Origin of the sequence: Nesterenkonia halobia (genome assembly GCF_039536005.1) — a bacterium.
GTDB classification, from domain to species: domain Bacteria; phylum Actinomycetota; class Actinomycetes; order Actinomycetales; family Micrococcaceae; genus Nesterenkonia; species Nesterenkonia halobia.
In genome coordinates this window covers 1-55,029 of the sequence record NZ_BAAAYG010000016.1, presented here as the reverse complement: position 1 = coordinate 55,029, position 55,029 = coordinate 1, and the positions used below count along the sequence as shown (strand labels likewise).

The following is a 55,029-nucleotide window of genomic DNA, read 5'->3' as shown; positions in this document are numbered from 1 at the left end:
CCGGACCGCGGACAGCGCGCCGCCGTGGCGGCCGACGGGCGTGCGGGTCCCGGAGACGAGGAAAGCGGGAGTGGTCACGGGGGTCCTTCCTGGGATGGTCTCTCGGCCGCGGCGCGAAGAAGCCATCCCTGATTGCTGATCGGTTGTTCACATTGGATGGCTCGCCATCACGCGCTGCAGTGGCATTGGATCCGGCCTCGCCGGGAGCCATGCGCGACGACCTTTCACGGGAACGCCATGCTCCTGCGGGACGCGTCACCTGTGACTAGGCGGTATTGACGCGTGTCAGCTAAGTTCGATGCGAGTACTCATCGTCTGAGTCGCGTGAATGCGGAGATCCCAGTGATTTCGCGGCCGACGATGAGCGCCTGCATCGAGTCGGTGCCCTCATAGGTGGAGACGACTTCCATGTCTGTCAGGTGACGACCGATCTCGTTCTCCAGCAGCAGCCCATTTCCGGCGAGAATGTCGCGCGCGGTGCGACACATGCTCAATGCCCGGCGCGACGTCGTCATCTTCACCAGGGAGGCCATGGCTCCGGTCAACCGTTCCTGTTCAGCGAGATCAGCCATGCGCAGACACATCAGCTGCATCGAAGTCAGGTCAGAGAGCATGGTGGCCAGCTGTTCCTGGATCAGCTGATAGCCCCCGATCGGTCCTCCGAATTGCTCCCGCTCTGCCGCATAGCGGGTTGCGATCTCGAATGCTGCCATCCCGTGCCCGACGGCCTCCCACGAGGCGCCTCCTCGGGTCGCGGCCAGAACACGATTGACCCCGGCGAAGCTCTCGCAGTGTTCCAGGCGGTTCTCCGTCGGGACCCGCAGACCGTCGAGGACGATGTCCGCCTGGTTGATGGCACGCTTGCCGATCTTGCCGGTGATCACCTCCGGCCGGTATCCGCTCGGCCACGTGCCGTCGTCCTGCCGCTCCACGACGAACGCTTTGACCTGCCCGTCGGCTTCATCGCGGGCGTAGACCACGACGACGTCGGCGGCGTGCCCGTTGCCGATCCACCGCTTGTGCCCGTCGAGGACCCAGGTGTCCCCCTCCCGTCGTGCGGAGGTCTCCAGTGAGACGGAGTCGGAGCCGTGGGCCGGTTCGGTCAGCGCGAAGGCGCCGGTGCGCTCAAGTCGAGCCATCGAGGGCAGCCAGCGCTCATGCTGCTCTCGATTTCCGAGCATGTAGATGCTGCCCATGCACAGGTTGGAGTGCACGCCGAGGAACGTGTTGACCGAGCCGTCGGCCCGTCCCATCTCGCGGGCGACGATTCCTGCGGTCCTCCGAGAGAGCCCGGGGCAGCCGTGTCCGGGGATGAATCCACCGACCACTCCGAGGTCCGCCAGGCTAGGAAGAATCGTCTCCGGAAACTCGGCGCGCTCCCAGTGCTCGTCGATGACCGGTGCGATCTCCCGCCGACCGAAGTCACGCACCCGGTCGCGCAACGTGAGCTCCTCGTCGGTGAGCTCTTCGTCCAGCAGCAGAAAGTCGGCGGCAGAGCCGATCTCGGTGGCGGTGGCTTCGGTCATGGGTGCTCCTTCGGCGTGTTCTCTCGACGGGTCAGGGAGGGTCACAGCTGTCAGCCGCGTGCGTCGGCTGCGGGCTCGGGTATCAGTGCGGCGGTGAGGGCCGCTCGCGTGCTCTGGTCGATCTCCAGCGGACGGCCGGTGCGCTCGTCGACATGGACCATCACAGTGCGTCCGACCGAGCAGGATCTGCCGTGCTGGTGGAGCTCGTGGTGCATGACGAAGGAGGTGCGCCCCAATCGTGCGACCCAGACCAGCGCAGTGGTGTCCTCCCTGTAGTGCAGCGGTCGCAGGTAGTCGACTGTCAGGGAGCGCACCAGCCGCGGGCCGGGATGGGCGGCGCCGAGCCATGCTGCTGATGCCTGCAGTCGGGCCTCCTCGAAAAGGGTCACGACTCTGGCGTTGTTGACGTGGGCGTTGAGGTCCTGGTCTGACCAGCGCAGCGGCATCGGACAGGTGAAGATCCGCTCGTCGGCTGCCAGCTCCGTCGTCCTCTCCGGCTCGTCGTTATGATCCGGACTCATGCTCCGCTCCCCTGCGTTTCTCCTCGATGGTCGTCACGACGCCGGGCGAGCCAATGCTTCACAGCCTCGCCGTCAGCCCCCAGCTTCGGCGGCTGCTTCGTGTACTGGGCCGGTGTGCGGCTGTACTGCACGGGATGACGGATCGTGGGGACCGCCTGCGCTCCTTCCCCAGCCTGGGCCACGGGATTGAGCCCCAGGGAGTCGGCGAACTCCACTCCTTCGTCGATCGCGAGGATCGGTGAGCACGGAACGCCCTCGGCCTGCAGAGCCTCGAACCACTCATCGGCGGTGGCTCGGGAGAGTGCCTCGACGATCAACGGTCGCAGCTGATCACGGTGGTGATTGCGGGCCTCCATGGTGGTGAATCGAGGGTCTTCGGCCAGTTCGTGCAGGCCGAGCCGCTGGACGAGTCGAGTGAACTGCCGGTCATTGCCGACGCAGATGATCAGGTCCCGGTCCGCGGCAGGGAACGGGCCGTAGGGGTAGAGGCTGGGGTGGTCGTTGCCGAGTCGCTGTGGCACATTGCCGCAGGCGACGTACCCGGTGGTCTGGTTGACCAGGCCTGACAGCGCCGACGAGAGCAGGTCCAGCTCCAGATGCTGGCCGCGGCCCGAGATGTCACGCTCACGCAGCGCGCCGAGGATGCCCACGGCGGTGTGGAGGCCGGTGACGACGTCGAACATCGCTACCCCGGCGCGCTGCGGATGGCCGTCGGGCTCACCGGTGACAGACATGAATCCGGAGAGGCCCTGGACCAGCAGGTCGTAGCCGGGCATGGAACGTCCGCCCGCAGTGCCGAATCCGGTGATGCTGGCATGGACCAGCCTCGGCCAGCGCCGTGCCACAGAGTCAGCGTCCAGACCGAACTGCTCCAACCCTCCCGGCTTGAAGTTCTCCACGAACACGTCGGCGGCGTCGAGGAGCTCGACGGCGGTCTGCAGGTCGTCCGGGTTCTTCAGATCCAGCATGACTGACTGCTTATTGCGGTTGACCGCCATGTAGTAGGTGCTCACCCCGTCCCGGTGGGGAGGGACCCACTGGCGGGTGTCGTCCCCGCCGGGCCCTTCGACTTTGATGACGGTGGCCCCCATGTCGGCCAGAAGCATGGTGCAGTACGGCCCCGCGAGGACCCGGGTGAAGTCGGCGACGACGACCCCGGCCAGCGGTCCCTCGGCAGCAGCATCGGCATCAACGTCGACTCGGGTGTTCTTCGTCGCGAGGTCGGCCTCATCTCCGCGAGCTGCGGCTGTCGTGTCAGTCGTGGCTGTCATGCCTTCCCCCAAGCGTGCGTCGGTGTGTTTTGAGCCACATAATCACGAGGATTATGCTTTGTCTAAGACACATTCATCTATTTACTGATACTTGCACCGCAATAATCTCGGAATGAACGAGGCGGCATCGCAGGTCAGTCGACCGGGACGGAGTCATCTTCCATGGAGGTCCACCAGGCCCAGGCGTTCCTGGCTGTAGCGGAGGAACTGCACTTCGGTCGAGCGGCCGCACGGCTCTCGATGGCCCAGCCCCCGCTGAGTCGGCTGATCAAGCAACTGGAACGCTCGCTTGGCGCGGAGCTGTTCGACCGCAGTACGCGGCACGTCGCGCTGACCACCGCCGGCCGGGCGCTGATCGCTCCTGCGCAGCACCTCGTGGAGGCCTCCGAGGAGGCCTCCCAGACCGTGCGCAACACACTCACCGGGGAGACTGGTCGCGTACGCGTGGGCTTCGCGGGGGCCTCCATCAACCGCAAGGTCGGCGAGCTGGCCCGACAGGTGCGCACCGCACGGCCCGGGCTGATGCTGGAGCTCTACAGCTCCCAGTTCTCCCACATCGGCCTCGAGCGCGTCCGGGACGGATCGCTCGACCTGGTCATCGGTCGTTGGGACTTCCTGCCCTCCGAGGTCGACTCTGCGGTGATCGCTCTCGAGGAGGTCATGGTCGTGCTCCCGGCCACGCATCGGCTGGCCTCTGCCGCCCGTGTGGACCTCGCCGAGCTCGGCGAGGAGCCGTGGGTCACCCTTCCCGGCGGCACGGGGTCCGCCCTGCACAATCGCCTCAACTCCCTTTCGATGGCCGCCGGGGTCGTCCCGCGGGTCGTGCAGGTTGCCCCTGACTCGTGGACGCTGGTAGTCCTGGTCGGCGCGGGGATGGGATGCGCCCTGAGCTTGGACTCGGTGCGAGACAACGTCTCCTCCGACGGAGTGGTGTTCCGTTCTCTGGCCTCCTCCGAGCGACCCCTGGAGGTCCGCATGATCTGGCGTCGCGCCGACGACAACCCCGCCCTGCACGCCGTCATCGGAATCGCGAAGGCGATGTTCCCCGACCCCCGCGAGGCGGCCGGAGACGCTGCGTCTCAGGCGTAGGAGTACCACCCGCGGCCGGTCTTGCGGCCGAGCCTCCCGGCCTCGTAGAGCTCGGCGATCGCCGGGTCCGGCAGATCCTCCGGGTCCCCGGTTTGCGCATGCTCGGCCTGCCGGATCAGGTAGACGACGTCGATGCCGACGAGGTCCATCAGCTCGAACGGCCCCATGGGGTGCCGCAGGGCGGTGCGGGCGGCGGCGTCGATGTCGGGGAAATCGGCCACCCCCTGGTCATACAGACTCAGCGCCTCCCGACGGATCGCGTTGAGCAGCCTGTTGGCCACGAATCCGGGGATCTCCTGTTTCAAGGTCACCAGTGTCTTGCCCAGCTCCTCGGCGAAGGCGCCGGCGCGCCGCCGGGTCTCCTCCGACGTGCCGTGGTGCGGCACGAGCTCGACGCATTCCATGACCAGTGCCGGGTTGAAGAAGTGCAGGTTGCACATACGGCCCCCATGCTCGACGACCTCGGCGAGTCGGGACGGGACGATATTGGACGAATTCGTCGCCAGAATGGTGTCCGGCGAGCAGACAGAGTCGAGCTCGGCGAAGATCCGTCGTTTGACGTCCAGATCCTCCACGGCCGCCTCCACGACGATGTCGCTCGCCGCGGCGGCGGCATCCCTGTCGGTCGTCGTGATCAGCCGTTCCCAGGCGGCCTCGACGTCCTCGCGGGTGCGTCGCCCTTTCTCGACGTCGCGGTCGAACCGGCTGCGGAGCTGGTCCACCGCCTGGGCCAACGGCTCCTCGGCGATGTCGACGAGATAGGTGTGGAATCCGGCGAGCGCGGCGACGGCGGCGATCTGGGAGCCCATGGTGCCTGCCCCGATCACAGTCGCCGTCTCCACGCCGGACCCGCCGTCCGCCTGCGCCTGTCCCTGGAGGCTCTGCTGAGTGTGTGCCTTCATGCGAGGTCTCCCGTCTCCGTCGCGTTCTCGGTCGTGTCGACCTGACTGTTCTGTTCTGTGTGGCTCTCCGTGGCGCGGCCCCCTCCGGTATGCGGCTGGACGACTGCGTGGGCGGAGTAGTCCGGCCGGCGCTTCTCGTGGAAGGCGCGCATGCCCTCGGCCCGTTCGTCGGAGCCGTAGAGCACCGACTGGGCGAGTCGTTCGAGCAGGAGTCCGGTGGACCGGTCGACGTCGAAGCCCTGGCGCACCACAGTGGTGGCCAGCTGAACGGCAAGCGGGCCCTTGGACATGATCCGAGCGGCAGTCTCACGGGCCTGTCCCATCAGCTGCTCCGGTGTGGTCACGGATGTGACCAGCCCGGCGTCCAGGGCCTCCTGCGCGGAGAGGCGCCGCCCGGTGAGGATCATCTCCGTGGCGCGCCCGACGCCGACGAGGCGCGCCAGTCGGTGAGTCCCGCCGGCGGCGGGGATGATCCCCAGGCCGGTCTCCGGCAGAGCGAATTGAGCGTTGTCGGATGCGACGCGGATGTCGCACGCCAGGGCGAGCTCCAGGCCGCCGCCGAACGCGTATCCGTTGACCGCGGCGATGGTGGGCTTCTCCACCGCCTCGACGGCGTCGTAGGCCCGCTGCATGCTCGCCCGCAGTCCGTCGGCAGGACCTCTACGGGCGAGCTCACCAATGTCGGCGCCGGCCACGAAGGCCGTCTCTCCGGCGCCGGTGACGATGATGACGCGGACCGCGTCGTCGTGCCTCAGGTCTTCCAGCGCGTGTGACAGCCGGGCGAGTACGCTGGTGTTCAGCGCATTGCGCCGCTCGGGCCGGTCGATGGTGATGATGCCGGCGCCGTCGTCGACCTCCACCCGGACGCTCTCCTGGGCTTCGGCCTGAGCTTCCGTCTCCTGTTTCGTGCCGTGATGTGGTTGCGTCATGCTTTCTCCTCTTCTGCAATGGTTTCGGTGTGGGCGGTCTTGGGAGTCTCTGCGTCCTCGTCGGAGCTGCCCGGCTCACTGTTGTCGGCGCTGGCCTCGCTGCCGTACCTGGTGTGCACGAGGACAGCAGCGATGATCAGCAGGCCGAGCAGGCTGACGAGGCTGGTGGTCAGGAACATCAGGAAGCCCCCGATGGCGAGAGCGATCCGTGCGACTGCTCCCGGCCTGCGCTCGACTCCGACGAGCCATCCGCTGATGGCGCAGGAGAGTGCGTAGACTGCGGCGATTCCCGCCATCAGGGCCAGCGCCACCTGGACCGGACCTGCCTGGGCGACCAGTGCCGGGTTGAGCACAAAGCCGAAGGGCACCACGTACTTCACCGCGCCGAGTTTCATCGCCTCCACGCACGTGGCCATGGGACGGGATTTCGCAATGCCGGAGGCGGCGAAGGCGGCCAGGCCCACCGGCGGAGTGATGTAGGAGACCGAAGCCCAGTAGATGACGAACAGGTGCGCGGCGAGGGGGTCGACCCCCAGGGATGTGACGGCGGGGACCATCACGATGGCCAGGAAGACGTAGGCTGCGGAGATCGTCAGGCCCATGCCCAGGATGAAGCAGACGGCCGCGCTGGCGATGAGGATGGGCATGAGGTGATCGCCCATGAGAGCAACCAGGTCACGGGAAAGCGAAAGTGCAACGCCGGTGGCGGACAGTCCGCCAAGGAACAGCCCGACGCCGGCGATGATCGCGACAATCTGGCCCAAGGTTCGGCCGATGTCGAGCACCATGCCCAACCACTGCCGCGGCCCGAACCGTAGCCCCGGAGTCACCAGCCCGATCACCAGCAGCAGCCCGACGACCCAGTAGGGCACCTGTGACTCGGAGTCAGTAGTGAACAGCAGCACCGTCAGCAGTCCGAGTGTGCCCAAGTACGGCCATCCGGCGAGCAGCGAGGCGCCGAGCCTGGGCAGCTCGTCCCGAGGAGTCCCCCGGAGGCCGCGACGGGCCGCGTAACCATCGATCTGCAGGAAGACCCCCAGGAAGTAGAGTAGCGCGGGGATGGTGGCCGCGATGAGGATCTCTGTATAGGCGACGCCGACGAAGGAGACCATCAGGAAGGCGGCGGTCCCCATGATCGGCGGAGTGATGGAGCCTCCGGAGGAGGCGGTGGCTTCGACGCCGCCGGCCATGCGGGCACTGAATCCGGTCCGCTTCATCGCCGGGATGGTCATGGGGCCGGTGGTCAGCACGTTGGAAACGGCGGAACCGCTCATCATGCCCATCGAAGCGGAGCTGGCCACCGTCACCTTCGCCGAACCTCCGCGATAGCGGCCGAAGAGGGCCATGGACAGGCCGTGGAAGAAGTCAGCGCCGCCGGTGTGTTGCAGCACCACTCCGAACAGCAAGAATCCGATCAGGATGTGGCCGGCGGTCTCCAGTGGCAGGCCCAGGATGCTCTCGGCGCCCATCACGTGGATCTGGGCCAGCGTCGGGAGGTCGTAGGAGATGCCCTGCAGGATCCTGATCGGGAATCCCTCCGCCGCCATCGGGTACAGCGAGAAGGCCAGGGCCAGTACCGCCACGATCCACCCTGCGGTCCGCCTCAGCGCCTCCAGCACGAGGGCCCAGAGCACGAAGCTCAGCACGGTGGCCGTGGCGGGGGCGACGAACTCCCATCCGTACTCCTGGATCTCGACCCCATTGACTGCGAGGTAGAGGCAACACGCGGCGAACGTCGCCGCGATGGCGACGTCGTACCAGGGCGGTCCCGGAGACTGCCGCTCCATGGCCTGACGTGCTGGCCAGATGATGAAGACGACGGGGATGAAGCAGGCGATCAGCAGATACAGGAATGAGTTGGTCAGCATCGCCAGCCCGCCCAGATTCCAGAAGAACACCTGATTCATGGCCAGCAGCACGCCCGCCACTGTCAACGCGGCGACGACGACGGTCCACAGTGGGGTCAGTCGCGGGTTCCGGCGCACCGTCTCCAGGATGTCTCGCGCCTGCGGGCTGGCGTCTTCGCCGGCGGTCGGCGGCTCCACAGCAGATGTTTCGGCGCGGGGTGTTCCGGGGGTGGTGGTCGTCATGCCGTGTCTCCCTCATCGTCGGAGGATCCGTCCGGCAGCTGAGGGAGCTCCGGCAGGTTCTCCCGTTTGAATTCCCTCCATCGACGGGCGATGTCATCGTCGCCGGAGTGTGCGTCCCAGAATCCGGGCCAAGCTTCGACGAGCAGCTGCTCCCGCTCGAGGAGGGCGTCCTGGCGCGCCTGGTGCAGGTCCGTCCAGCGTCCGATCTCCCGGAAGTAGTCCACGGAGGCACGGTGGAAGGGAACCACCATCGGTTCCAGCAGTACGGTATCCGGTGCGAATTTGTCGGCATCGGGCGTGGCATCCCGGAAATCTTCAAAGTGATTGGCGATGCCGCGCACCAGTGCGGCCACTTCGTCCTCATCCCGGTCGGCCAATGTGGTCAACGGGATCGAGTACTGCATGTTGACGGCAGTCTCCCCCTCGTCCAAGCCGGCGCCGGTGAACTCGCCAGGTTTGACCATGGGGGCGAGCTGCTCCCAGGTCTCATAGCGGGACGGGTCATCACCTCCGAGGTCGAGCCAGCGCACGTCTTCCTGGGAGGCGAGCTCCTCGATGTTGGAGCCGACCACGTTCTGGTAGAGCGCGTCCACCTGGCCGGTGCGCAATGCATCGATCTGCTCACTGTAGGTGAGGTCCACTTTCTCGACGTCGTCGCCGGTGAGCCCGCCGTAGTTCAGGATCGCCTCAAGCTTGCGATTGATCGAGGTGCTGGCTACCAGGCGCGGATAGCGCTTCCCCTTCAGGTCGGCGACGGTCTCGATGCCACTGTCCGCCAATACCAGCACGCCGTAGTTCCCGGGCGGTGTCCACACCTGACGGATCGGTTGCGGGCCCCAACGCTTCGAAGCGTACTCATCGTCGCCCTCGAAGGCGTAGTAGTACTCGTCGCCGGCACGGGCGTAGTCGGCGGTCCCGTTGATCATAGGAGCCAGACGGCCGATCCCAGTGGTCGAGGTCATCAGGCGGACCTGGACGCCCATGCCCGAGGTCAGCGCATTGGCAACTGCGGCGAGATCGTTGTAAGTGCCCGTGCCGACGCCGTACGTGGACCACACCAGTTGCCGCGGCAACCCAGATGTACCCACCGCCGATGTGGCGCAGCCGCTGACGGCGGTGAGCGCGGCGAGGCTCGAAGCCACGGATAGGAAGCTCCGGCGGGTGATCTGTGCGGTCATCTGTCCTCCCAGAGGAGTTTGACGGGTTCGGCCGAGGACCCCTATGCGTTCCGGTATCCGTCAGTCCGGACTGATCAGCGTGCGGAGATCTGATGCAACTGTGGCGATGGGCTCCTCGCGAGCTTTGCGACGCACCCTGATGAGCGAAGCCCCCACGCCTCGAGAAGAGGCGGAGGTAAGAACGCCCCAGCGATCCGACGCTCCATTCATACCCTGCAAGTGTGAGACACGACACTTGTGTCGAGCATTATGCCTGCATGAGCATCAATATTCCCCAGTCGGTGCAACGCGGGCCCAAACCCGCGCCAGGTCAGGCAGGGCGAAGCGTTGCGCACGCACCCGACGGGCGCGACGGAAGCCCCACTCGCCACTGCTCCGGGAATCGATATTGCCAGGCTGACTGCGCAGTGGTTACGTGTTCAGGGTCACACCCATGACGGAAGGAGAGGCGTTGTTCAACCTCGCTCTGGCGATCACTGAAGCTGGTCGCTCCCGACCGGATCATCCGGCCGTCATCACAGACGAGATACGGCTGAGTTTCAGCCAGCTCGACGAGGCTGTTACAGATCTTGCCCGGGGCCTTCGAGCATCCGGACTCCAACCCGGAGACACCGTCGCCTTGCACCTACCCACCGGAGTGGACTTCGTAGTCAGCTTCTACGCCATACTGCGGGCTGGCCTGGTCGCCGCCCCTTTCAGCCCTCAGGCCTCGCGGCGAGAGATTCGGCATGTGCTCGAACTCTCCGGAGCCCGGGCCGTGGTCGCCGGAGAGAGCGCCCGGGAGAACGTGATAGCGGCCTGCAACCCGAGTCGCACGGCGCTCGTAGTGGCCGATTCACCGCTCTCGGGAGGCCCGCGCGCTTCATGCGACCACACCCTTGAGGGGGACCAACAGCTGAGCACACTGATGCGCATGGGGCGGCGCGTAAGTCATGAGGCCACGGTCAGCCGCTCAGCCGACGATGTCGCAGCAATCATCTTCACCTCCGGAACCACAGGCGCGCCCAAGGGAGCGGAGCTGACCCACGCGAACCTGTGGGTGAGCTGCACCGCCCTGTTGTCCCGTTCAGAACCAAGGGCCGACGACGTGGTGCTCGCCTGTCTGCCGCTGCACCATGTCTTCGGAATGTCCGGACTGATGAACGCCGCCATGGCCTGGGGAATGACCCTTGTGCTCACATCCCGATTCGATGCCGCCGAAACCCTGGATCTGATCGAGCAGCACGGAGTGACCCGATTCTCCGGAGTTCCCGCCATGTTCTGCGACATGCTCGCCGCCGGCACGGGAGGACGTGACCTGAGCTCGTTGCGCCACGTCACCTCCGGTGGGTCGGCGCTGCCGGTCGGCACCGTAGACGCGTTCGAAGAGATGATCCCCAGCGCTACCCTGTTAGAGGGCTATGGCGCGACGGAGACGACCTCGTCGATCTGCGTGAACTCCGACCGCCGCCGACGCCGCAGCGGCACCGTCGGTACTCCGTCGTGGGGCACCGAGCTGCGCGTGGTTGACGAGGAAGGCTGCGTCCTTCCCGACGGCTCCGGTCAGACCGGAGAGCTGCAGGTACACGGGCCTACCGTCTTCCGCGGCTACATCGGCGACCCAGAAGCCACCCGACAAGCTTTTGACGGGGAATGGCTGCGTACCGGCGACTTGGCTCACATTGACGCTGACGGTTATGTGCACTTGGTGGACCGGAAGAAGAACATGATCATCCGGGGCGGACTCAACGTCTATCCTGCCGAGATCGAACAGGTCCTCGCGACGATGCACGGGGTCAACGATGTGGTCGTCCTCGGCCACCCGGACGATCGCCTCGGTGAAGAGATTGCCGCCCTCATCATTGCCGAGCCGGAGAGCTCTTCCCACGGTGACACCTCCGATGACGGGGAGCTCATCGCCCGCCTCGATGAGCGACTGCGCACTGAACTCGCCCCATACAAGCGGCCCCGCCACATCGAGCTCGTTGACCAGCTGCCTCGTTCTGCCGCGGGCAAGATCATCCGCCCCGACGCTCAGCGGCTCCTGGCCGAACGGTTGGCGAGCACCGCACGGCGCCCGAGCACGACCCGAGGCTCCTGAGCTCGGCGGCTTCGATCGCCCGAAGCACCATTCCAAGCATGCCCACCGACCACCCCCACGAGGACACCACATGACGACAGCACACACGCCCGCCACATCGACACCCACCACCGATCTGATGGAGATCGAGAGTCAGCTCTCCGCCGAGGAGGTCTCGGGACGAGATCGAGTCGCCGACTTCGTGGATCGTCGTATCCGCCCCCACATAGCCCGCTGGTACGAGGACGCGGTACTGCCGACGGAACTCTTCTCAGAGATGGCCCAGCTGGGACTGTTCGGAATGCACCTGACGGGCTACGGATGCGGGGGACGCAGCGCGACCGAGTACGGGCTGGCGATGCAGGAGCTGGAAGCCGGGGACTCCGGGATCCGCACTGTGGTTTCAGTGCAGGGGTCACTGGCGATGTCGGCGATCCACAAGCACGGCTCGGAGCCCCAGAAACAGCGCTGGCTCCCGCCTATGGCCGCCGGTGAGATCATCGGATGCTTCGGGCTCACCGAGCCGACTGCGGGGTCGGACCCGGGCGGCATGGCCACCGTCGCCTGGCGGGAGGGCGACGAATGGGTCTTGCGCGGGCAGAAGCGCTGGATCGGGCTCGCCAGCATCGCCGACGTCGCCATCATCTGGGCGAAGGTACCCTTCGCCGACTCAGAGGCCGCCGTCGAGGGCGAGCACCGAGCACGGGCCGACAGCGCGGGCGACGTGGTGCGCGGCTTCATCGTCTCCACCGACACCCCGGGCTTCGGTGCGGCCCCGATCGAGGGCAAACTTTCGATGCGTGCTTCGCTCCAGTGCGACATCGATCTGGATAACGTCAGAGTTCCGGCCGATTCCATCCTTCCCCAGAGCCCGGGGCTGCGCGGACCATTCGACTGCCTGTCCGAGGCGCGCTATGGCATCGCCTGGGGCGCGATGGGAGCGGCGCGCGATTCCATCGAAGCCGCCCTGGCCTATGCCACCGAGCGACGTCAGTTTGACCGCCCGCTTACTGGGTATCAGTTGACCCAGAAGAAGCTCACCGACATGACCCTGGAGCTCACCAAGGGCCAGCTCCTGTCTCTCCAAATGGGACGGATGAAGGATGCGGGGACGCTGCAGAGCCACATGATCTCAGTGGGCAAGCTGAACAACTGCCGGACGGCCATCGATATCTGTCGCGAGGCACGGACCATTCTGGGCGGAAACGGGATCACCGGCCAACATGCTCCGCTTCGACATGCGAACAACCTGGAGTCAGTGCGCACTTACGAAGGCACTGACGAGGTTCACACGCTGATCATCGGAAAACGCCTGACCGGTGAATCCGCTTTCCGATGAGAAGGGGCCGGAGAGGCAGACGTCAGCAGCCGATGAACCGGGAGTGCAGATGCGTGTACCGGCGCTCCTCAGCTGCGACCCGGTCGAGGGTGCGCTCGAGTGGCGCCCGATGGAACATGGCCTTCGCCCCTTGGCGGAGGTTCGATAGCTCCGCGCCGGCGGGTAATCGGTGCGAATCAACCGCGATAGGTGACTGATCAGCGCGCGGCGATTGGTGATCCTCCCGATCTCGGCCTGGAGCTATCGATGATAATGCGGACTTCGAGTGTGAATCGTTCGGCTAGGTCGACTTTGCCAGAAGTCAGGGCTTAGGGGCGCTCGATGTGATTGGCCGGATCCAGCGGTTGGAGAGGCCAGGAGTCACTGTGCATGTAACCGGAGGGCTGGCGCCGCCGGTGGGGCAGTTGTGTGGCAGTAGTTGGGAGGTGGCTAGCGCGCGGGAAGGGGTAGCTGCTGGAGGGCAACTGCCAAGGATCCACGCGCCGACGTGACCTCGGTGGTGATTTCGATCGAGGTTTGGCTATACAACCGTGAGATTGGCGCCATGAGTTGTGAGCTCTCGTCACCGGTTGACGTCACTGATCCGGGGCTTGACGACATCGTGGCCGAAACCTTCAGCGTGATCAACTGAAGTTGTCCCTCGCAGCTGGGCGAGAATCTGGCGGGGTGGCACGAGAGTGGGGGGCTGACAGTCGGCTCAACTCCCGCGGCGCATCACGTTGAGCGAATCTGTGTCGGGGTCGACTGATGATGCCTGCGACTACCGTCCGCGCGACCGAGCGTGGGCGGCCCTGTGAGGCGGTCCGTGCCGGGAGGGGCAGGGGATCAGCGCCCGCTGATCTTCGGAGAGCAGGTAGAAACGAGTAGCTTGTACAACAACTGAGATGTAAATTCTCCGCCAACTACTTGGCTGAGGACACTCAGCCGCCGGTGACCGAGACCAGCAGGTCCTCGCCGCTGGCGCCGACCTCCACGTCCAGGCCGAAGGTCACGTCGTGGGTCTCCTCGAGCGTCTCGCCGGAGTAGTAGTCCTGCGCGGTGAAGCTCACCGTCGCGGTGAGCCGATCCGCGCCCGCCACCGACCAGCCGTCGGGGCCGAAGCTCAGCGTGAGCTCCTGCGCCTTCGGCATGCTCCACTCGATGGTGGAGGCCTCCACGCGGTTGGGCGTCTCGACGCCCATCGGGCAGCCCGAGGGCATCAGGACCTGCTGCTCGGCGCAGGAGGAGAGATACGTCTTCACCTTCTGATGCATCTGCTCGGCCGCGGCCGAGGAGGCCTCCAGCTCGATCTCGATCTCCTCGGACAGCGCCTCCGCGTCGGAGCCGCCGACGTCCTCCGGATCGAGGGCGAGCACCCGATGGGCCGAGCCGGTCAGCCACTCGCTGTCCACGGCGACGTCGAGCACCGAGGGGGCGTAGGCGGCGAGCTCGGCGGCGTCCTCCTGCAAGTTCACCGGCTCGCCGTTGACGTCGACTTGGCCGATGCCGCCGGCGGAGGCGCCGGGGACGGAGAGCGAGACCTCGGCCAGCGCCGCCGGGTCCAGCGCCCATTGGTCGAAGATGCCCCAGGACTCGTCGGCCTTGTCCATCGGCAGCCGGGAGCGGTGCTCCTCGCCGTCGACGGTGAAGACCAGGTCGGCGGCCCCGGAGCGCTCGACGACGCGCAGATCCTCGATCTGCTCGGCCGAGTGCTCCAACGTGCCGCCGTCGAGCAGCAGCGTGTCCACCGAACCGGCGGACAGTCGCGGGTCCTCACCCTCGCCGGCCTCGCCGGCGGCCTCCGGGACGTCGGCGAACTGTCCGAGGAGGACCTCGCCGTCGCCGGCCTGGACCGCCTCCCACCACTGCTCGCCGAGCGCCTCGGTGGTGTAGACCTTCGTGTCCACGAGCCAGACGGCGAAGCCGCCCAGCACCAGGGCGACGATCAGCGCCGCCGACCAGGCCGCCCAGGCGATCACGGATCCGCCGGATCTCCCGGATCCGCCCGTGCCTCCCGCGGCGTCGTCCGCGCCGTGGGGATCATGCTGTCCGGGAAGGGTCATGTGCTGGTGTGCCGCTCTCGTCGTGCGTGGGCGTCGGCGGCGTCGGCCGCGACGTCGGACCTGCGGTTCAGCCTAGCAACTGCGGGCCGCGGAGCCGGGCGGCGACGCCGTCGGCGGAGCGCCCCTGGCCCGGTCTTCTCCGGCCCTCTCCGGCCCCGTCGCAGCCTCACATCAGCAGCGCGGAGACGCCGATCATCGCCGGGATCGCCAGCACAGTGGTCACCAGCACCGTGTCGCGGGCGATGACCTCGCCGGTCTCGTAGCGGATCGCGGAGACCAGCACGTTCTGCGCGCTCGGCAGCGAGGCCATCACGACGGCGGCCAGCAGGTCGTGGCCGTCGAGACCGAAGACCAGGTGGGCGAAGACCCAGGCCAGCGTCGGGTGCAGCACCAGCTTCAGCAGCGAGGACAGCGCGACGTCGCGGCGTCGCCCGGCCTTCTTGTCCAGAGGACGGCTGCCGACCAGGGACAGCCCGAAGGAGAGCAGCATCAGCGGGATGGAGGCCCCGGCGACGGTCTCGATGGACTCGCGCACCGGTCCGGGGAAGGACCAGTCCTGCCAGGAGAAGACCACACCGAGGATCGCGCCGATGATCATCGGGTTCATCAGCGACTGGCCGATGCTGCGCAGCACGGCGGTGCGCGGAGCGGGACGGACCCGGGCGCGGCTGCTCTGGCCGCCGGTCAGCCAGTCCATGGCGATGACGTAGATCGGGGTGTAGAGCGCCAGCTGGAACATCACGATCGGCGCGGCGAAGGCGACGTCGCCGAGGACGTAGGCGGCGATCGGGAAGCCGAGGTTCGCCGAGTTCACCAGCGAGGAGCTCATCCCGCCGATCATCCGCTCGCCGCCGGTGCGGCGCGCGGCGATGAGCCGGTTCAGCAGCAGACCGACGATCAGCGTGGCGAAGGCGCCCAGCGCGGCGATGAGGAACTGCGGCCCCAGCACTTCGTGCAGCGAGGCGTCGGCGACTGTGGTGAACAGCAGGCAGGGCGAGGCCACGAAGAAGGCGACGCGGGAGAGCACCACGCGGGACTCGGCGCCGAGCAGGCCGAAGCGGCCGATCAGGAAGCCCGCGCCGATGATCAGCCAGATGACGATGAAGCCGGAGAAGACGGCCGCCATGCTGCCTGCCTCCTCTCCGCTGTGGGGTGCTCATCGTGCCGGTGCGGCGGGGTGATGACCTCCCGACCCGGGTGATTCTACGCCCGTCGGCGGGCGGGCGGCGTCGATGACGTGGGGCGGAGCGGGGCGCGGGCGGATGCGGGGTGCGGTGCGGGACCGATGGCGCGGGGCGCGACGCGGGGTGCGGTGCGGGGTCGATGGCGCGGGGCGCCGTCCGGTGCCCCATGCACATCGAGTGGGCGATCCATCGCGGTTCGCCGGTCGTGACCGGATCAGAACCTGGACAGATCGCCCACTCGACGGAGAAGGGGGAGGCGGAGCCTCAGCTCACTGCTGCTGCTCGCCCTCGCCCTCGGCCTCGGCGGCCGGGGAGAGGAAGTCCTCGCGGATGCGGTCGACGCCCTCGGCCGAGATCTGGAAGCCGTGCTCCTGGCCGGCGTCGATGATGATGCCGGCGCCGGAGAGCGACTGCACCACGGCGACGCCGGGCGCGTCGACGGCGTGCGGGGCGTGCTCGGAGTACTCCTCCGGGATGATGTCGGTGGCGCTGAACAGCGCGATCAGCGGGTTGCCCTCGTTGTCCTGCAGGGTCAGCGGGTTCACCGAGCTGGTCTCGTCGGAGATCTCGTGGGGGCTCAGGAAGTAGACCGAGCTGGTCAGGAAGGCGCGGATGATGTCGCCGGGCTGGGCCTCGCCGTCCTTGCCGGCGATCAGCACCTCCTGCAGCGACTGCTGGGGGGCGGCGCCCTCGGGGTTCTCGTCGGGAGTCTGGGCGTCGGAGTTCTGGGGAGTCTCGCTCATCCCTCCACGCGATCACGTCGAGCGCCGTGTTGCCAAGTCGGGACGTCCGTGCGACGCCGCCGCGCGGGGCGGCGCTGGTACCCTCGGCGTCGTGCTGCTTTCCGACCGAGACATCCGCGCCGAGCTGGCCGCCGACCGCATCCGCCTGGACCCGCTCGACGAGTCGCTGATCCAGCCCTCCAGCGTCGACGTGCGTCTGGAGCGGATGTTCCGGCTCTTCGACAACCACAAGTACGCCCACATCGACCCCTCGGTGCAGCAGCCCGACCTCACCCGGCTGGTGGAGGTCGACCCCGATGAGCCGTTCATGCTCCACCCTGGCGAGTTCGTCCTGGGCGCGACCTATGAGCAGGTCACGCTGCCCGAGGACGTCGCCGCGCGGCTGGAGGGCAAGTCCTCGCTGGGCCGTCTGGGCCTGCTGACCCATTCGACGGCCGGGTTCATCGATCCCGGGTTCTCCGGCCAGGTCACCCTGGAGCTGTCGAACATGGCCACGCTGCCCATCAAGCTGTGGCCGGGCTCGAAGATCGGCCAGCTCTGCTTCTTCCGGCTGACCTCGCCGGCCGAGCACGGCTACGGCACCCAGGCCCACCAGTCCCGCTACCAGGGCCAGCGCGGCCCGACGGCCTCGCGCAGCCACGAGAACTTCCACCGCGCGATCATCCAGTGAGCCCCGCCGGACGGCGATGACGCCGCGGCACGGGTGGGAATGCGCGCGCTTTCCCGCGCGTGCCGCGGAGTCATCCTGAGGTGGGGGCGGCGGACGGGGCGGCGTGGTCGCGGAGCTTCGCCGGGCCTGTGGGGTTGCGCACCAGCAGCAGCGAGGCGAGCCCGCCCAGCAGCACGAGGAAGACCCCGACGATGATGAACTTCTCGTCGTGGAAGATCCCGACGAAGATGCTGATCATCGCCGGAGTGAGGAACGACGCCGAGCGGCCGGCGGTCGCGTAGAGCCCGAACAGCTCGCCGGCCCGGTCGCCCGGAGCCAGCCGTCCCAGGAAGGCGCGGGAGGCCGCCTGGGCGGGGCCGACGAAGAAGGACAGCCCCAGGCCGAAGATCCAGAAGGCGAGGGTCGGCTGCAGGACGAACCACGGGTCCTCGGCCGGACCCAGCGCCGTCGGCTCGTCCAGGAAGAACATCACCAGCGCGATCGCCGTGAGCATCGTCAGGCACCCCGCCACCACGGCCCGCGGGCCGAGGGCGTCGTCGAGCCAGCCGCCGATGAACGCCCCGACGGCGGCGACCACGTTGGCCGCGATGCCGAAGATGATCACGTCGTCGGCGGCGATCCCGTAGACCGAGACGCCGAGGATCGCCCCGTAGGTGAACACTGCGGAGAGCCCGTCGCGGTAGATCGCCGAGGAGATCAGGAACCACAGGGTGTTCCGATCCCCGCGCCAGAGATCGGCCAGCGTGCCGAACAGCCGTCGATAGGACTCGCGGATCGAGACCTTCTCGATCCGGTCCCGGTCTGCGGTGCGCCGCTTCGAGACCAGCAGCGGGATCGCCCAGACCAGGAACCAGGCCGCGGCGGCGAGCGCGACGGTGCGGATGTTGATCGCCTCGTCCTCGCCGAGGCCGAACCAATGCGGCGGGTCGCCGGCGATGAGGCCCAGATAGACGATCATCAGGATCACGATCCCGCCCAGGTAGCCCGACCCCCACCCGATGCCGGAGATGCGTCCGATCCGCCGGTCGTCGGCGATGTCGACCAGCATGGCGTTGTAGTTCAGCTCGGCGAACTCGTTGACCATCCCCATGCCGGCGATCAGCGTCACGCCGAGCAGCAGGTACCCCTCCTCGGGCTTCACGAAGAAGCAAGCGGCCACCAGCCCGGCGACGATGACGGTGTTGATCACCAGCCACAGGTGCCGGCGTCCGGAGGAGTCGGCGCGCTGGCCGATGACCGGGGCGGTGAGGGCGATGAGCGCCCCGGCGATCGCATTGGCCGCCGTCAGATGCTGGGTGCCCCGGCCGTCGGCTCCGAAGGCCTCGGAGGCGATGTACGTGCCGAAGACGAAGGTCGTCATCACCGCACTGACCGAGGCGTTGCCCCAGCTCCACAGGCACCAGGCGGTGATGGTGCCGGGCGTGAGTCGGCGGGGCCTCTCATCCGTGGAGGGGGAGCTCATGCCCAGCATCGTATCGGCGCGCCCGCGTCCCGCACAGAGCTGTCCCGGAACCGGCGACGACGACGTCGTCCCCCGTCACACCGGGGCTCCGGCACGGAGCCGGCCGCACCGCGCATGTTAAGCTGGGCGAGCTCCTCGCAGTGCGGCTGACGGGGCCCCTGTGGTCGCACGCGTCCCGCCCCCGCGCCGTCGGCGCACGAGCCGAGGAAGGACTGCCGCCCATGCTGACCCTGCTCGCCGCGCTGTTCGCCGCGAGCCTCGTGGTCCCCTGGGTCATGCGCCGCCTCGGCCGCGCCACCTTCCATCTGCTGGCCCTGCTGCTCGCCGTCGCGCTGACGGTGCTGCTGGTCCGGACCCTGCCGCAGGCGCTCGACGCCGACCAGGCCGGCGTCGCCGGTCCGCGCGCCCCGCCGGTCGAGGTCACCGAGTGGATCCCCGACCTCGGCGTGGACATCGCGCTGCGCGCCGACGTGCTGAGCCTGGTCATGACGATGCTGATCCTCGGCGTCGGCGCGCTGGTGATGCTCTACTGCGCCCGCTACTTCAGCGCCGCCGATCGCAGCGCCGGCCCCTTCGCCGCGGAGCTGCTGGCCTTCGCCGCGGCGATGCTCGGGCTGGTGCTCAGCGACGACCTGATCATGCTCTTCATCTTCTGGGAGCTGACCACGGTGCTGTCCTTCCTGCTGATCGGCCACGCCTCGCACCGGATCGTCGCGCGCCGCTCGGCCATCCAGGCGCTTGTGGTCACCACCTTCGGCGGGCTGGCGATGCTGGTCGGCCTGGTGCTGCTGGGCGAGCTGGCCGGCACCTACCGACTCTCCGAGATCCTCGCCGCCGCCGGGGCCGGACAGGCCGGCGACGCCGCCCAGCTCTCCGGCGCCGGCGTCGACGTCGCGGTGCTGCTGCTGCTGGTCGGCGCGGTCACCAAGTCCGCGCTGGTCCCCTTCCACTTCTGGCTGCCGGCGGCGATGGCCGCCCCCACGCCGGTCTCGGCGTATCTGCACGCCGCGGCGATGGTCAAGGCCGGAGTCTTCCTCGTCGCCCGGCTGGCCCCGGGCTTCCACGACACCGCCTTCTGGGACGCCGCAGTGATCGGCCTGGGCCTGGCCACGCTGATCATCGGTGCCTGGCGCTCGCTGCGGCAGACGGACCTGAAGCTGGTCCTGGCCTACGGGACCGTCTCCCAGCTGGGCCTGCTGGTGCTGGTCAACGGCCTGGGCACCGCCGAGGCGGCGCTGGCGGGGGTCGCGATGCTGCTGGCCCACGGACTGTTCAAGGCCGCGCTGTTCATGGTCGTCGGGATCATCGACCACGAGACCGGCACCCGCGACCTGCGCCAGCTCTCCGGCCTCGGCCGCGGCCAGCCGGCGCTGCTGGTGACCGCAGTCCTCGCCGCGGCCTCGATGGCCGGCATCCCGCCGCTGTTCGGCTTCGTCGCCAAGGAGTCGGCGCTGGAGTCGATGGTCGCCGTCGGCGGCGGGCTCGGCTGGACGGCCGCCGTCGGCGTCGCGCTGGGGTCGGGGCTGACCGTGGCCTACAGCGCCCGCTTCCTCTGGGGAGCCTTCGCGGCCAAACCCGGGGTGGAGACGACGCCGACCGGTCGGCTCGGCGTCGTCTTCCTGGCCGCGCCGGCGGCGCTGGCGCTGCTCGGGCTGCTGCTGGGGCCGGCGCCGCAGCCGGTCGGGATGCTGGGCGGACCGATCAGCGCGCTCTCCGGCGGCGGAGAGGAGGCCACCGCCGAGCTGGCGCTGTGGCACGGACTCGCCCCCGGCCTCGGGCTCTCGGCGGCGGCCTGGCTGCTCGGCGCAGTCCTCTTCCTGCTCAGCCGGCGCGACCTCGACTGGCCGGGCCGGGTGCCGCAGCGGCTGGAGGCCGAGCGCCTCTACCGCGGGCTGATCCGCGGGCTGGACGCGCTGGCGGTGCGGCTGACCTCGCAGACCCAGCGCGGCTCGCTGGGCTTCTACCTGTTCATCATCCTGACGGTGGCCACCCTGGTGCCGCTGAGCGTGCTGCTGCTGGCCGGCCACCGGATGCCCGCCGACTGGATCCTGGCGGAGACTCCGCTGCAGGTGGTGCTGGCGGTGGTGGTCCTCGCCGGCGCCGTCGGCGCCGTGCGGGCCCATAAGCGCTTCATGGCGGTGCTGCTCGTCTCGCTCTGCGGCTTCGGCTCCGCCGGGATCTTCGCCCTGCAGGGCTCGCCGGACCTGGCGCTGACCATCCTGCTGGTGGAGTCGGCGGTGCTGGTGGTCTTCGTGCTGGCGCTGCGCATGCTGCCGGCCGGCATCTGGACGCAGAACCCCACCGGCTTCCGCACCGCCCGCGCGCTGCTGGGCGCCGCCTTCGGTCTGGTGATGATGGCCGCCGTCGCCGTCGGCCTCGCCGCGCGCTCGTCCGACCCGGTCTCGGTGGAGTTCCCCTGGCTGGCCCACGACGTCGGCCACGGCGCGAACATCGTCAACGTCACCCTGGTCGACATCCGCGCCTGGGACACCTTCGGCGAGATCACCGTGCTGGCCTCGGCGGCCACCGGCGTGGCCTCGCTGATCTTCGTCCAGCGCCGCGACGTGCGACGGCGCAGCCTCCACGAGGTCCCCACCGGCTCGGTGGGCCGCGTGGTCGACGACGCCGAGCTCTCCCCGCAGCACGTCCAGGAGCTGCGGGTGGCCCGCTCCTTCGCGACCGTCGCCCGCGAGGCCTGGCTGGTGGCCGGTCGCACCGTCGCGCCGGAGCACCGCTCGATCGTCTTCGAAGTGGTCACCCGGCTGCTGTTCCACGCGGTCATCCTGCTCTCGGTCTATCTGCTGCTGGCCGGGCACAACGATCCCGGCGGCGGCTTCGCCGGCGGGCTGCTCGTCGGGCTGGCGCTGATGCTGCGCTACCTGGCCGGCGGCCGCTACGAGCTGGAGGCCGCCGTCCCGTTCAGCGCCAGCGCGCTGATGGGCTGGGGGATGACCGTCGCCTGCGCCTCGGGGATGATGCCGCTGCTGGTGGACGGCCAGCTCTTCCAGTCGGCCTACGTGGAGCTGACGCTGCCGCTGCTCGGCGAGCATGCCCTGGTCTCCTCGGTGATCTTCGACATCGGCGTCTACCTGGTGGTCGCCGGGCTGATCCTGGACATCCTGCGCAGCCTGGGCGCGGAGATCGACGTGCGGTCCGAGCAGCAGAGCCTGGCCGAGGCCTCGCGGCTGCGTCGCCGCGGGCGCATGGCCTCGGCCTGGGCCGGGACGGGGGACTGAGCCATGACGATCAATCTGACGCTGCTGGTGCTGATGGGCGCGCTCTTCGCCGTCGGCGTCCACCTGCTGCTGGAGCGCTCGCTGACCCGCGTGCTGCTGGGCATCATCCTGATCTCCAACGGGGTGAACCTGCTGATGCTGCAGACCGCCGGCCGGGCCAGGCTGGCGCCGATCGTCCGCGACGGCGCCGGCTTCGCGGACATGCTGGATCCGCTGCCGCAGGCGCTGGTGCTCACCGCCATCGTGATCTCCTTCGCGCTGACCAGCCTGATGCTGGCGCTGATCTACCGCTCCTGGGCGCTGGCCCGGCAGGACGAGGTCGCCGACGACGAGGAGGACCGCCGCGTGGCCGCCCAGCCCGTCCATGACCCGGAGGAGGACTCCGAAGTGCCCGCCGAGACCAGCGAGTTCTCCGAGGTCGACCCGGCGGATCCGCATCAGGCCCGTCAGCGCGGCCGGCTGCTGAATCCGCAGGCCGGCCGGGACGCGACCGCCGGCGGCGCCGTGGAGGACCAGCTGCGCCGCGGGCTGCACGAGCCCGACGGGGACGCGCGGGTCCGCGGGGGAGCGGCGGAGCCCGACGACGGTTCGGCCGCCGGCTCGGCCGACAGCCCGGCCGCCGGACCCTCCGAGGGCCCGTCCCGCCGCGGAAGGAGGCGCTGACATGGACGGCGATCTGGCCTCCCTCATCCCGCTGGCGACGCTGCTGCCGGTGCTCGGCGCGGGCTTCGGCTTCGCCTTCTACCGCCAGCAGGCCACCCAGCGCGCCGTCACGCTGGGCACGCTGACGCTGACCGTGGTGCTGGAGATCGTGCTGCTGGCCGACGTCTGGCACGGCGGGGCGCAGGCGGTCCACCTGGGCGGCTGGCCGGCGCCCTTCGGCATCGCGATGGTCATCGACCGGTTCTCCGCGCTGATGCTGGTGGTCTCGTCGATCATCACGCTGGCGGTGCTGCTCTACGCGGTCGGGCAGGGCGCCGCGGCCGAGGAGCGGCGCGACGACGGCCCGGTGTCGATCTTCTACCCGACGTATCTGATCCTGGTCGCCGGCGTCTCCAACGCCTTCCTGGCCGGGGACCTGTTCAACCTCTACGTCGGCTTCGAGATCTTCCTGACCGCCTCCTACGTGCTGCTCACCCTCGGCGGCGGCGAGGCGCGGATCCGCGCCGGAGTGACCTACGTGGTCGTCTCCATCGTCTCCTCGCTGCTCTTCCTGATCACCATCGGGGTCATCTACGCGGCCACCGGCACGGTGAACCTGGCGGATCTGGCGCTGGCGCTGGGCGAGCTGGACCGCGGCATGCAGCTGCTGCTGCACGTGATGCTGCTGGTCGGTTTCGGGATCAAGGCCGCCGTCTTCCCGCTGGCCTTCTGGCTGCCGGACTCCTACCCGACGGCGCCGGCGCCGGTGACCGCAGTCTTCGCCGGCCTGCTGACCAAAGTCGGCATCTACTCGATCATCCGGACCGAGACCCTGCTCTTCCCCGGCGAGCGGCTGAACACCGCGCTGATGATCGTCGCGCTGCTGACGATGCTCGTCGGGATCCTGGGCGCGCTGGCGCAGAGCGACGTCAAACGCATGCTCTCCTTCACGCTGACCAGCCACATCGGTTATCTGGTCTTCGGGCTCTCGCTGCTGTCGATCACCGGGATGTCGGCGACGATCTACTACGTCGCCCACCACATCACCATCCAGACCACGCTGTTCCTGGTCACCGGGCTGATCGAGCGCCGGTCCGGGACCTCGGCGGTGGACCGGCTGGGCGGGCTGGCGCGGATCTCCCCGGTGCTGGCGGTGCTGTTCTTCCTGCCGGCGATGAACCTGGCCGGCATCCCGCCGTTCAGCGGCTTCATCGGCAAGCTCGGGATGATCCAGGGCGGCGTCGCGGAGGACACCGTGATCGCCTGGACGCTGGTGGTCGGCTCGGTGGTCACCTCGCTGCTGACGCTGCTGGCGCTGGCCCGCATCTGGTCCCGGGCGTTCTGGCGCCGCGCAGAGGACGCCGACGACCCCGATCCGCTGCTGATGTCGAAGACGCTGGCCCACGCCCGGGCGGCCAACAAGCGGCTGCTGCCGACGTCGATGACGGTGCCGACGGCGCTGCTGGTCGGACTCTCGCTGGCCTTCACCGTCTTCGCCGGCCCGTTGATGAGCTTCTCCCGGGCGGCGGCGCAGGACATGTACGAACGCACCCCCTACCTCGAGGCGGTGCTGGGCGAGGAGCGCGTCGACGGCGTCCGGGCCGAGCTGCGGGAGCTGGCCGCGCAGGTCGACGGGATCGAGACCGGCGACGGCGGCGCGGAGGAGTTCGCCCCGGTGCACACTTCGGTGGAGCCCCGCGACGCCGCGCAGCTGGAGTCCGACGACGTCGCCGACGCCCCGGGCGATTCCGGCGAAGAGCCAGGAGGTGAGTCCCGATGAGACGACCGAGGACCCCGCTGCGGCTGGAGATGCCGCTGATCGCCTTCCTGACGTTCCTGTGGATGGCGGTCTGGCGCGACTTCACGCTCGGCACGCTGCTCGTCGGCCTGGTGCTCGGCACCGCGATCGTGCGGGTGTTCTACCTTCCGCCGCTGCGCGGCACCGGGCGCTTCAACCTGTTCTGGTGGGTCGTCTTCGCCGGACGGTTCCTGGGGCGGATGGTGTTCGCCTCCTTCCAGGTGGCCTGGCTGGCCGTCGTCCGCGGCCCCCGGGTGCGCAGCGCGATCGTCGCGGTGCAGCTGCGCAGCCACGACGATTTCCTCGTCACGATGGTCGGCCACGCCGTCGTGCTGGTGCCGGGCTCGCTGGTGCTCGACGTCGACCGCACGACCACCACGCTGTACCTGCACTGCCTGGACTTCCGCGGGCCGGAGGACGCCGACCGGGTGCGCCGCTCAGTGCTGCGCGACGAGGCGCTGCTCATCCGCGCCGGCGGGACCCCGTCGGACCTGGCCGGGATCCGCGCGGAGAAGCGTCTGGGCCGCACGCCCGGGCTCAGCCCCGCCGAGCTGCGGGCGCATCCGCCGATCGACGGGTCCGCGACCCGCGAGGCGGCACCGGGCGGCCTCGACGCGTCCGGGGAAGGGAGGTCCTGATGCTGGAGACTGCGCTGCTGATCACCGAGGCGCTGCTCGGCGCGGCCGCGCTCTGCGCAGTGGTCCGCGTCTTCCGCGGCCCCTCGGTGCTCGACCGGGTCATCGCCGTCGACGTGACCCTGCTGGTGGTCTCCTCGATGCTGCTGGTGGACATGATCGCCCGCGACCATCGGGACTTCGTGCTCTTCGTCATCGCCGGGGCGATGATCGGCTTCCTCGGCGCCGTCGCGATCGCCCGCTTCGTCCCGGTGCGCCGCACCGAGCAGGTCGCCCGGCCGCATCCGAGCGGGGCCGCCGCGGACCAGCCCAGCACGGCCCGGACGGCCCGGACGGCCCGGACGGCGGGGGCCGAGCCCTCGCGACCGACGTCGGAGGCCGCCGACGAGGAGGATCCGTCGACGTCGTGGTTCACCGCCCTGGCCCGCTCGCGGCGCGAGGAGCAGCGGCGGGCCGACGCCCGGCGGGAGCACGAGGCGGACTCCGGCGCGCACCGGGGGGAGGAGGAATGATGAGCGGGCTGGATCCGATCCTCGACGGCGTCGCGGCGGTGTGCCTGGTGATCGGCGGGCTGATGTCGCTGGCCGCCGGCGTCGGGCTGCTGCGCTTCCCGGACCTGCACTCGCGGATGCATGCGGCCACCAAGCCCCAGGTGCTCGGGCTGCTGATGTTCGTGCTGGCCGCCGCGCTGACCTGGCGCAGCTGGGAGCTGGTCGCCATCGCGCTGCTGACCTGGGGCGTGCAGATCCTCACCGCGCCGGTCAGCGCGCATATGGTCGGCCGAGCCGGGTACCGGAGCCGGCATGTCCGGCGCGACGTGCTCGTCGTCGACGAGCTGGCCCGCGCCGTCGACCGCATCGCGCACGAGGACACCGCCCGTCCGGAGCTCGACGAGGACCGGCCGAGCTCCTGAGGGCCCCTGACGAACCCGACGTCGTCGAGTGGCCGCCGGTGACGAGAGTTCTGTGCCTGACGAGGGGATCGGCGGCCGATTCCTCGTCACCGGCGGCCACTCGACGGATCAGCGCCGGATGAGGGCGCCGTCCCAGCCCTGACGACGCAGGGCGTCCACGATCCGGGCGATCGCCGGGGCCCAGCCGTCGACCGTATGACGTCGGGTGATCCGCACCTCGATCCACCCGTGGTCCGCGGCGAGCTCGGCGCGATGCACATCGCGCTCGACCTGGCGCGGGGCGGAGTGGTGGATGCCCTCGTACTGCACGGCGACCCGCTGCTCGCGGAAGAGCAGGTCCGGCTGGAAGAGTCTGCGTCCCTGCGCGTCGACGACCCACTCGTTGACCTCGGGCTCGGGCAGGCCGGCCAGCATGATGGCCACGCGCAGCCGCGTCTCCTGCGGAGAATCCGCTCCGGGGCGTGCGAGCCCGGCGGCGCGGCGCACCCGTCGGATCCCGCGGCTTCCGGCCTTCGACTGCACCGCGGCGAGGAGGTCCTCGGACGCGGCGACCGCGACACCGGGTCCCTCGAAGGCGATCCTCGGGCTCCTGAGCAGCGCGTCGGCGGAGACGACGGCCTCGACCAGCGACTGCGACGCCGCACGATCCGCCCACGTCCAGGCGGGCGTGGTGACCGGGATGCCGGCGACCTCGGTGATGAACTCGCCGGAGATGTCGGCCCGGTGCGGCACGATCAGTCCTGGTCGTCGGATTCGTCCGCCGTCGCGCGGCACGGTGAGGTGGTGGGGCGCCCGGAGCCGCTCCTCCCAGAGCCCGAGGAGTGCGGCGGCGGTGCCATGGGTCGCCACTCGGGCGGTCCCGCGGGTCAGGCCCTGGAGCAGCGCGATCTCGCGGGCGTCGGGATGGGCGGAGTCGTCAGCTCCGCGGTACACGTCGGTGGTCAGCCGCTCGACGGTGCGGTGGTACCGGCCGCGGCGCAGGTCACGCGGAGCGAGTCCTTCGTCGTCGAGGAGCTGGGCCCGTGTGCGGCCGGCCGTGCCGGCGCGGATCGGTGCTCCGCGCCGGCGGTCGCCGAGGACGAGGTCGTCTGTGGCCGAGGGGTCGGACGGGGAGGGAGACATGGCCCCATCCCAGAGGGCGGCTCGCGCTCCCGCCAGCGCTGCGGGGGTCGCTGTGGATGACGCGGCGCGTCGTGCCGCGGGGCTTGGACGCTGTGCAGGAACCTGCCGCGTCCCGCCTCGGCTCCTACGTCATCGAGTGGCCGCCGGTGACGAGAGTTCTGCGCCTGACGAGGGGATCGGCGGCCGATTCCTCGTCACCGGCGGCCACTCGACGCCGGGCAGGAGCCGCGGGACGAGTCTCAGACCTCCGAAGGGTCCTGATAGGCGCCCTTGATCTTGCGCATCGAGGCCTTCGCCCCGCGCTGGGAGAGGACCTGCACCCCGGCGGAGAGCGCCGCGGAGCTCACCGCGAAGATCAGCGCCTTCTGCAGCGAGATGTCCTCGTCCTCGGAGCTCTTCGGCGTCTCCTCGCCGGTGGCCTGCTTCCACGCGAACTCGAAGGCCTTCGTGGCCGCGAAGCCGCCGGCCAGCGAGATCCCGGTGGTCAGCAGCTTGTCCATGATCTTGTCCATCGGCACTCCTCGCCGTTCGGTCTCTGTGCGCACCCGGCCGACGCCGCGCGGACCGCGGGCGGTCGACCTCGCCCCCAGCCTAGCCCAGCCGTGGCAGGCGTGGTCATCGTCCCGGCGACCTCTCCCCGCCGCGCCGGGCGTGGGGTACGGTGGTCCACGTCATTCGAGACACGACAGGGGAGCGCCCCTCGGCACGCACGTGCCGGAAGGCGCTGAGAGTGGGCTGAAGGCCCAGACCCTCGAACCTGATCAGGCCAGCACCTGCGAAGGAAGTCGAGACTCGTCCTCGGATGCCGGATCGCCGACGACGGCGGCACCCGTCCGCACCTCTGCGGATCCGCCGCGCCGTCGCCTCCGGCTCTCTCCTGCGTGCTCGTGGTCCATCACTGTCACGACCAGGGAGCATCATGAGCAGCACCGCCGCATCGACGTCAGCCTCCGGGGCGATCCAGGGCGCGAGGACCGCGCGCTGGTCGGTCTCGGACATCGTCGTCGCCTCCACCCTCGCCGTCGCCGCCGGCGTCATCTTCTGGGGATGGAACCTCAGCTATCAGCTCGTCGGCGGCCTCTTCGCCGCGTATCCGCCGGCGGCCACCATCGTCCACGGCATGTGGCTCTTCCCCGGCGTGCTCGGCGCGCTGGTCATCCGCAAGCCCGGCGCGGCGATCTACTGCGAGCTCGTCGCCGCCGTCGTCTCCGCCCTGCTGGGCTCCCAGTGGGGGCTGACCGTGCTGTCCTCGGGCTTCGTGCAGGGCCTGGGCGCCGAGCTGGTCGTGATGGCCTTCCTCTACCGCCGCTTCACCCTCGACGTCGCCGTGCTCGCCGGCGCGCTCTCGGGCTTCTTCGGCGGAGCGACCTACCACTGGATCATCCCGATGTACGCCTATGCGCCGCTGGAGACGTTCGTCCACATCGGCTGCTTCGCCCTCTCCGGGGCGATCATCGCCGGGGCGCTGATGTGGACTGCGACCCGCGGGCTGGCGGCGACCTCGGTGCTCGGGCCGCTGGCCTCCCGGCGGGCCCACCGGGAGCCCGTCGTCGGCGCCGGAGCGGGCCGATGAGCGCGACGTCGACGCCCCGGGAGACCCTCGACGGCGCCCGACGCGGGACGGCGCCGGGCGTCTCCGGGCCGTCCGGGTCGCCCACGTCCCGCGCGTCCGACGCCTCCGTGCGCCCGGCCGGCGTCGAGGTCCGGGCGGAGAGCTGGACGTTCCAGCACGCCGACCGTCCCGCTCCAGCGCTGGCGGACCTGGATCTGCACCTCGCCCCAGGGGAGAAGGTCCTGCTGGCCGGCCCGTCGGGCGCGGGGAAGTCCACGCTGCTGCACGGGCTGGCCGGGGTGCTCCACGACGAGGACGCCGTATCGGCCGGCACGCTGCGCCTCGACGGCGCGGCCCCCGACGCCGCCCGCGGCCGGGCCGGGCTGATGCAGCAGGACCCCGAGTCGCAGGTGGTGCTCTCGCGGATCGGCGACGACGTCGCCTTCGCCGCGGAGAACCTCGCCGTGGAGCGGGAGCAGATCTGGGTGCGGGTGCGCGAGGCGCTCGACGCCGTCGGGCTGGGCCCCGGCATCGAGGGGGCGAGGGCCGACGACGTCGCCGAACAGCTGCTCGACCACCCCACCGCCGAGCTCTCCGGCGGGCAGAAGCAGCGCCTCGCGCTGGCCGGGATCCTGGCGATGCGCCCGGGGCTGCTGCTGCTCGACGAGCCGACGGCGAATCTCGACCCGGCCGGCGTCGCCCAGGTCCGCGACGCGGTCCTCGCCGCCGCCGCGGCCACCGGGCCGACGCTGGTCGTCGTCGAGCATCGGCTGGGCGTCTGGGCCGAGCACTGCGACACGCTGGTCGTCCTCGAAGCCGGCGGCGGGGTGCGCCGCCGCGTCGACGCCGCCCGGGTCGCCGACGACGAGCCGCTGCGCGAGGAGCTGGCGGCCATGGGGCTCTGGGTCCCCGATCGGCCGCCGCAGCTGCCGACGTGGTCGCCGCGCCGCGGCGTCGCCGAGGACGGACCGGCGGGGGTCGCCGACGAGGCGCTGCTGTCCGCCGCAGGACTCGCCGTCGGGCGCACCGCCCCGCACCGGGCCCCAGGCGCGGGGCGACGACGCCGTCGAGGACCCGGCCGGCGGCGCAGACCGCGCGCCGGTTCGGCGCCCCGGCCGGTGCTCGAGGGCGTGGACCTGACGCTGCGCCGCGGCCGAGCCCTGGGGCTGACCGGGCGCAACGGCGCGGGGAAGTCCACGCTGCTGCTCAGTCTGGCCGGACTGCTGCCGCGCCACGGCGGTCGGCTCGCCGCCGGGACAGGGCTGATCGGCGGCTCCGGCGGCTTCGGCGGCTCCGGCGACGCTGGCGACACCGGTGCGACGGCGGGCCGGGAGCGGCTGGGCGAGGACCCGGGCGGCTGGCGCGCCGCCGATCTGGTCGCCCGCCTCGGGATGGTCTTCCAGGAGCCGGAGCACCAGTTCGTCCGCTCCACCGTCCGCGAGGAGCTCGCCCTCGGCGCGCACCAGGCCCGACGGCCGGGCACCTCCGAGCCGCTGTTCACCGCCGAGCAGGTCGAGGCGCGCGTGGCCGAGCTGCTCGAGCGGCTGCGGCTGACCGAGCTGGCCGAGGCCAACCCCTTCACCCTCTCCGGCGGGGAGAAGCGCCGGCTGTCGGTGGGCACTGTGCTCTCCGCCGGTCCGGCGGTGCTGCTGCTCGACGAGCCGACCTTCGGCCAGGACGCCCACACCTTCGCCGAGCTGGTCCGGCTGCTGCGCGAGCACCTCGACGCCGGCGGGGCGCTGATCGCGGTCACCCATGACGCCGCCTTCCTGCAGGCCCTGGACGCCGAGGAGCTGCGGCTCGGCGAGGAGCCGTCGAGCCCGGAGCGACGGAAGGAGGACGCCGACGCCTCCGCCCGCGAGCCCGCCGCCGGCTCTACCGTCCCGATGCTCTCCGGCGTGCGCATCGAGTCGGCCCTGGGCCGCCGCGGCGCGCCGGCCAAGCTGGCCGCCGTGCTGCTGGTGACCGTGGCCCTGGTGGCGACGATGGACTGGGTCAGCTCGGCGGTGGTGATCGCGACAGGCCTGCTGCTCGTCCCGGCCGCCGGGCTGCGGCTCGGCCAGTTCCTGAAGCGCCTGTGGCCCTTCGCTATCGGCGCCGTCGTCGCGGTCTGGGGCACCGCCGTCGCCGCCGAGGCCTCCGGCGAGACGCTGCTGGACCTCGGCTTCACCACCGTCTCGGCGGGTTCGCTGGAGCTCGGCGCGGCCATGGGCGCCCGCGCGCTGGCCATCGTCATCCCCTCGGTGCTGGTCTTCTCCACCACGGACCCCACGGATCTCGCCGACGGGCTGGCCCAGCAGCTGCGGCTGCCGGCGCGCTTCGTCCTCGGCGCGCTGGCGGCGATGCGGCTGCTCGGACTGCTGGCCCAGCACTGGACGACGATCGGCCATGCCCGCCGCGCCCGCGGCATCGGAGCCCACGGCGGATTCGTCGCCCGCGTCGGCGCGACGGCCTCGCAGGCCTTCGGGCTGCTGGTGCAGGCGATCCGCATCGCCACCCGGCTGGCGGTGACCATGGAATCCCGCGGCTTCGGCGCCGGGCCGCGCACCTGGGCCCGGCCCGCGCGGACCGACGCGGCCGACGTCGGACTGATCCTCGGCGGCCTGGTGCTGGCGGCGCTCGCCACGGCGGTCTCGATCCTGGTCGGGGCCTGGAACCCGGTGTGGTGAGGCGGGCCGACCCGCGCCCTCGCCCGGGCGCCCAGCCTTGACCGGCGTCGTGCCGCAGTCGGACGCTCGACGGTGAGGGCGGTCGCTGTCGGCCGCCGGAGGCGCCGCATCAGGAGGGGAGCCCCGATGTCCGAGGCCACGCTGACCTGCACCACCTATATCCGCGCCGCCGACCACCAGGTCTGGGACGCGCTGACCGACCCGGCGGCGACGTCCCGCTGGTGGGGCGTGCGCTTCGAGACCGACTGGCGCCCGGAGTCCTCGATGACCTGGTCCGAGGAGACTCCGCGGGGCACGGTGCGCACCGCCGGGCCCGGCCAGAAGGTCCTGGAGGCCGAACGGCCGCGACGGCTGGCCTACACCTGGCATGTCTTCACCGCCGAATGGGCCGCGGCCCAGGGAGTGGACGAGGCGCTGCACGACCGGCTCGTCCACGAGGGCGCCTCCCGCGTCACCTTCACCGTCGATCCGGCCGGAGGGCCGGTGCGGCTGCAGCTGGTCCATGAGTTCGACGTCGACGGCGCGCTGCGCTCGATGGTGGGCCGGGGATGGCCGGCGCTGCTGGCCAGCCTGAAGTCGCAGCTGGAGACCGGCGAGCCGCTGGCGGACCTGGATCCGTCGGCGGCCGATCGCTGACGCCCCGCAGACTGCGGCCGGGGGCAGGTCGTAGGCTGGGGGCATGCGCATCGCAGCAGCTCAGCTCGTCACCGGCGAGGACCCGCAGCAGAACCTCGAGCTCGTCCGCGAATGGACGCAGCAGGCCGCCGAGGCCGGCGCCGACGTCGTCGTCTTCCCCGAGGCGACGCAGCGCGCCTTCGGACACAGCCTGACGGCGATCGCCGAGCCGACCGACGGGCCCTGGGCGACGGCCGTCCGGGAGATCGCCGCGGCCCAGGACATCGTCGTGGTGGTCGGCATGTTCACCCCCGCGCCGCCGGGCGAGCAGGGCCGCGAACGGGTGGCCAACACGCTGCTGGCCGTCGGCCCCGGCGTCGAGGCCTCCTACGACAAGATCCACCTCTACGACGCCTTCGGCTTCCAGGAGTCCGCCACAGTGGCGCCGGGGGAGGCCCCGGCGCGCGTCGACGTCGACGCGGCGACCTTCGGGCTGGCGACCTGCTACGACATCCGTTTCCCGGACCTGTTCACCGCCCATGCCCGCGCCGGCGCGATCGCGACGATCCTGCCGGCCTCCTGGGGCGCCGGGCCGGGCAAGGTCGACCAGTGGCGGCTGCTGGCCCGCGCCCGGGCCCTGGATTCGACGCAGTACGTCATCGCCTGCGGCCAGGGACTGCCCGCGGCGGCGGGCGTGGAGCCCGTCGACGGCGCGCCGACCGGCGTCGGCCACTCGATGATCATCGGCCCGACCGGCGAGGTGCTCGCCGAGGCGGGCGAGGCCCCGCAGCTGCTGGTGGCCGACCTCGACGTCGACGCCGTCTCCTCCGCGCGCGAGCGGCTGCCGGTGCTGGCCAACGCCCGGGAGATCCCGCGGCGCTGAGACCTGCGCAACATCCCGCCCCGCCGCGCGCGGGTGTGGTTCCATAGTGCCGTGACACGGGGTGCCGCGATCTGCGGCTGAGATGACACCCGTCGAACCTGATCCAGTTCGCACTGGCGAAGGGAATGTCCGTCTCGGTGCGGCCCGCCGTCGCACCCGGAGCGCAGCGGCCGACGGAGACCGTCGACGCGCGCATCCGCCCGGCGCATGCTCCTTCGCCTCGAGACGAGAGGCACATATGAGCACCGACCCCCAGCATCACCGGACCGCCGACGTCGACCCCTCCGCCGTTCCGGCCCCGCCGCTGGCCGATCAGCTCGTGCTGGTCACCGGCGGCGCCCGCGGCCTCGGGGCGGCGATCACCCGGGCCTTCCTCCGCGAGGGGGCGGCCGTGGTGATCAACTACCACCGGTCCCGCGAGGCCGCCGAGACGCTGGCCGCCGCGCACCCGCAGCAGGCGCTCGCCGTCGCCGCCGACGTCCGCGACGCCGCCCAGGTCGAGGCGCTGGTCGAGACGGCGCGCGAGCACTTCGGCCGCCCGATCACCACTGTGGTCAACAACGCCCTGGTGGACTTCGCCTTCACCGGAGACGCCCGCTCGAGGGCCGGCGAGATCACCGCCGCCGAGCTCTCGACGCAGTTCTCCGGCTCGGTGCAGGCTCCGCTGCAGGTCATCCAGGCCGCGCTGCCCGGGATGCGCGAGGCCGGCGTCGGCCGGATCATCTCCGTGGGCACCAACCTCTTCCAGCACCCGGTGGTGCCGTACCACGACTACACCGCCGCCAAAGCGGCGCTGCTGTCGCTGACCAGGACCTTCGCCGAGGACCTGGGGCCGGAGGGGATCACCGTCAACATGATCTCCGGCGGGCTGCTGCGCAGCACCGACGCCTCCGCGGCCACGCCGAGCGAGGTCTTCGACGCCATCGCCGCGTCCACGCCGCTGCGGCGGGTCACCACCCCGGAGGAGCTGGCCGACGCCGCGGTCTTCTTCGCCTCGCCCTGGGCGCGCGGGGTGACGGCGCAGAACCTGATCGTCGACGGCGGGCTGGTGAAGGGATGAGCCCGAAGCCGGCGCACTTCAACCTCTTCCTCCACGGCGCCGGCCACCACAAGGCCGCCTGGCGGGCGCCGGACTCGTCCGCCGACCAGCTCGCCGACCTGGGCTGGTACGAGGAGATCGCCCGCATCGCCGAGCGCGGGCTGCTGGACGCGGTCTTCCTGGCCGACGGGCAGTCGATCAGCATCACCGGCGTCGAGGACGGGCCGATGTGGCACTTCGAGCCGCTGACCCTGCTGACCGCGCTGAGCCGGGCCACGGAGCGCATCGGGCTGGTCTCCACAGTGTCGGCGACGTTCTACGCTCCCTTCCACGCCGCCCGGCTGCTGGCCAGCCTGGACCGCATCTCCGGCGGGCGGCTCGGCTGGAACGTGGTGACCTCCATGTTCGACGCCGAGGCGCAGAACCACGGGATGGAGGCCATGCCGCCCCATGCCGTCCGGTACGGCCGGGCCGAGGAGTTCGTCGACGTCGTCACCCGGCTGCTCGACTCCTGGCCGGAGGACTCGCTGGTGGTCGAGCGCGACGGCCGCTACGTCGACGGCTCCCGGCTGGCCCCGCTGGAGCACGTCGGCGAGCACTTCGCCGTCCGCGGGCCGCTGAACGTCCCGCGCCCGCCGCAGGGCCGCCCGGTGCTCTTCCAGGCCGGCTCCTCCGAGCAGGGCCGGGATCTGGCCGCGCGGCGGGCGGAGGCGATCTACGCGGTCGCCTACGACCTCGCCGCCGGGCAGGAGTATCGCAGCGATGTGCGCGCCCGGATCGCCGCGGCCGGTCGGGACCCGGACTCTGTGGCGGTCATGCCCGGACTGGTGACCTATGTCGGCTCGACCATGGCCGAGGCCCGGGAGAAGCAGGCCGCCCTCGACGAGCTGCTGCCGGTGGAGGACTCGCTGCGCCAGCTGGCGGTCTTCACCCAGCAGGACACCTCCGACTGGGAGCTCGACGCCCCGGTGCCGGAGCTGCCGCCGCTGGAGGCGTTCACCGGGCCGCAGGGCCGCTATGCGACGATCCTGCGGATCATCGAGTCCGAGCGTCCGACGGTGCGGCAGCTGCTGGGCCGGCTCGCCGCCGGGGGAGGCCACTGCACGATGGTCGGCACCCCGGAGTCCGTCGCCGACGAGATCGAGCGCTGGCTCGACCGCGGCGGCGCCGACGGATTCAACCTCATGCCGCCGGCGCTGCCGGCGAGTCTTGAGGGCTTCGTGGACCAGGTGGTCCCGGAGCTGCAGCGCCGCGGCCGGTTCCGCACCGCGTACGAGGCGACGACGCTGCGCGGGTATCTGGGGCTGGAGGTGCCGGAGCCGGTGCGGGCGCCGTCGTCGCCGTCGTCGGCCCGGTGACCGATCCGGTGACCACTCTCGGGATGACTCCGTGGGACGCGTGGGAACTGCGCCGTATTCCCGCACTTTCCGCCGAGTCATCCCGAGGGGGCGGAGGTGGTCGTGCAGGGGGCGTGGGGCCGGGTCAGTCGTCCAGCGGGCGGCCCACCGGCAGATCCTCGGCCAGCAGGGCGGTCAGCTCGGCGGTGAGATCGTGGTCGACGGGCATCTCGACGTCGTCGATCCGCGAGACCGGCGAGACCAGCCGCACCGAGGACGCCAGGAAGACGTGGTCGGCGGCGTGCAGCTCCTCCGGGGTCAGCGGGCCGTAGCCCAGCTCCCACCCGGCGCGCTCGGCGGCGGCGAAGATCGCCCCCTGCGTGGTGCCGGGCAGGATGCCGGACTCCCGCTCCGGGGTGGACAGCCGCGGCGGCGAGCCCTCGGCCCCGCGGTGCACCAGCAGCACCGTCGACGTCGGGCCCTCGAGCACCTGTCCGTCGCTGGTGCGGAAGATGACGTCGTCGAAGCCGTGCTGCTTCGCGTGGCGCAGTGCGGCCATGTTGACCGCGTAGCTCAGCGTCTTCGCGCCCAGCAGCAGCCACGGGGCGCGCTCGGCGGCGGTGGAGTCATGGCCGCGGTCGAGCAGGGTGACGGCGATCGGCTCGCCGCGGGAGGCCAGCAGCGCCTCCGGGGCGGGAGTGAGAAGCACCCAGGCGGTGCCGGCGAAGGCCGGGTCGTCGGCGGCCGGCTCGCCCTCGACGCCGCGGGTGACCACGAGCTTGATGGTCAGATGCTCCGGCAGCGTGCCGCGGGTGCTGAACTCCTCGATGCCCAGGTCGACGGCGGCCCGCCAGGACTCCGCCGGCGGCAGCGGCAGCTCGCAGATCCCGGCCGAGCGCGCCAGGCGGCGCAGGTGGGCGTCCAGCTTCCGGATCTCGCCGCCGAAGCAGTACATCGTCTCGAAGATGCCGTCGCCGCGGATCGCGCCGAGGTCGGTCACCCGCAGCTGGGGCTGGTGCGGGTCGAAGATCATCCCGTGGGGGTGCTCGGCATCGATGCGCACGCCGACGGCCGCGACGGAGTCCTCCTGAAAATGCTCAGCCATGCCGGCCAGCATAGGCCCTGCATCCGGCTCGCGGGCACCCGCACCGCCCGGTCAGCGGCGTCAGGGCCGTAGAATGGCGGATCAGCGTCGGACGGCCGACCGGAGGGGGTGAGCAGACACTGTGCTGTGGCCGCTGAGCGTGCTGGGCCTGGAGGGCCTCGCCGACTGGATCTTCGCGATGCTCGTGGTCCTCGAGATCGTGGTGCGCCTGGCGGTGCTGGGCATCGTGCCCGGCGACCGGCGCCCCAACACGGCCATGGCCTGGCTGCTGGCCATCTTCTTCATCCCGGTGGTCGCCCTGCCGCTGTTCCTGCTGATCGGCCGCAACAAGCTCTCCGCGAAGCGCCAGGAGCGCCAGGCCTGGATCAACCGGGAGCTGCTGGAGATCACCAGCCATATGGACCTCTCCGACCAGCTGCGCGCCGACGACGCGCAGCTCGGCGCCACCGCCGCGCTGAACCGCAATCTCGGAGCCTTCCCGCTGCAGGAGGGCAACCGGATCAGGCTGCTGCCCGACTACCGCGAGTCCTTCGAATGGATGGTCGCCAGCATCGACGCCGCCGAGGACTATGTCCATGTGCTCTTCTACATCGTCGGCGACGACGAGGAGTACGCCGGCCCGGTGCTCGACGCGATGGAGCGCGCCGCCGAGCGCGGCGTCGCCGTGCGGCTGCTCTACGACCACCTGGGCACCATGCGCGTCCACGGCTATCGGCGGCTGGTCCGCCGGCTCAGGAGGTCGCAGATCCAGTGGCATCGCGTGCTGCCGGTGCGGCCGATCCAGGGCCGGTTCTCCCGGATCGACCTGCGCAACCACCGCAAGATCGTCGTCGTCGACGGCAAGACGGCGCTGACCGGCTCGGCGAACCTCATCGAGCCGCACTACCAGCGCACCTCGGCCGCGCGCACGGGCCGCCGCTGGGTGGAGATGACCGCCGTGCTCACCGGTCCGGCGGTCACCGGGCTGGACATCGTCTTCGCCTCCGACTGGTACGCCGAGACCGGCGAGAGCCTCGGCGACATGCTGCGCGTCGACGTCGCGGCCGACGAGCGGGCCTCGGGCGGCTCGCTGGTGCAGGTCGTCCCCTCCGGCCCCGGTTTCCCGGACGAGAACAACCTGCGGCTGTTCAACGACCTCATCTACCAGGCCACCGAGCGGGTGATCATCTGCACCCCCTATCTGGTGCCCGACGACTCGCTGCTCTATGCGATCACCAACGCCGCCCACCGCGAGGTGGACGTGACGCTGATGGTCTCGCGGAAGGCCGACCAGTTCATGGTCCAGCACGCCCAGCAGTCCTACTACCAGCAGCTGCTCGAGGCCGGAGTGCGCATCCACCGCTACCCGGATCCGGACGTGCTCCACTCGAAGTTCATGATCATCGACGACGACGTCGCCGTCATGGGGTCGTCGAACATGGACATGCGGTCGTTCTCGCTGAACCTCGAGGTCACGCTGATGATCGTCGATCCGGAGAAGGTCCGCGAGCTGGAGACGGTCTTCGCCCGGTACCGCTCGGTCTCCTCGCTGCTGACGCTGCACGACTGGACGCACCGCCCCTGGCACGTGCGCTACCTGGACAACGTCTTCCGGCTGACCTCCGCCCTGCAGTGAGCCCTGCCTCCGCCCCGGCGCAGCCCTGGCGCAGCCCGCCGGCCTGCGACGATGGGCTAAGCTGGACGGGTTCGCCGTCGCGCCGCACCGGGCGCCCCGCCGGCCGACATCACTGCACCGCATCACCGCACTGCATCCCACCCGGAGAGACGATGAGCACAGACCCGCGCCCGGGGGGCGACTCTGCCCCGTCGCGGCGGCGGCTGGTGCGCGCGGCCGCGCTGACCTCGGCCCTCGCGCTCTCCTCCTGCTCCGCCGTCGGCGGGGACGACTCCAGCACCGACTCTCGCGATCCGTACGCCGCAGTGGCGACCGATGCCTCGGGCGGGGCCGCGCACGACGCGGCCGCCTCCGGCGGCGAGAAGGCCGCCGCGGTGCGGCTGGACCGGGAGGAGATGCAGGAGGTGCTCCTCGGGGAGGGGGAATACCCCTTCACCGCCGACGAGGTCGTCCGGCGGACCGGCCTCGAGTACTTCGAGGAGAACATCGGCATCACCGGAACGGCCTATCGCCGCAGCTTCGGCGAGGACGAGGCCTGCGCCCGGCAGATGGACACGGTCAACGAGCGCCTGGTCGGGGAGGCGCCGGTCGACGGCGTCTACCGTGAGGCCACGGTGACCGACGACGCCGGCGAGCACACCGTCCACGTCTGGATGCTCGCCTACGACCGTCCCGTCTCGCGGGGCGAGGTCTGGGACGAGGTCCTGGCCGCCTGCGACGGGACCTCGCTGGAGAGCCGCCACGACGGCGTCAGCTTCAGCGCGCTCGCCGAAGGGCCGTTCCGCGGCCTGTCGATGTCCATCGACGACCGCGGCCGCGCCCTCCAGGACCCGGAGCAGGGGGCCGACGGCGAGTCCCCGGCCGCGTCGACGGGCGGGACCGTCTCCTCCCGGGTGGACGGCTTCTCCGTCACCGCGGACCTCGGCCATCACGTGCTGAGCATCTCCGGCGTGGGGCTGAGCCGCGAATCCTTCGACCAGGCGCTGGAGGTCCAGCGGGCGGCCCTGGAGGAGCACCCGGGGCTGCTCGGCTGAGCGGCTCCGGTCACCCGGGGAAGTCCACCCCCAGCGTGCCGAGCACGCCGGCGGCCTTGGCGACGATCTCCTCCCATTCCGCGGCGGGATCCGAGTCGGCGACGATCGCCCCGCCGAGGCCCAGATGCATCCGTGCCGTTCCCGGCGCGTGGTCGTGCTCGGCTCCGGGGGTCGGGGGCGTGCGGGTCGCGTCCTCGGCGTCGTCGTCGTGCTCCAGCACCAGCGTGCGGATCAGCACGGAGAGGTCGGCGGCGCCGGTGGTGCTGAAATACCCCGCCACCCCGGCGTAGGGGCCGCGTCGGCCGGTCTCCAGCCGCTCGAGGATCTCCAGCGTGGAGAGCTTCGGCGCCCCGGTCATCGAGCCGGGAGGGAAGGTGGCGGCGACGACGTCGGCATGGGCGACGCCCGCGGCCGCGCGGGCGCTGACCGTCGAGACCATCTGATGCACGGTCGGGTAGCTCTCGATCGCGCAGAGCCGCTCGGTGCGCAGCGTGCCCGGCTCGGCGTGGATCGACAGGTCGTTGCGCGCCAGATCGGTGATCATCACGTTCTCCGCGCGGTCCTTCGGGTGGGCGGCCAGCTCCTCTGCCAGCGCGGCGTCTTCGGCGGCGTCGACGCCGCGCGGCCGCGTGCCCTTGATCGGTTCGGTGCGCGCCGTGCCGCCGGAGGAGAGGCTCAGGAAGCGTTCCGGCGAGGTGGAGAGCAGGTCCACTGCGCGGTCGGAGCCGGGGAAGCGCAGCAGCTGGGTGAACGGCGCCCGGTTGGCCGCGCGCAGCCGGCGATACAGGCCCAGCACGTCCAGAGGCCCGTCGGCGCCGGCGGTCAGGCGGCCGGTCACCGCCGTGGTCAGGCAGACCTCGTAGGTGGTGCCCTCGCGGATCTCGGCCAGCGCCGCGTCGATCGCGGCCAGATGGCGGGTGCGCGCGTCGCGGACGGCGAGCTCGGCGACCGTCGGCGGCACGCCGGGCCCGTCGTCCCCTCCGAGGCTGCGTCCGGCGGGCCGTGCCGCCGCGAGGGCCTCGGCGACGGCGGCGTCGACGGCGGCCGTCCAGCCGGAGTCCTCGCCGAGGCTCTGCCGCTCCACAGTGCCGGCGGCATGGTCGACCACGACGGCGTGCGTCGCGCGGAAGAGCCGGGCGTCGTCGGTGCCCGGCCCGGGCTCGGCCGGAGACCCGGAGGCGGCGTCGGCGGAATCTGCGGCGGAGGGTGCGGCGGAGCGTCCGGCCACGGCGGGAGTCGGCCCGTGGCCGGGCCGCGGTGCGAGCTCGTGCCAGAGCTCGTGGCCCAGCCAGCCGACCCAGCCCAGGGCGAAGTCCGGCGAGCCGTCGTCGGCGCCCCCGGGGTTCCCGGCGTCCCCGGCGTCTGCGGCGTCGCCGGAGGCTGTGCGGGCGCGCGGCCAGCGACGGCGCAGCCAGGCGAAGAAGCCCTCCTCGGTGCGGTGCTCGCCGTCGGGCGCGGTCTCGACGGTCACGCCGTCGCGGTGGCGCACGTCGACGGCGTGCGGGCCGCGGGACAGCGCGATGATGCTGCGCCGGCTGCGCGGTCCGGCCCCGGAGGTCGCGTGGTCGCTGCTGTCCAGCAGCGCCGCCGGCGTCGCTTCCTCCTCCGCCGGGCGGAGCCGGGCGAAGAGCGCCACGGCGAGGTCCTCGGGCAGTCCGTCGGCCCCGAGGTCGGCGACGGCGACGGGCGCGCGGACGACCGGCGGCTCACCCATCGGCGGCTCACCCATCGGCGGCTCACCCATCGGTGGCTCGCCCCTCGCCGAGCAGCCGGCGCCGGCGGATCAGGTGGCGCACGCCGTCGGCGGTGATCGCCGCGCCGATGAGGATCTGGACGATGGAGATCCACAACGACCAGCCCTCCGGATCGATCAGCAGGACGCCGGTCAGGGCGATGCAGAGGCCGGCGACGACAGTGCCCCAGGAGGCGCGGCGCGGCTGGACCACGACGTCGTGGGCGGATCCCTCGTCGGAGGCTCGAGGATCTCGAGGATGCGGCATGGATCCAGTCTAGGGCGCAGTCGCCGGCGGACGCCGGGCGGGGCTTGCCCGTGGCGGCTCTCCCCGCGGCGGTACGATGGCCGGCGTGACCGACCACAGCATCGAGACTCGAGACCCGGACCCGGCCGCGTGCGCCGGCTCCTCCGCCCCCGACGCCGTGGACGCGGAGCAGGCTCCACGCCGCGGTCGTCCGCGCAGCGTCGCCTCGCATCAGGCGGTGCTCACCACTGTCGCCCGGCTGCTCGACGTCGAGCAGGTCGGCTACGACTCGCTGACCATCGAGCGGATCGCCGCCGAGGCCGGCGTGGGCAAGCAGACCATCTACCGCTGGTGGTCGAGCAAGGCCGCCGTCGTGCTGGAGGCCCTGCTGGCCGGGCATATGCGCATGGAGTTCGCCCCGCTGCCGGACACCGGGGACCTCCGCACGGACCTGCACCAGTGGATGGACGACACGCTGGAGCTTGTCTTCACCGAGGAGGCCGTCGGGATGGCGCGCAGCATCATGCAGGCGCTGGTCACTCCGGGCGCGGCCGACGAGGAGCTGCTGGCCACCACGCGGTTCTGGGAGGACACCCCGCTGGTCGAGCGGATCGCCGCCGAGCGCGCCGCCGGACGGCTTCGGGAGGAGACGGTGCCGGAGGCGATGTCCGCGGCGCTGACCGATCCGCTGCTGCTGCGCATCGTCTCCACCGGACGCCCCGGCGACAGCTGGGCGCATTCGCTGGTCGACACGGTGCTGGACTCCATGCTGCGCTGAGCCGGGCCGGGCCGCAGGGTCGCGGGATCCCGAGGCGCGGGGCGCGGGACGGCAGGTGAGTCTCGCCGCTCCGCGGTGCGGCGGTGTGATCTCTCCGACATCGATTTCCGAGACGTGTCGGGCCGTATTAGGCTGGGTGCGGCGGTCGCTCGACCGTCCCGTTCCGTGCCTCATCCTCGTCCCCGGAGGACGCCGCCCATGGCTGCTCTGCTGCATCGACTCGGACTGCTCGCCGCCCGTCGCGCCAAGACCGTCATCGCGGCCTGGCTCGCGGTGCTGGCGCTGGCGGTCACCTCCTTCCTGGCCTTCGGCGGGCAGCTGACCGATCAGATCTCGCTGCCCGACCTGGAGACCACCCGCGTCACCGACCGGCTCGCCGACGAGCTGCCCGACGTCTCCGGCGGCTCGGCCACGGCGGTGCTGCGCACCGACGACGGCGAGGCCTTCACCGACGCGCAGCAGGACGCCGTCGCCGACCTCGCCGAGGAGGTCGAGTCCGTCGAGGCCGTGGACGGCGTCACCGATCCCTTCGCTTCCGCGCAGGACCGTCAGGAGCAGCAGGACCAGCTCTCCGACTCGCGCGCCGAGATCGAGGACTCGCGCGAGGAGATCTCCGGCGGCCGCGAGCAGATCGAGCAGGGCCGCGAGCAGCTCGACCAGGCCCAGGAGGAGCTCGACGCCGCGATCGACGGGGCGCGGCAGCAGGGCGCCTACGAGGCCATGCAGCCGCAGTTCGCCCAGCAGCAGGAGGAGCTCGACGCCCAGCGCGAGGAGCTGGACTCCCGTGCCGAGGAGCTCGACTCCGGCGCCGAGGAGCTGGCCGACGGCCAGGACGAGCTGGCGCGCGGCGAGGCCATGATGGACCTGGCCTCCGACGTGTCGATGGTCGCCGACGACGGCGACGTCGCCGTGCTGAGCATCGGCTTCACCGAGGCGATGGCCGAAGTCGGCATGGGGGACCTCTCCGACGTCTCCGACGTGCTGACCGCCGCCGAGATCGAGGGCGTCGAGGTGCTGCCCTCGGGCGACCTGGACATGGAGATGCCGGCGCTCTTCGGCCCCACGGAGGCGATCGGCCTGATGATCGCCGCCGTGGTGCTGCTGGTCATGCTGGGCACCTTCGTCGGTGCGGGGCTGCCGCTGGTCAACGCGCTGATCGGCGTGGGCATCGGCGTCGCCGGGGCGCTGTCGCTCTCCGGCTTCGTCGAGATGATGTCGGTGACCCCGATTCTGGGCCTGATGCTCGGCCTGGCGGTGGGCATCGACTATGCGCTGTTCATCCTGCACCGGCATCGCACCCAGCTGAAGGACGGCCTCGAGCTGCGCGAATCCATCGCGCTGGCCACCGGCACCGCCGGCAACGCGGTGCTCTTCGCCGGCGCGACGGTGATCATCGCGCTGCTGGCGCTGAACGTCACCGGCATCGGCTTCCTGGGCCTGATGGGCTCGATCGGCGCGGCCTGCGTGGCCGTGGCGGTGCTGATGGCGATCACCATGACTCCGGCGGTGCTCTCGCTGGTGGGCCGGCACATCCTGCGCCGCCGCGAGCGTCGCAGCATCGGCACGCGGCGTCGGACGCCGATCACCGCCGCCATGCCGACCGGCCGGGCCGCGCTGATCAGCGTCGTCGCCGTCCTCGCGCTGGCCGTCATGGCCATCCCGGTGGGCTCGATGCGTCTGGGGCTGCCCGACGCGAGCTCCGATCCGGCCGAGTCGACCTCCTACCAGGCCTACACCGCCATGGAGGAGGCCTTCGGCGAAGGGCGCAACGGCCCGCTGCTGACTGTCGCCGACCTGCCCGAGGGCCTCGACGAGGCCGGAGCGCAGGAGCAGCAGATCGCGATCGGCGAGGCGCTGCGCGCCGACGACCAGGTCGCCGCGGCGGTCCCGGCCGCCGTCGACGACGACCACGAGGTCGCCGCCTTCCAGGTGATCCCGGAGAAGGGCCCGGCCTCCGAGGAGGTCGAGCAGCTCGTCCACGACCTGCGCGACGGCGTGCTGCTGGACGGCTCGGACGTCTCCGACGTCGAGCTCTCCGTGGCGGGCATGACGGCGGCGAACATCGACATCTCCGAGGTCATCGCCGACGCCCTGCCGCTGTACCTGGGCCTGGTCGTGGGGCTGTCGCTGGTGCTGATGGTGGTCGTCTTCCGCTCGCTGCTGCTGCCGGTGCTGGCGACCCTCGGCTTCGTCGGCTCCTACGCCGCCGGGCTGGGCGGCGTCGTCGCGGTCTTCCAATGGGGCTGGATGCAGCCGGTCTTCGGCATCACCGAGCCCGGCCCCATCCTGACCTTCCTGCCCATCCTCACCGCCGGCATCCTCTTCGGCCTGGCGATGGACTATCAGCTGTTCACCGCCTCGGGGATGCGGGAGGCCTATGTCCACGGCGCCTCGCCGAAGGTGGCGGTGCGCCGCGGCCTGCACGCCGGCCGCTCCGTGGTCACCGCCGCGGCGCTGATCATGGGCTCGGTCTTCGCCGGATTCATCTTCACCGACGACCCGATGGTCAAGTCGATCGGACTCGGCCTGGCGCTGGGCGTGCTGCTCGACGCCTTCGTCGTCCGGCTGCTCCTGCTGCCGGCGCTGCTGACCCTCTGCGGCCGGGCGGCCTGGTGGCTGCCCCGCTGGCTGGACCGGCTGCTGCCCGACGTCGACGTCGAAGGGGCGGCGCTGGAGCGTCGTGCGCTCGACGCCGACGACGACGGCCGCTCGCCCGGATCCGGCGGGTCGGCGGGTCCCGGCGGGGCCGGCGGCTCGGGCGGATTCGGAGGCTCGGACGGCTCGGACACCGACGGCGGGCCGCAGGCTCCCGGCGCGGGTCCGGAGGCCGACGAGGAGCGGCGGGAGCCGGAGTATGCCGGGATCCCGGCGCTGACCTCCTCCGGCTCCGCGGCGCGGGACTGATCCGCCGCCGGTCGGCGCGCCGGGTCAGGCCGCCGGGCGGGTCACGAGGCCGGGCCCGGGCGGCGGGCCGGGCGGGGCCTCAGGCCGAGCCGCGCGGGTCGACGTCGTCGTCGGCGCCCAGCGGCTCGTCGAGGAGCTCGTGGACGCCGTCGATGATGCGGTTCGGGCGGAACGGGTACTCGGCGATGCTCGCCCGGTCGGAGAGGCCGCTGAGCACCAGGATGGTGTGCATGCCCGCCTCCATGCCCGCGACGATGTCGGTGTCCATGCGGTCGCCGATCATCGCCGTCTGCATCGAGTGCGCGCCCAGGTGGTTCAGCGCCGACCGGAACATCATCGGGTTCGGCTTGCCGACCACGTAGGGATCGCGGCCGGTGGCCTTGGTGATCAGCGCGGCGATCGCGCCGGTGGCCGGCAGCACGCCCTCCGGACTGGGGCCGGTGGCGTCCGGGTTGGTGAGGATGAAGCGGGCGCCGGAGTTGATCAGCCGCACCGCCTTGGTGATCGCCTCGAAGCTGTAGTTCCGCGTCTCGCCGACGACGACGAAGTCGGGGTCGGTCTCGGTCATGATGAATCCGGCCTCGTGCAGCGCCGTGGTCAGCCCGGCCTCGCCGACCACGTAGCAGCTGCCCTGGGCGTTGTGCTCATGGTCGATCTGTCCGGCGAGGAAGGTGGCCGTGGCCAGCGCGGAGGTCCAGATCCGATCCTCGGGGACGACGAGGCCGGAGTGCCGCAGGCGGGCGCTGAGGTCGCGGGCGGTGAAGATCGAATTGTTGGTCAGCACCAGGTACGGGAAGTCCTGACGGCGCCACTGCTCGAGCAGCTCGGCGGCGCCCGGCAGGGCGTCGTTCTCCCGGACGAGCACGCCGTCCATGTCGGTCAGCCAGCATTCCACAGAGTCACCGTTCATGCCGTTCATCCTACGCAGGCGCGATGACTCTGCACAGGACGCGGGTCACGTCCGCCTCGCCGTCGCGGGCCCCCGGCGTCGAGTGGCCACTCGTGACGACGTCCGAGGGTCCGAGGGCGTCCTGAATCGTTCCACTCTCGTCACGCGTGGCCACTCGATCCGCGAGCGGAGCAGCGGAGTGTTGACACCGTCGGACCTCTGTGGTTCATTAGTGGAGTAATGAACCACAGAGGTGGTGGAATCGAGCGAGCGGAGGGTCGGGTCCGTGGACGAGGGACGGGCACTCTTCGTGCAGATCGCCGAGCAGGTCGAGGCCTCGGTGCTGGACGGGACGCTGGAGGAGGGCGAGCGCGCCCCCTCGACGAACGAGCTCGCCGCCTTCCACCGGATCAACCCGGCGACGGCGGCGAAGGGCATCAACCTGCTCGTCGACCGCGGCATCCTCGTCAAGCGGCGCGGGATGGGCATGTTCGTCGCCGACGGCGCCCGCGAGGTGCTCCGCGCCGAGCGGCGCCGGCAGTTCGCCGACCATCACATCGAGCCGATGCTCGCCGAGGCGGGAGTCCTCGGCCTCGACGTCGAGACCGTCGTCGAGCTGATCCGGGCGCGCGGAGTGCCCGGCCGGGGAGTCGGCTGACCGGCAGGGACAGTCACGACGCCGGGACGCGGCGTCGCACAGGAGGGGAGGGGAGATGAACGCCGTCATCGAGGTCGACGGGGTCACTCGTCGATACCGCAGCACCACGGCGCTGGACGCCGTCTCGGTGCGCTTCGAGAAGGACGTCATCCACGGTCTGCTCGGCCGCAACGGGGCCGGCAAGACCACGCTGATGTCGATGATCACCGCCCAGGAGTGGCCGAGCTCCGGGGACGTGCGAGTCTTCGGCCAGCACCCGCATGAGAACGAGCAGGTGCTGCCGCGGATCTGCTTCGTCCGCGAGGAGCAGCAGTACATCGACGACGCGCGGGCCTCGCACGCCTTCGCCGCGGCGGCGATGGCCTTCCCGCGCTGGGACCAGGAGTTCGCCGAGCAGCTCGCCGCGGACTTCAAGGTCCCGGAGAAGACCCGGATCAAGAAGATGTCGCGCGGGCAGCGCTCCGCCGTCGGGGTGATCATCGGGCTGGCCTCGCGCGCCGAGGTGACCTTCTTCGACGAGCCCTACATGGGGCTCGACGCCGTCGCCCGGCAGCTGTTCTACGACCGGCTGCTGGCCGACTATGCGGAGCATCCGCGGACCATCGTGCTCTCCTCGCATCTGATCGACGAGATCGCGCACCTGATCGAGCATGTGGTGCTCCTCGACGAGGGGCGGGTGGTGCTCGACGAGCCGGTCGAGCAGCTGCGCGACCGGGCGGTGACGCTGGTCGGCCGCGCCGACGCCGTCGGCGAGCTCACCGCGGGTCGGACGGTCCTGCAGCACGAGGCCATGGGGCGCACGGCGCGGACCACCGTCCTCGGCGGGCTCGACGACGGCGAGCGACGGCGCGCGGGCGAGCTGGACCTGGACCTGCTGCCGGTCTCGTTGCAGCAGCTGGTGGTCCACCTGACCTCGAAGACGGAGCAGCACGAGCAGCACGAGCAGCACGAGCGGCATGAGCAGCGGGAGAGGAGCGCGTGATGACTGGGGAGATGACCTCGCCGACCGCATCCGTCGAGAGGGCGGCAGAACACCGTTCCTCCTTCGCCCGGGTGCCGGCGGCCTTCCGTCTGCACCTGGTCAATCGGCAGATCCTCTGGATCCCGCTGATCGTCTTCTTCGGCGCCTGGGCGCTGTCGCTGGGCATCGGGCTCTGGGTCCAGGAGATGGAGCCGGGCGCGTTCGGCCCCGCCGATCCGGTGACCACCGGGTCGGGCCAGGCCGCGCTCTGGTGCCTGGCCTTCATGGCCGCCTACTCGGGGTCGCACACCTTTCCGTTCGCGCTGGCGCTGAGCTTCAGCCGGCGGGTCTATCTGCTCGGCACGCTGCTGGTCTTCCTGCTGATCGCCGCCTGCTACGGGCTCCTCTTCGGCGCGGCGGCCGCCGTGGAGGAGGCCACCGACGGCCTCGGGCTGCACACCTACAGCCATGCGCTGCCGTTCCTGGTCGGCGACGGCATCTGGATCGCCGGGCTCACGGCCGCGGCGGTCGCGCTGATGCTGATGCTGATCGGCTTCACGGCGACGATGCTGTACCGACGGCTCGGCGTGACGGGCTTCTGGCTCGTGCTCCTGTCGCTGACGGTGCTGACCGTCGTCGCGGTGCTGCTGACCGTCCAGGCGATCGGGTGGGACGGCTTCTGGGGCTGGTTCGGTCGACAGACCCCGCTGAGCGCGGCGGGCTGGTCCGGGCTGGTCGCCGTCGTCATGGCCGGCGTCGGCTACGGGCTCATCCGCCGCGCGACGCCGTGACGCGAGGGCCGGCCCGCCTGAGGATGACTCCGTGGCACGTGTGGGAATGAGCGCGTATTCCCACCCGTGCCACGGAGTCATCGTATGGGGGAGGGCTCATCGCCGGGGCGGGCTCACTGCAGCAGGCTGCGAGCGATCTCCCGGGCCTCGGTGATCAGCTCGCGGCCGCGCACGCCCTGGTGGGCGAAGGCTCCCTCGAGCAGCAGGAACAAGTGCCTGCCGAGCTGGTCCGGGGTCGGCTCCTCCGGGCTGTCCTCGCGCACCAGCCGGGCCAGCAGCTCCTCGATGGAGGCCTTGTGGTGCCGGATGACCGCGAAGGCGGGGTGGTCGGTCGGCAGTTCGGCGGCGGCGTTCAGGAAGGCGCAGCCGCGGGTCACGTGCAGCGCGTCCTCGGCGTAGACGTCGAAGAGCGCCAGGGCGCGCGGCGCGGCGGCGTCGTCGATCCGCTCCTGCAGCCGGGGCCACCAGGAGGAATGGCGGTGCTGCAGATAGGCCGTGACCAGCGCGTCCTTGGACGCGAAATTGTTGTACAGAGTCCGTTTGGTGACCCCGGACTCCTCGGCGATGCCGTCCACGCCCACGGCATGGATGCCGTGCTCGTAGAACAGCCGCGAGGCCGCGTCCAGGACTTGGCGGGCTCCCGGGGTGAGCTGGTCGACGTCGATCGTCTGGTCGTTCATGGATACCTTGACTTCACTGATCTGTGTACATACGCTGATCGCGGAACTTCACAGATCGGTATAGGGGGTTGTCATGTCCGTGATGCGGTCCATTCTGCACGGTCTGCGCGAGATCGGGCGCGGCGTCGACGCGGCGAGCGCGACCTGGCTGGGGATCCCGACGGCGCATCGGTCGGCCGGGAAGCCCGGGAGTCGCGGATCCCGGGCGGTGCGGCGATGAGCGGGGCGGTCGAGACGCGCGTCGTCAGCCGTGCGGCCGGCCGTGCGGCCGGCCGTGCGGTCGGGCGTGCCTCGAGGCGCGACATCCCGGCCGGACCGCTGGACGCCGCCGCCACCGCGCGGCTGGCCGGATCCGGGCTGGCGATCATCGCGGTGACCTACGGGCTGGCGCGCTTCGCCTACGGGCTCTTCGTCCCGGCCTTCCGCGCGGAGTTCGGCCTCGACGCGGCGCAGGTCGGGGCCGTCGGGTCGGCCAGCTACGCCGCCTACTGCGCGGCGATCTACCCGGCGATGATGCTCGCCCCGCGGCTCGGCGGGCGGGCGGTCGCGCTGGCGGCGGGGTGCTGCGCCACGCTGGGCCTGCTGCTGATCGGGCTGGCGCCCCACCCGGCCGTGCTCGCCGTCGGGGTGATCCTCGGCGGGCTGAGCACCGGGATGATCTCGCCGGCGATGGCCCAGGCGGTGTCCTCGCGGGTCGCGGTCTCCCGTCGCGATCGCACCCAGGTGGTGGTCAACGCCGGCACCGGGCTCGGCGTCGCGCTCTCCGGGCCGGCGGCGCTGCTCGCCCTCGACCAGTGGCGCGCGGCCTGGCTGGTCTTCGCCGTCCTCGCCGGCGCCGCCACGGTCTGGGTGGCTCGCGATGTGCCGCAGGGCAGGAGCCACGGCCGCGCTGCGGCCGCCGCCGACGTCGCCGCGCCTGCGGGTCGCCGCGGCGTCGAGCGTCTCGCGGGGTTGCTGCCGCGTCCGCTGCTGCCCGCCGGCGCGCCGCGCCTGCTGAGCACCGCCGCCGTCGTCGGAGCGACGACGGCGGCGGTCTGGGTCTTCGGCCGCGACGTGCTCACCCAGGCCGGCGGTCAGGACGAGGCGACCACCACGCTGGCCTGGAGTCTGCTGGGGCTCTGCGGGCTGCTCGGCGCCGGTGCGGAGGATCTGGCGCGGCGCGTCGGCGTCGGACGCGCCTGGACGGGCACGGCCCTGGCGCTGGGGGCCGCCACGGCGGTGCTCGGGATGCGGCCGGACTCGGCGCTGCTGGCCTGCCTCGCGACGGCGACCTTCGGCGTCGGCTATATCGCGATGAGCGGGCTGCTGCTGGTCACCGGCGCCCGGGTCTACCCCTGGCATCCCTCGGCCGGCGTCGGGCTGTCCTTCCTGACGCTGGCCGCCGGACAGACGGTCGGCGGATCCGCGCTCGGGGCGATCATCGAGGCCGCCGACGCCCGCACGGCCTTCCTCGCGGCCGCCGGCTGCGCGCTGTTCTCCGCGCTGCTGGTCCCGCGGGTGCCCGCGGCGTCGCCGGCGTCTCCGGCGTCTCCGTCTCCCGCGGTGTGACGGCGGGATGACTCGGCGGGACGGGTGGGAATGCGCGCCCATTCCCACGCTTTCCACGGAGTCATCGCCGGGAGGGTGTCGTGGCCGGGCGGCCGCCGGATCCGGGCAGAAGAGAACCCCCGGGTCGACCAGCGTGAGGGGGACGCTTCAGAACGGTCGGCCCGGGGGCTCTCGGATCACTCGCACCTTGATGAGGTGATCACTACTGTAGGCCCCGACCTTGACGGCAGGCATGACGCAACCTGGGAGTTTCCTGGGAATCATCGTCCCAGGTCAGGAAGATTTGAACAGTTTCGCTCGGACAGGTCTCTCAGCTCGTGCGAGCTTCCGGATGCGGGACTCCCGGGTACAGGACGAGCCGGCCGTCCTCGACGGTGACCAGGTGGGTCTTCACCGGAGCCAGCGCCGGCGGGGTCTCGGGCTTGCCGGTCTTCAGGCAGAACGCGGAGGCGTGCATCGGGCACTCGAGCGTGTCCTCCTCGACGAAGCCGTCGGAGAGCGAGACGGACTCGTGGCTGCACTCGTCGTCCAGTCCGAAGAATCCTCCGTCCTCGGCATGGACGACGGCGATGTCGCCGTCGTGGCCGCTGTCCTCGGCGTCGACGCGCATCACCTCGCCCTCGGGCAGCTCGTCGGCGGCGCCGATGTCGAGGCGGGGGGCGTCGTCGGGGATCTCGGGTGCAGGCATGAGGTCAGCCTTCCTGCCCTGCGCGAGGGCATCGGGGAGTGGGGAACGGGCGGGGGTGCCGGTCGCCGGGCCGGGCGGGGTCAGAGGTCGCCGCGGAGCCGGTCGAGCTGGCGCCGTTCGCGCTTGGTCGGCCGTCCGGCGCCGCGCGGGCGCACCGGCAGGCCGACGTCGCGCGGACGGATCCGTTCGGGGGAGTGGTCGCGGTAGGCGCGCTGCGCGACCGGGGCGCCCACTCGCTTGGCGTGGGTGTGGACGACCTCCAGCACGATCTCATGGCCGGGGCGGCGGACGCGCACTGTGGTGCCGGGGCTGATCTTCAGCGAGGCCTTCGCCGGGTCGCCGCCGATGGTCACATGGCCGGCGCGGCAGGCCGTCGTCGCCTCCGATCGGGTCTTGAACACCCGCACCGACCAGAGCCAGGCGTCCACGCGGACCGGCGACGTCGGGGCTGTCTCGGGCATGTCTCCAGTCTAGGCGACAGGCCCCGGGGCCTGTCCCGCGGGCGGAGGATCAGAGGCGGCGGAGCAGCCAGTAGTCGGCGCCGCCGTTCTCCAGATACGGCGCATTGATCAGCTCGCTGACGATCTCCACCAGTCCCTGCTCGGCCAGCTGGGCGACCCGCGCCGGGTAGCCGTCCTCGAGCGAATGCGTCCGACGCACGCTGACCGCGAGGTGCCCCTCGGGCTCGGTCAGGTCCAGCAGGGCGTCCAGCCCCTCGATGCCGATGTGGCCCAGCGTCAGCGTGCCCGAGCAGAGCACCAGCGGGAAGTGCGGCGAATCCTCGGCCGCGGCGTAGTCCAGCAGGTCGACGCCGCCGGCGACGGAGGCGTAGGCCCCGGTCTCCTCGGCGCGCTCGGCCATCTCCGGGGAGAGGTCGACACCGTGCAGCCGCACCTCGGGGCGCCGCTGTCCCAGCATCCGCCCGACCAGGCCGGTGCCGCAGCCGGCGTCGAGGGCGTCGAGGCCGGTCTCGGCGGGGACGGCGAGGGCGGCCAGCCCGGCGACGATCATCGGCGAGACGTACCCCTCGGACATCACGTCATGGTCATAGTCGGCGGCCCAGTCGCGGTAGTAGGCGGCGATCCGCTCGTGGTCGCCGTCGAGCCGCAGGGCGCCGTCGGCGTGGGCAGAGGAGTCGGTCATGGGGGCCTCCCGGGTCGTTCGACGGATGCTCCGGGGTGTGCTCCCGGGCGTGCGCCGACGCACGCGTCGCGTCGGTCCGCTTCGACCGTACCCGGAGCGCGGCCGGTGCGGTCAGCCTGCGTCATCTGCGGAGCCGACGTCGCGGGACGCCGACGGCGCGAGGCCCTGCGGCTCGGCGCCGGCTCGGCTGGGGAGCCGCACCCGGCGCGGCGCCCGGCACAGCACAGGCCCCGCGCCACGAGGACGGAGGGGAGCATCCTCGTGACACGGGGCCTGCCGTATCACTCGCACCTTCGAAGAGGCAGTTTCCACAGTAGGGCGGGGGACTGGACACCGAGTCCATGCGTACTGGGCATGCTCTGCGACTTTCCTGGGATCTCGCGCAGAATCCCGCGCTGGAGCCGGGGTCGGAGCCGGAGTCAGGGCTCGCCGCGTCCGTCGATCCGGATGGTCAGCTCTGCTGGTCCTGCACGACGCCCCCATCCTGCGAGGGGTGGTCGCCGTCGCAGGTCCGGTCCATCCACTCCTCCACCGGCTCGAGCTCGGTGAGGACCGCCTGCCGGTCCAGCGAGTCCGGATCCTCGCCGAGCGCCGCATCGACGGCGGCGAAGGGGTCGCGCAGCGTCGCCGGGACCATCCGGTAGGTCTGCTCGACGGCCTCGTGCGCTCCGGCCAGGTCCTCGGCGGACTGCAGGCCCCCGTCCATGTCGGCGCGCAGTCCGTCGAGCGTGGAGCCGACGGCCATGCAGGCCTCGTCCCGAGAGAGGTAGGCGCCCAGCTCCGCGGAGCGCTGCCGGCCGTCGGTGTCGAGCTCCTCGGGCGCGGGCAGCCCCGGCTCGCCGGGGTCGGCGGAGGAGCTCCCGCCGTCGTCGGCGGCGCCGGAGTCGTCCGGTCCCGGAGCGTCGGCGGAATCACCGGGGCTGGTCGAGTCGTCGCCGCCGGACGAGGATGGCGCGGCGGAGGCCGCGGACGAGGAAGCCGCGGACGAGGAGGACGAGGCCTCGGCGGAGGGCGACTCGGGCTCCTCGACGGCGCAGCCGGCGGCGGCCAGCAGCGTCGCCACCAGTGCGGCGGGGAGGACCGTCCGGCGAGCGGTCGACGACCGGCGGGGACGAGGTTCCGGGTGCTGGATGAGATGCATCGTTCTGCCCTTCTCCTGCGGTGGACTGCGGCGCGATCAGCGCGGGGCGCGGTCACGGGTCACGTTCCGGTCACGATATCGCCGGCGTGCCGAGCTGAGGTCACGACGGGCCGGAGCCTGGTGGAATAGTGGTCGACCGCAGGGGGTGGCGCGGCTCCGACGGCGGGGGTCCCGCGGTAGTGGCGTCCGGCTCGACCGCGTCACCCTCTGGTCTTCTTCCTCCCGGTCAGCGACCTGCTCCAGAGTGGGGCGTCCGGAGGCGCCGGGCCGGATGTCCGGCCTGGGACGCGGCGTCGTCGCTCGACCGCCGCGGCGGCCGAGGGTTGAACCCGAGGTCGAACGTTGCGCAGATTCTCCTTGCCGTGACCTTGTCGTGACCCGGTACAGTGAGTCACGACTCGCCGGGGTTCGGCCCTGTCTCAGGTGTTCCATCGTGCTGCAGGGACCGCCGGACGAGTCACGCAAGCCCGCGAAGCGGGGGCTCCGAGCCCGCGCCGCCACTCATCGCCGGCCGCCTCCCGCGGCGGCCGCCGGGGCTCCCATCCCCGGCGACGACCAGCACTGGTCGCGACGAGGTCCGGCGGAGCCGGTCGTCCGGAGACCGCAGCTTCAAGGGGACGGGGACGCGCGCCGCGCGTACGTCTAGTGAGGAATCTGCTGTGCCGAATAAGCTCTCGACGGCCATCGTCGGCTCTCTCGCCGTCGGCCTGACCATGCCGCTGAACACTGTGGCGGCGCAGGCGATCCCTGCCGCGCCGTCGACGCCCTCCACCGGAGACGGGTCCCAGCGCTCCGCCGGCGACACCGCCACGGCGGCCCCGGGCGTCCTCGACGGCGTCGCCCTGCGCACCAGCCGCGAGGCCGGACAGTTCCACCGTCCGCTCGACGCCGGCTCCTACCGCTACACCTCCGAGTACGGAGCGCGCTGCATCCCGGTGCAGGGCGGCTCCACGTACCACCACGGCCAGGACATGGGCGCCGAGGAGGGCAGCCAGATCCGCGCCGTCGCCGACGGCACCGTCGTCCGGGCCTCCAGCGGGACCCGCTACACCTCCGGCTATGTGGTGCTGCGCCACCAGGTCGACGGCGAGACGGTGCACAGCGCCTACTACCACATGTGGGACGCCACGACGCACGTCCAGGTCGGCCAGCAGGTCAGCGGCGGCCAGACCGTCGGGCTGGTCGGCAACTCCGGCCCGTCGACCGCGCCGCACCTGCACGTCGAGATCTGGGAGGGCGATTGGCTGACCGGCGAGTCGCAGGACCCGACCCAGTGGCTGGCCCAGCGGGGCGTGAGCCTCAAGGGCGACGCCGGGCAGGTCCAGAACATCTCCACCCCCGGCTCCTGCGGGTACTTCACCGCCCAGGACACCCCGCTGCGCTCCGGAGCGAGCAGCACGGCGCCGGTGATCGATCAGCTCTCCGCCGGCACGGAGATGACCTCGGTGCCCGGCGACATGGTCAACGGCATGGTCCGGGTGACCGTGGACGGGCAGAGCGGCTGGGTCCGTCACCCGCACGTCACTCCGTCGCGTCCGGCCGGCACCGACTCCTCCGAATCGGCGGCCGCGAGCCCGGGCGACGGATCAGCCTCGGGACACCATCTCGGCCAGTACCTGCCGGGAACCCGCGGGCTGGTGGAGGAGCTGGCCTCGCTGCTGGGGCAGTC

48 protein-coding genes and 2 riboswitches are annotated in these 55,029 nt (G+C 71.2%); of the genes, 26 read left to right on the top strand and 22 right to left on the bottom strand.

The window, feature by feature from the left end:
* Nucleotides 1-308 precede the first annotated feature (308 nt).
* From ABD652_RS13520 to ABD652_RS13510, 3 genes are read right to left on the bottom strand one after another with little or no spacing between them, the layout of a single operon-like run.
* A complete protein-coding gene (locus ABD652_RS13520; protein ID WP_344722271.1) occupies nucleotides 309-1,526 on the bottom strand; it encodes an acyl-CoA dehydrogenase family protein in 1,218 nt (405 codons plus the stop codon).
* A gap of 50 nt (nucleotides 1,527-1,576) precedes the next feature.
* Nucleotides 1,577-2,047 carry an acyl-CoA thioesterase gene (locus tag ABD652_RS13515; protein WP_344722269.1) on the bottom strand — a complete coding sequence of 157 codons (471 nt, stop codon included), beginning with the start codon at nucleotides 2,045-2,047 and terminating at the stop codon, nucleotides 1,577-1,579.
* A complete protein-coding gene (locus tag ABD652_RS13510; RefSeq protein WP_344722267.1) occupies nucleotides 2,044-3,318 on the bottom strand; it encodes a CaiB/BaiF CoA transferase family protein in 1,275 nt (424 codons plus the stop codon). The genes ABD652_RS13515 and ABD652_RS13510 overlap by 4 nt, the downstream gene beginning before the upstream one ends.
* 162 nt (nucleotides 3,319-3,480) lie before the next feature.
* On the opposite strand from ABD652_RS13510, the gene ABD652_RS13505 reads away from it, so the two are divergent.
* On the top strand, nucleotides 3,481-4,407 hold the full coding sequence (locus tag ABD652_RS13505; protein ID WP_344722265.1) for a LysR family transcriptional regulator: 927 nt from the start codon (nucleotides 3,481-3,483) through the stop codon (nucleotides 4,405-4,407).
* Here ABD652_RS13505 and ABD652_RS13500 read toward each other — a convergent pair.
* From ABD652_RS13500 to ABD652_RS13485, 4 genes are read right to left on the bottom strand one after another with little or no spacing between them, the layout of a single operon-like run.
* Nucleotides 4,398-5,309: a 3-hydroxyacyl-CoA dehydrogenase family protein gene (locus ABD652_RS13500; protein WP_344722263.1), complete on the bottom strand. Its 912-nt coding sequence runs from the start codon at nucleotides 5,307-5,309 to the stop codon at nucleotides 4,398-4,400. The two genes, ABD652_RS13505 and ABD652_RS13500, sit on opposite strands and share 10 nt — an antisense overlap.
* Entirely contained in the window at nucleotides 5,306-6,238 is a 933-nt protein-coding gene (locus ABD652_RS13495; protein WP_344722260.1) for an enoyl-CoA hydratase/isomerase family protein, read from the bottom strand. Before ABD652_RS13495 ends, ABD652_RS13500 begins: the two co-directional genes overlap by 4 nt.
* Nucleotides 6,235-8,328, bottom strand: coding sequence for a TRAP transporter permease (locus tag ABD652_RS13490; RefSeq protein ID WP_344722258.1), 2,094 nt, complete (start codon nucleotides 8,326-8,328; stop codon nucleotides 6,235-6,237). Before ABD652_RS13490 ends, ABD652_RS13495 begins: the two co-directional genes overlap by 4 nt.
* Nucleotides 8,325-9,506, bottom strand: a complete 1,182-nt coding sequence (locus ABD652_RS13485; RefSeq protein ID WP_344722256.1) for a TAXI family TRAP transporter solute-binding subunit — start codon at nucleotides 9,504-9,506, stop codon at nucleotides 8,325-8,327. Before ABD652_RS13485 ends, ABD652_RS13490 begins: the two co-directional genes overlap by 4 nt.
* A gap of 433 nt (nucleotides 9,507-9,939) precedes the next feature.
* On the opposite strand from ABD652_RS13485, the gene ABD652_RS13480 reads away from it, so the two are divergent.
* The 3 genes from ABD652_RS13480 (at nucleotide 9,940) to ABD652_RS13470 (ending at nucleotide 13,535) form a co-directional block, all read left to right on the top strand.
* Entirely contained in the window at nucleotides 9,940-11,586 is a 1,647-nt protein-coding gene (locus ABD652_RS13480; RefSeq protein ID WP_344722254.1) for a class I adenylate-forming enzyme family protein, read from the top strand.
* Nucleotides 11,587-11,656: 70 nt separating this feature from the next.
* Complete coding sequence (locus ABD652_RS13475; RefSeq protein ID WP_344722252.1) at nucleotides 11,657-12,904, top strand: acyl-CoA dehydrogenase family protein; 1,248 nt, start codon at nucleotides 11,657-11,659, stop codon at nucleotides 12,902-12,904.
* 487 nt (nucleotides 12,905-13,391) lie between these two features.
* On the top strand, nucleotides 13,392-13,535 hold the full coding sequence (locus ABD652_RS13470) for a hypothetical protein (protein WP_344722250.1): 144 nt from the start codon (nucleotides 13,392-13,394) through the stop codon (nucleotides 13,533-13,535).
* A 289-nt stretch (nucleotides 13,536-13,824) separates the two neighbouring features.
* Here ABD652_RS13470 and ABD652_RS13465 read toward each other — a convergent pair whose 3' ends face one another.
* The 3 genes from ABD652_RS13465 to ABD652_RS13455 all read right to left on the bottom strand — a co-directional run bounded on the left by ABD652_RS13465 (nucleotide 13,825) and on the right by ABD652_RS13455 (nucleotide 16,873).
* Nucleotides 13,825-14,946: a hypothetical protein gene (locus ABD652_RS13465; protein ID WP_344722248.1), complete on the bottom strand. Its 1,122-nt coding sequence runs from the start codon at nucleotides 14,944-14,946 to the stop codon at nucleotides 13,825-13,827.
* 166 nt (nucleotides 14,947-15,112) lie between these two features.
* The gene (locus ABD652_RS13460; RefSeq protein ID WP_344722245.1) at nucleotides 15,113-16,072 is read right to left on the bottom strand and encodes an AEC family transporter; all 960 of its coding nucleotides are present in this window, start codon (nucleotides 16,070-16,072) and stop codon (nucleotides 15,113-15,115) included.
* A 327-nt stretch (nucleotides 16,073-16,399) separates the two neighbouring features.
* Nucleotides 16,400-16,873, bottom strand: coding sequence for an SseB family protein (locus ABD652_RS13455; RefSeq protein WP_344722243.1), 474 nt, complete (start codon nucleotides 16,871-16,873; stop codon nucleotides 16,400-16,402).
* Nucleotides 16,874-16,964: 91 nt separating this feature from the next.
* Here ABD652_RS13455 and dcd point away from each other — a divergent pair, with 91 nt between their 5' ends.
* A complete protein-coding gene (dcd, locus tag ABD652_RS13450; protein WP_153144402.1) occupies nucleotides 16,965-17,543 on the top strand; it encodes a dCTP deaminase in 579 nt (192 codons plus the stop codon).
* Nucleotides 17,544-17,613: 70 nt separating this feature from the next.
* Here dcd and ABD652_RS13445 read toward each other — a convergent pair whose 3' ends face one another.
* Nucleotides 17,614-19,005 carry an MFS transporter gene (locus tag ABD652_RS13445; protein WP_344722240.1) on the bottom strand — a complete coding sequence of 464 codons (1,392 nt, stop codon included), beginning with the start codon at nucleotides 19,003-19,005 and terminating at the stop codon, nucleotides 17,614-17,616.
* A gap of 221 nt (nucleotides 19,006-19,226) precedes the next feature.
* Between ABD652_RS13445 and ABD652_RS13440 the strand changes: the two genes are divergently transcribed.
* The 6 genes from ABD652_RS13440 to mnhG are packed head-to-tail and all read left to right on the top strand — an operon-like array spanning nucleotide 19,227 to nucleotide 26,229.
* A complete protein-coding gene (locus tag ABD652_RS13440; protein WP_344722238.1) occupies nucleotides 19,227-22,241 on the top strand; it encodes a Na+/H+ antiporter subunit A in 3,015 nt (1,004 codons plus the stop codon).
* 3 nt (nucleotides 22,242-22,244) lie between these two features.
* On the top strand, nucleotides 22,245-22,904 hold the full coding sequence (locus ABD652_RS13435) for a Na(+)/H(+) antiporter subunit C (protein ID WP_344722236.1): 660 nt from the start codon (nucleotides 22,245-22,247) through the stop codon (nucleotides 22,902-22,904).
* A 1-nt stretch (nucleotide 22,905) separates the two neighbouring features.
* Nucleotides 22,906-24,663, top strand: a complete 1,758-nt coding sequence (locus ABD652_RS13430) for a Na+/H+ antiporter subunit D (RefSeq protein ID WP_344722234.1) — start codon at nucleotides 22,906-22,908, stop codon at nucleotides 24,661-24,663.
* On the top strand, nucleotides 24,660-25,319 hold the full coding sequence (locus ABD652_RS13425) for a Na+/H+ antiporter subunit E (RefSeq protein WP_344722232.1): 660 nt from the start codon (nucleotides 24,660-24,662) through the stop codon (nucleotides 25,317-25,319). Before ABD652_RS13430 ends, ABD652_RS13425 begins: the two co-directional genes overlap by 4 nt.
* The gene (locus ABD652_RS13420) at nucleotides 25,319-25,828 is read left to right on the top strand and encodes an MrpF/PhaF family protein (RefSeq protein WP_344722230.1); all 510 of its coding nucleotides are present in this window, start codon (nucleotides 25,319-25,321) and stop codon (nucleotides 25,826-25,828) included. The genes ABD652_RS13425 and ABD652_RS13420 overlap by 1 nt, the downstream gene beginning before the upstream one ends.
* Nucleotides 25,828-26,229 carry a monovalent cation/H(+) antiporter subunit G gene (mnhG, locus tag ABD652_RS13415; RefSeq protein ID WP_344722228.1) on the top strand — a complete coding sequence of 134 codons (402 nt, stop codon included), beginning with the start codon at nucleotides 25,828-25,830 and terminating at the stop codon, nucleotides 26,227-26,229. Before ABD652_RS13420 ends, mnhG begins: the two co-directional genes overlap by 1 nt.
* A 108-nt stretch (nucleotides 26,230-26,337) precedes the next feature.
* Here the strand turns inward: mnhG and ABD652_RS13410 are convergent, their stop codons facing one another.
* On the bottom strand, nucleotides 26,338-27,351 hold the full coding sequence (locus ABD652_RS13410) for a hypothetical protein (RefSeq protein WP_344722226.1): 1,014 nt from the start codon (nucleotides 27,349-27,351) through the stop codon (nucleotides 26,338-26,340).
* A gap of 239 nt (nucleotides 27,352-27,590) precedes the next feature.
* Nucleotides 27,591-27,863, bottom strand: coding sequence for a DUF4235 domain-containing protein (locus ABD652_RS13405; protein WP_344722224.1), 273 nt, complete (start codon nucleotides 27,861-27,863; stop codon nucleotides 27,591-27,593).
* 165 nt (nucleotides 27,864-28,028) lie between these two features.
* Nucleotides 28,029-28,152, top strand: a riboswitch (TPP riboswitch).
* A 118-nt stretch (nucleotides 28,153-28,270) separates the two neighbouring features.
* On the opposite strand from ABD652_RS13405, the gene ABD652_RS13400 reads away from it, so the two are divergent.
* The 6 genes from ABD652_RS13400 to ABD652_RS13375 all read left to right on the top strand — a co-directional run bounded on the left by ABD652_RS13400 (nucleotide 28,271) and on the right by ABD652_RS13375 (nucleotide 35,467).
* Complete coding sequence (locus ABD652_RS13400) at nucleotides 28,271-28,924, top strand: ECF transporter S component (protein ID WP_344722222.1); 654 nt, start codon at nucleotides 28,271-28,273, stop codon at nucleotides 28,922-28,924.
* A complete protein-coding gene (locus ABD652_RS13395; protein WP_344722220.1) occupies nucleotides 28,921-31,572 on the top strand; it encodes an ATP-binding cassette domain-containing protein in 2,652 nt (883 codons plus the stop codon). Before ABD652_RS13400 ends, ABD652_RS13395 begins: the two co-directional genes overlap by 4 nt.
* A 126-nt stretch (nucleotides 31,573-31,698) precedes the next feature.
* Nucleotides 31,699-32,208 carry an SRPBCC domain-containing protein gene (locus ABD652_RS13390; RefSeq protein ID WP_153144394.1) on the top strand — a complete coding sequence of 170 codons (510 nt, stop codon included), beginning with the start codon at nucleotides 31,699-31,701 and terminating at the stop codon, nucleotides 32,206-32,208.
* A 43-nt stretch (nucleotides 32,209-32,251) separates the two neighbouring features.
* The gene (locus ABD652_RS13385) at nucleotides 32,252-33,070 is read left to right on the top strand and encodes a carbon-nitrogen hydrolase family protein (RefSeq protein ID WP_344722217.1); all 819 of its coding nucleotides are present in this window, start codon (nucleotides 32,252-32,254) and stop codon (nucleotides 33,068-33,070) included.
* 47 nt (nucleotides 33,071-33,117) lie between these two features.
* A riboswitch (TPP riboswitch) is annotated at nucleotides 33,118-33,213 on the top strand.
* Nucleotides 33,214-33,308: 95 nt separating this feature from the next.
* Entirely contained in the window at nucleotides 33,309-34,130 is an 822-nt protein-coding gene (locus ABD652_RS13380) for a 3-oxoacyl-ACP reductase (protein WP_344722215.1), read from the top strand.
* Entirely contained in the window at nucleotides 34,127-35,467 is a 1,341-nt protein-coding gene (locus ABD652_RS13375) for an LLM class flavin-dependent oxidoreductase (protein ID WP_344722213.1), read from the top strand. Before ABD652_RS13380 ends, ABD652_RS13375 begins: the two co-directional genes overlap by 4 nt.
* A 124-nt stretch (nucleotides 35,468-35,591) precedes the next feature.
* Here ABD652_RS13375 and ABD652_RS13370 read toward each other — a convergent pair whose 3' ends face one another.
* Complete coding sequence (locus ABD652_RS13370; protein WP_344722210.1) at nucleotides 35,592-36,551, bottom strand: aminodeoxychorismate lyase; 960 nt, start codon at nucleotides 36,549-36,551, stop codon at nucleotides 35,592-35,594.
* 121 nt (nucleotides 36,552-36,672) lie between these two features.
* Here ABD652_RS13370 and cls point away from each other — a divergent pair, with 121 nt between their 5' ends.
* The gene (cls, locus tag ABD652_RS13365; protein ID WP_344722208.1) at nucleotides 36,673-38,166 is read left to right on the top strand and encodes a cardiolipin synthase; all 1,494 of its coding nucleotides are present in this window, start codon (nucleotides 36,673-36,675) and stop codon (nucleotides 38,164-38,166) included.
* A 152-nt stretch (nucleotides 38,167-38,318) separates the two neighbouring features.
* Nucleotides 38,319-39,200, top strand: a complete 882-nt coding sequence (locus tag ABD652_RS13360; protein WP_344722206.1) for a hypothetical protein — start codon at nucleotides 38,319-38,321, stop codon at nucleotides 39,198-39,200.
* A 10-nt stretch (nucleotides 39,201-39,210) separates the two neighbouring features.
* Here ABD652_RS13360 and ABD652_RS13355 read toward each other — a convergent pair whose 3' ends face one another.
* Together ABD652_RS13355 and ABD652_RS13350 are read right to left on the bottom strand one after the other, a co-directional pair.
* On the bottom strand, nucleotides 39,211-40,914 hold the full coding sequence (locus tag ABD652_RS13355; protein ID WP_344722204.1) for an anthranilate synthase component I family protein: 1,704 nt from the start codon (nucleotides 40,912-40,914) through the stop codon (nucleotides 39,211-39,213).
* A gap of 22 nt (nucleotides 40,915-40,936) precedes the next feature.
* Nucleotides 40,937-41,200: a hypothetical protein gene (locus ABD652_RS13350; protein WP_344722202.1), complete on the bottom strand. Its 264-nt coding sequence runs from the start codon at nucleotides 41,198-41,200 to the stop codon at nucleotides 40,937-40,939.
* 85 nt (nucleotides 41,201-41,285) lie between these two features.
* Between ABD652_RS13350 and ABD652_RS13345 the strand changes: the two genes are divergently transcribed.
* Complete coding sequence (locus ABD652_RS13345) at nucleotides 41,286-41,957, top strand: TetR/AcrR family transcriptional regulator (protein WP_344722200.1); 672 nt, start codon at nucleotides 41,286-41,288, stop codon at nucleotides 41,955-41,957.
* 198 nt (nucleotides 41,958-42,155) lie between these two features.
* The gene (locus tag ABD652_RS13340) at nucleotides 42,156-44,861 is read left to right on the top strand and encodes an MMPL family transporter (RefSeq protein WP_344722198.1); all 2,706 of its coding nucleotides are present in this window, start codon (nucleotides 42,156-42,158) and stop codon (nucleotides 44,859-44,861) included.
* Nucleotides 44,862-44,940: 79 nt separating this feature from the next.
* On the opposite strand, the gene ABD652_RS13335 is transcribed toward ABD652_RS13340, so the two are convergent.
* Complete coding sequence (locus ABD652_RS13335; protein ID WP_153144384.1) at nucleotides 44,941-45,771, bottom strand: HAD-IIA family hydrolase; 831 nt, start codon at nucleotides 45,769-45,771, stop codon at nucleotides 44,941-44,943.
* Between the two features lie 265 nt (nucleotides 45,772-46,036).
* On the opposite strand from ABD652_RS13335, the gene ABD652_RS13330 reads away from it, so the two are divergent.
* From ABD652_RS13330 to ABD652_RS13320, 3 genes are read left to right on the top strand one after another with little or no spacing between them, the layout of a single operon-like run.
* Nucleotides 46,037-46,408, top strand: a complete 372-nt coding sequence (locus tag ABD652_RS13330) for a GntR family transcriptional regulator (protein ID WP_344722193.1) — start codon at nucleotides 46,037-46,039, stop codon at nucleotides 46,406-46,408.
* Nucleotides 46,409-46,463: 55 nt separating this feature from the next.
* Complete coding sequence (locus tag ABD652_RS13325) at nucleotides 46,464-47,390, top strand: ATP-binding cassette domain-containing protein (RefSeq protein WP_344722191.1); 927 nt, start codon at nucleotides 46,464-46,466, stop codon at nucleotides 47,388-47,390.
* On the top strand, nucleotides 47,390-48,160 hold the full coding sequence (locus ABD652_RS13320) for a hypothetical protein (protein WP_344722190.1): 771 nt from the start codon (nucleotides 47,390-47,392) through the stop codon (nucleotides 48,158-48,160). The genes ABD652_RS13325 and ABD652_RS13320 overlap by 1 nt, the downstream gene beginning before the upstream one ends.
* Before the next feature lie 113 nt (nucleotides 48,161-48,273).
* On the opposite strand, the gene ABD652_RS13315 is transcribed toward ABD652_RS13320, so the two are convergent.
* Nucleotides 48,274-48,840 (bottom strand): TetR/AcrR family transcriptional regulator, encoded by a 567-nt coding sequence (locus tag ABD652_RS13315; RefSeq protein WP_344722189.1) that lies wholly within the window; start codon nucleotides 48,838-48,840, stop codon nucleotides 48,274-48,276.
* 216 nt (nucleotides 48,841-49,056) lie between these two features.
* On the opposite strand from ABD652_RS13315, the gene ABD652_RS13310 reads away from it, so the two are divergent.
* Nucleotides 49,057-50,388: an MFS transporter gene (locus tag ABD652_RS13310; protein ID WP_344722187.1), complete on the top strand. Its 1,332-nt coding sequence runs from the start codon at nucleotides 49,057-49,059 to the stop codon at nucleotides 50,386-50,388.
* 310 nt (nucleotides 50,389-50,698) lie between these two features.
* Here the strand turns inward: ABD652_RS13310 and ABD652_RS13305 are convergent, their stop codons facing one another.
* The 4 genes from ABD652_RS13305 to ABD652_RS13290 form a co-directional block, all read right to left on the bottom strand.
* A complete protein-coding gene (locus ABD652_RS13305; protein WP_344722185.1) occupies nucleotides 50,699-51,076 on the bottom strand; it encodes a non-heme iron oxygenase ferredoxin subunit in 378 nt (125 codons plus the stop codon).
* Nucleotides 51,077-51,156: 80 nt separating this feature from the next.
* Nucleotides 51,157-51,537, bottom strand: a complete 381-nt coding sequence (locus ABD652_RS13300; RefSeq protein WP_344722183.1) for an RNA-binding S4 domain-containing protein — start codon at nucleotides 51,535-51,537, stop codon at nucleotides 51,157-51,159.
* Nucleotides 51,538-51,586: 49 nt separating this feature from the next.
* The gene (locus ABD652_RS13295; RefSeq protein WP_344722181.1) at nucleotides 51,587-52,219 is read right to left on the bottom strand and encodes a class I SAM-dependent DNA methyltransferase; all 633 of its coding nucleotides are present in this window, start codon (nucleotides 52,217-52,219) and stop codon (nucleotides 51,587-51,589) included.
* Nucleotides 52,220-52,670: 451 nt separating this feature from the next.
* Nucleotides 52,671-53,360 (bottom strand): hypothetical protein, encoded by a 690-nt coding sequence (locus tag ABD652_RS13290; protein WP_344722179.1) that lies wholly within the window; start codon nucleotides 53,358-53,360, stop codon nucleotides 52,671-52,673.
* A 659-nt stretch (nucleotides 53,361-54,019) separates the two neighbouring features.
* Here ABD652_RS13290 and ABD652_RS13285 point away from each other — a divergent pair.
* Nucleotides 54,020-55,029, top strand: a 1,010-nt coding sequence (locus tag ABD652_RS13285; RefSeq protein ID WP_344722177.1) for a peptidoglycan DD-metalloendopeptidase family protein, incomplete at its 3' end; no start/stop codon positions are given.

Bases quoted from the DNA above. Each gene is read 5' to 3' on its own strand.
- ABD652_RS13520 (WP_344722271.1), bottom strand. From the start codon at position 1,526: ATGACCGAAGCCACCGCCACCGAGATCGGCTCTGCCGCCGACTTTCTG.
- ABD652_RS13515 (WP_344722269.1), bottom strand. From the start codon at position 2,047: ATGAGTCCGGATCATAACGACGAGCCGGAGAGGACGACGGAGCTGGCA.
- ABD652_RS13510 (WP_344722267.1), bottom strand. From the start codon at position 3,318: ATGACAGCCACGACTGACACGACAGCCGCAGCTCGCGGAGATGAGGCC.
- ABD652_RS13505 (WP_344722265.1), top strand. From the start codon at position 3,481: ATGGAGGTCCACCAGGCCCAGGCGTTCCTGGCTGTAGCGGAGGAACTG.
- ABD652_RS13500 (WP_344722263.1), bottom strand. From the start codon at position 5,309: ATGAAGGCACACACTCAGCAGAGCCTCCAGGGACAGGCGCAGGCGGAC.
- ABD652_RS13495 (WP_344722260.1), bottom strand. From the start codon at position 6,238: ATGACGCAACCACATCACGGCACGAAACAGGAGACGGAAGCTCAGGCC.
- ABD652_RS13490 (WP_344722258.1), bottom strand. From the start codon at position 8,328: ATGACGACCACCACCCCCGGAACACCCCGCGCCGAAACATCTGCTGTG.
- ABD652_RS13485 (WP_344722256.1), bottom strand. From the start codon at position 9,506: ATGACCGCACAGATCACCCGCCGGAGCTTCCTATCCGTGGCTTCGAGC.
- ABD652_RS13480 (WP_344722254.1), top strand. From the start codon at position 9,940: ATGACGGAAGGAGAGGCGTTGTTCAACCTCGCTCTGGCGATCACTGAA.
- ABD652_RS13475 (WP_344722252.1), top strand. From the start codon at position 11,657: ATGACGACAGCACACACGCCCGCCACATCGACACCCACCACCGATCTG.
- ABD652_RS13465 (WP_344722248.1), bottom strand. From the start codon at position 14,946: ATGACCCTTCCCGGACAGCATGATCCCCACGGCGCGGACGACGCCGCG.
- ABD652_RS13460 (WP_344722245.1), bottom strand. From the start codon at position 16,072: ATGGCGGCCGTCTTCTCCGGCTTCATCGTCATCTGGCTGATCATCGGC.
- ABD652_RS13455 (WP_344722243.1), bottom strand. From the start codon at position 16,873: ATGAGCGAGACTCCCCAGAACTCCGACGCCCAGACTCCCGACGAGAAC.
- ABD652_RS13445 (WP_344722240.1), bottom strand. From the start codon at position 19,005: ATGAGCTCCCCCTCCACGGATGAGAGGCCCCGCCGACTCACGCCCGGC.
- ABD652_RS13440 (WP_344722238.1), top strand. From the start codon at position 19,227: ATGCTGACCCTGCTCGCCGCGCTGTTCGCCGCGAGCCTCGTGGTCCCC.
- ABD652_RS13435 (WP_344722236.1), top strand. From the start codon at position 22,245: ATGACGATCAATCTGACGCTGCTGGTGCTGATGGGCGCGCTCTTCGCC.
- ABD652_RS13430 (WP_344722234.1), top strand. From the start codon at position 22,906: ATGGACGGCGATCTGGCCTCCCTCATCCCGCTGGCGACGCTGCTGCCG.
- ABD652_RS13425 (WP_344722232.1), top strand. From the start codon at position 24,660: ATGAGACGACCGAGGACCCCGCTGCGGCTGGAGATGCCGCTGATCGCC.
- ABD652_RS13420 (WP_344722230.1), top strand. From the start codon at position 25,319: ATGCTGGAGACTGCGCTGCTGATCACCGAGGCGCTGCTCGGCGCGGCC.
- mnhG (WP_344722228.1), top strand. From the start codon at position 25,828: ATGAGCGGGCTGGATCCGATCCTCGACGGCGTCGCGGCGGTGTGCCTG.
- ABD652_RS13410 (WP_344722226.1), bottom strand. From the start codon at position 27,351: ATGTCTCCCTCCCCGTCCGACCCCTCGGCCACAGACGACCTCGTCCTC.
- ABD652_RS13405 (WP_344722224.1), bottom strand. From the start codon at position 27,863: ATGGACAAGATCATGGACAAGCTGCTGACCACCGGGATCTCGCTGGCC.
- ABD652_RS13400 (WP_344722222.1), top strand. From the start codon at position 28,271: ATGAGCAGCACCGCCGCATCGACGTCAGCCTCCGGGGCGATCCAGGGC.
- ABD652_RS13395 (WP_344722220.1), top strand. From the start codon at position 28,921: ATGAGCGCGACGTCGACGCCCCGGGAGACCCTCGACGGCGCCCGACGC.
- ABD652_RS13390 (WP_153144394.1), top strand. From the start codon at position 31,699: ATGTCCGAGGCCACGCTGACCTGCACCACCTATATCCGCGCCGCCGAC.
- ABD652_RS13385 (WP_344722217.1), top strand. From the start codon at position 32,252: ATGCGCATCGCAGCAGCTCAGCTCGTCACCGGCGAGGACCCGCAGCAG.
- ABD652_RS13380 (WP_344722215.1), top strand. From the start codon at position 33,309: ATGAGCACCGACCCCCAGCATCACCGGACCGCCGACGTCGACCCCTCC.
- ABD652_RS13375 (WP_344722213.1), top strand. From the start codon at position 34,127: ATGAGCCCGAAGCCGGCGCACTTCAACCTCTTCCTCCACGGCGCCGGC.
- ABD652_RS13370 (WP_344722210.1), bottom strand. From the start codon at position 36,551: ATGGCTGAGCATTTTCAGGAGGACTCCGTCGCGGCCGTCGGCGTGCGC.
- ABD652_RS13360 (WP_344722206.1), top strand. From the start codon at position 38,319: ATGAGCACAGACCCGCGCCCGGGGGGCGACTCTGCCCCGTCGCGGCGG.
- ABD652_RS13355 (WP_344722204.1), bottom strand. From the start codon at position 40,914: ATGGGTGAGCCGCCGGTCGTCCGCGCGCCCGTCGCCGTCGCCGACCTC.
- ABD652_RS13350 (WP_344722202.1), bottom strand. From the start codon at position 41,200: ATGCCGCATCCTCGAGATCCTCGAGCCTCCGACGAGGGATCCGCCCAC.
- ABD652_RS13340 (WP_344722198.1), top strand. From the start codon at position 42,156: ATGGCTGCTCTGCTGCATCGACTCGGACTGCTCGCCGCCCGTCGCGCC.
- ABD652_RS13335 (WP_153144384.1), bottom strand. From the start codon at position 45,771: ATGAACGGTGACTCTGTGGAATGCTGGCTGACCGACATGGACGGCGTG.
- ABD652_RS13325 (WP_344722191.1), top strand. From the start codon at position 46,464: ATGAACGCCGTCATCGAGGTCGACGGGGTCACTCGTCGATACCGCAGC.
- ABD652_RS13320 (WP_344722190.1), top strand. From the start codon at position 47,390: ATGACTGGGGAGATGACCTCGCCGACCGCATCCGTCGAGAGGGCGGCA.
- ABD652_RS13315 (WP_344722189.1), bottom strand. From the start codon at position 48,840: ATGAACGACCAGACGATCGACGTCGACCAGCTCACCCCGGGAGCCCGC.
- ABD652_RS13310 (WP_344722187.1), top strand. From the start codon at position 49,057: ATGAGCGGGGCGGTCGAGACGCGCGTCGTCAGCCGTGCGGCCGGCCGT.
- ABD652_RS13305 (WP_344722185.1), bottom strand. From the start codon at position 51,076: ATGCCTGCACCCGAGATCCCCGACGACGCCCCCCGCCTCGACATCGGC.
- ABD652_RS13300 (WP_344722183.1), bottom strand. From the start codon at position 51,537: ATGCCCGAGACAGCCCCGACGTCGCCGGTCCGCGTGGACGCCTGGCTC.
- ABD652_RS13295 (WP_344722181.1), bottom strand. From the start codon at position 52,219: ATGACCGACTCCTCTGCCCACGCCGACGGCGCCCTGCGGCTCGACGGC.
- ABD652_RS13290 (WP_344722179.1), bottom strand. From the start codon at position 53,360: ATGCATCTCATCCAGCACCCGGAACCTCGTCCCCGCCGGTCGTCGACC.